The 56,811-nt window shown below is 66.9% G+C and carries 54 protein-coding genes (2 of these 54 only partly in view); 28 read left to right on the plus strand and 26 right to left on the minus strand.

What is annotated here, in order from left to right:
• The 9 genes in view from eccCa to eccE are tightly spaced (at most 14 nt apart) and all read left to right on the plus strand, a layout consistent with a single transcriptional unit that may run on beyond the window.
• Positions 1-1,983 carry the 3' end of a type VII secretion protein EccCa gene (gene eccCa, locus P9A17_RS01075; RefSeq protein WP_278036742.1) on the plus strand. Its footprint begins 1,992 nt before the window's first position, so the window shows 1,983 of its 3,975 coding nt (coding positions 1,993-3,975); its start codon lies off the left edge, out of view; it ends in the stop codon at positions 1,981-1,983.
• Complete coding sequence (locus P9A17_RS01080) at positions 1,983-2,294, plus strand: PE family protein (protein ID WP_278036743.1); 312 nt, start codon at positions 1,983-1,985, stop codon at positions 2,292-2,294. Before eccCa ends, P9A17_RS01080 begins: the two co-directional genes overlap by 1 nt.
• Position 2,295: 1 nt before the next feature.
• The gene (locus tag P9A17_RS01085; RefSeq protein WP_278036744.1) at positions 2,296-3,864 is read left to right on the plus strand and encodes a PPE family protein; all 1,569 of its coding nucleotides are present in this window, start codon (positions 2,296-2,298) and stop codon (positions 3,862-3,864) included.
• On the plus strand, positions 3,861-4,154 hold the full coding sequence (locus P9A17_RS01090) for a type VII secretion protein EsxS (RefSeq protein ID WP_278036745.1): 294 nt from the start codon (positions 3,861-3,863) through the stop codon (positions 4,152-4,154). Before P9A17_RS01085 ends, P9A17_RS01090 begins: the two co-directional genes overlap by 4 nt.
• A gap of 14 nt (positions 4,155-4,168) precedes the next feature.
• Positions 4,169-4,456 (plus strand): WXG100 family type VII secretion target, encoded by a 288-nt coding sequence (locus P9A17_RS01095; protein WP_278036746.1) that lies wholly within the window; start codon positions 4,169-4,171, stop codon positions 4,454-4,456.
• A gap of 9 nt (positions 4,457-4,465) precedes the next feature.
• Entirely contained in the window at positions 4,466-5,338 is an 873-nt protein-coding gene (locus P9A17_RS01100) for an ESX secretion-associated protein EspG (protein WP_278036747.1), read from the plus strand.
• Positions 5,320-6,780 (plus strand): type VII secretion integral membrane protein EccD, encoded by a 1,461-nt coding sequence (gene eccD / locus P9A17_RS01105; protein WP_278036748.1) that lies wholly within the window; start codon positions 5,320-5,322, stop codon positions 6,778-6,780. The genes P9A17_RS01100 and eccD overlap by 19 nt, the downstream gene beginning before the upstream one ends.
• Positions 6,781-6,783: 3 nt before the next feature.
• Entirely contained in the window at positions 6,784-8,172 is a 1,389-nt protein-coding gene (gene mycP, locus P9A17_RS01110) for a type VII secretion-associated serine protease mycosin (RefSeq protein ID WP_278036749.1), read from the plus strand.
• Positions 8,169-9,083 carry a type VII secretion protein EccE gene (eccE, locus tag P9A17_RS01115; RefSeq protein WP_278036750.1) on the plus strand — a complete coding sequence of 305 codons (915 nt, stop codon included), beginning with the start codon at positions 8,169-8,171 and terminating at the stop codon, positions 9,081-9,083. Before mycP ends, eccE begins: the two co-directional genes overlap by 4 nt.
• Here eccE and P9A17_RS01120 read toward each other — a convergent pair.
• Entirely contained in the window at positions 9,070-10,275 is a 1,206-nt protein-coding gene (locus P9A17_RS01120) for an alpha/beta fold hydrolase (protein WP_278036751.1), read from the minus strand. The genes eccE and P9A17_RS01120 overlap by 14 nt on opposite strands.
• A gap of 1 nt (position 10,276) precedes the next feature.
• Positions 10,277-12,223, minus strand: coding sequence for a heavy metal translocating P-type ATPase (locus P9A17_RS01125; protein ID WP_278036752.1), 1,947 nt, complete (start codon positions 12,221-12,223; stop codon positions 10,277-10,279).
• A gap of 89 nt (positions 12,224-12,312) precedes the next feature.
• On the opposite strand from P9A17_RS01125, the gene P9A17_RS01130 reads away from it, so the two are divergent.
• Positions 12,313-12,651, plus strand: coding sequence for a metalloregulator ArsR/SmtB family transcription factor (locus tag P9A17_RS01130; protein ID WP_278036753.1), 339 nt, complete (start codon positions 12,313-12,315; stop codon positions 12,649-12,651).
• Positions 12,652-12,663: 12 nt separating this feature from the next.
• Complete coding sequence (locus P9A17_RS01135; RefSeq protein WP_278036754.1) at positions 12,664-13,428, plus strand: trans-aconitate 2-methyltransferase; 765 nt, start codon at positions 12,664-12,666, stop codon at positions 13,426-13,428.
• A 3-nt stretch (positions 13,429-13,431) separates the two neighbouring features.
• On the opposite strand, the gene cysC is transcribed toward P9A17_RS01135, so the two are convergent.
• From cysC to P9A17_RS01165, 6 genes are all read right to left on the minus strand, one after another.
• Positions 13,432-15,294, minus strand: a complete 1,863-nt coding sequence (gene cysC / locus P9A17_RS01140; RefSeq protein WP_278036755.1) for an adenylyl-sulfate kinase — start codon at positions 15,292-15,294, stop codon at positions 13,432-13,434.
• A 31-nt stretch (positions 15,295-15,325) separates the two neighbouring features.
• Complete coding sequence (cysD, locus tag P9A17_RS01145) at positions 15,326-16,252, minus strand: sulfate adenylyltransferase subunit CysD (RefSeq protein ID WP_278036756.1); 927 nt, start codon at positions 16,250-16,252, stop codon at positions 15,326-15,328.
• Complete coding sequence (locus tag P9A17_RS01150; RefSeq protein WP_278036757.1) at positions 16,249-17,049, minus strand: Stf0 family sulfotransferase; 801 nt, start codon at positions 17,047-17,049, stop codon at positions 16,249-16,251. Before P9A17_RS01150 ends, cysD begins: the two co-directional genes overlap by 4 nt.
• A gap of 66 nt (positions 17,050-17,115) precedes the next feature.
• Positions 17,116-18,489, minus strand: coding sequence for a sulfatase (locus P9A17_RS01155; RefSeq protein ID WP_278036758.1), 1,374 nt, complete (start codon positions 18,487-18,489; stop codon positions 17,116-17,118).
• A 93-nt stretch (positions 18,490-18,582) separates the two neighbouring features.
• Positions 18,583-19,065, minus strand: coding sequence for a hypothetical protein (locus P9A17_RS01160; RefSeq protein WP_278036759.1), 483 nt, complete (start codon positions 19,063-19,065; stop codon positions 18,583-18,585).
• A 14-nt stretch (positions 19,066-19,079) separates the two neighbouring features.
• Positions 19,080-19,562, minus strand: a complete 483-nt coding sequence (locus tag P9A17_RS01165; protein WP_278036760.1) for a hypothetical protein — start codon at positions 19,560-19,562, stop codon at positions 19,080-19,082.
• Between the two features lie 60 nt (positions 19,563-19,622).
• Between P9A17_RS01165 and P9A17_RS01170 the strand changes: the two genes are divergently transcribed.
• Entirely contained in the window at positions 19,623-20,279 is a 657-nt protein-coding gene (locus tag P9A17_RS01170) for a phosphatase PAP2 family protein (protein WP_278036761.1), read from the plus strand.
• Here the strand turns inward: P9A17_RS01170 and P9A17_RS01175 are convergent.
• Positions 20,233-21,729 (minus strand): bifunctional phosphatase PAP2/diacylglycerol kinase family protein, encoded by a 1,497-nt coding sequence (locus P9A17_RS01175; protein WP_278036762.1) that lies wholly within the window; start codon positions 21,727-21,729, stop codon positions 20,233-20,235. The genes P9A17_RS01170 and P9A17_RS01175 overlap by 47 nt on opposite strands.
• A gap of 61 nt (positions 21,730-21,790) precedes the next feature.
• Between P9A17_RS01175 and P9A17_RS01180 the strand changes: the two genes are divergently transcribed.
• From P9A17_RS01180 to P9A17_RS01190, 3 genes are all read left to right on the plus strand, one after another.
• Entirely contained in the window at positions 21,791-22,369 is a 579-nt protein-coding gene (locus P9A17_RS01180; protein WP_278036763.1) for a helix-turn-helix domain-containing protein, read from the plus strand.
• A gap of 25 nt (positions 22,370-22,394) precedes the next feature.
• Entirely contained in the window at positions 22,395-22,538 is a 144-nt protein-coding gene (locus P9A17_RS01185) for a hypothetical protein (RefSeq protein WP_278036764.1), read from the plus strand.
• Positions 22,539-22,712: 174 nt separating this feature from the next.
• Positions 22,713-23,405 (plus strand): L,D-transpeptidase family protein, encoded by a 693-nt coding sequence (locus P9A17_RS01190; protein ID WP_278036765.1) that lies wholly within the window; start codon positions 22,713-22,715, stop codon positions 23,403-23,405.
• 59 nt (positions 23,406-23,464) lie between these two features.
• On the opposite strand, the gene P9A17_RS01195 is transcribed toward P9A17_RS01190, so the two are convergent.
• Positions 23,465-23,923 carry a nuclear transport factor 2 family protein gene (locus P9A17_RS01195; protein WP_278036766.1) on the minus strand — a complete coding sequence of 153 codons (459 nt, stop codon included), beginning with the start codon at positions 23,921-23,923 and terminating at the stop codon, positions 23,465-23,467.
• Positions 23,924-23,995: 72 nt separating this feature from the next.
• Here P9A17_RS01195 and P9A17_RS01200 point away from each other — a divergent pair, with 72 nt between their 5' ends.
• The gene (locus P9A17_RS01200) at positions 23,996-25,783 is read left to right on the plus strand and encodes an Hsp70 family protein (protein WP_278036767.1); all 1,788 of its coding nucleotides are present in this window, start codon (positions 23,996-23,998) and stop codon (positions 25,781-25,783) included.
• Between the two features lie 89 nt (positions 25,784-25,872).
• On the opposite strand, the gene P9A17_RS01205 is transcribed toward P9A17_RS01200, so the two are convergent.
• The 7 genes from P9A17_RS01205 to P9A17_RS01235 all read right to left on the minus strand — a co-directional run bounded on the left by P9A17_RS01205 (position 25,873) and on the right by P9A17_RS01235 (position 33,359).
• Entirely contained in the window at positions 25,873-26,907 is a 1,035-nt protein-coding gene (locus tag P9A17_RS01205; protein WP_278036768.1) for a dipeptide ABC transporter ATP-binding protein, read from the minus strand.
• On the minus strand, positions 26,904-27,896 hold the full coding sequence (locus P9A17_RS01210) for an ABC transporter ATP-binding protein (protein WP_278036769.1): 993 nt from the start codon (positions 27,894-27,896) through the stop codon (positions 26,904-26,906). The genes P9A17_RS01205 and P9A17_RS01210 overlap by 4 nt, the downstream gene beginning before the upstream one ends.
• Positions 27,893-28,855: an ABC transporter permease gene (locus tag P9A17_RS01215; RefSeq protein ID WP_278036770.1), complete on the minus strand. Its 963-nt coding sequence runs from the start codon at positions 28,853-28,855 to the stop codon at positions 27,893-27,895. Before P9A17_RS01215 ends, P9A17_RS01210 begins: the two co-directional genes overlap by 4 nt.
• Positions 28,855-29,865, minus strand: a complete 1,011-nt coding sequence (locus P9A17_RS01220; RefSeq protein ID WP_278036771.1) for an ABC transporter permease — start codon at positions 29,863-29,865, stop codon at positions 28,855-28,857. Before P9A17_RS01220 ends, P9A17_RS01215 begins: the two co-directional genes overlap by 1 nt.
• A 6-nt stretch (positions 29,866-29,871) precedes the next feature.
• Positions 29,872-31,524 carry an ABC transporter substrate-binding protein gene (locus tag P9A17_RS01225; protein WP_278036772.1) on the minus strand — a complete coding sequence of 551 codons (1,653 nt, stop codon included), beginning with the start codon at positions 31,522-31,524 and terminating at the stop codon, positions 29,872-29,874.
• A gap of 295 nt (positions 31,525-31,819) precedes the next feature.
• Positions 31,820-32,542, minus strand: a complete 723-nt coding sequence (locus tag P9A17_RS01230) for a hypothetical protein (protein WP_278036773.1) — start codon at positions 32,540-32,542, stop codon at positions 31,820-31,822.
• 37 nt (positions 32,543-32,579) lie between these two features.
• Entirely contained in the window at positions 32,580-33,359 is a 780-nt protein-coding gene (locus P9A17_RS01235) for an SDR family oxidoreductase (protein ID WP_278036774.1), read from the minus strand.
• Between the two features lie 190 nt (positions 33,360-33,549).
• Between P9A17_RS01235 and P9A17_RS01240 the strand changes: the two genes are divergently transcribed.
• Complete coding sequence (locus P9A17_RS01240; RefSeq protein WP_278036775.1) at positions 33,550-33,927, plus strand: hypothetical protein; 378 nt, start codon at positions 33,550-33,552, stop codon at positions 33,925-33,927.
• A gap of 7 nt (positions 33,928-33,934) precedes the next feature.
• Here P9A17_RS01240 and P9A17_RS01245 read toward each other — a convergent pair whose 3' ends face one another.
• A complete protein-coding gene (locus P9A17_RS01245) occupies positions 33,935-35,164 on the minus strand; it encodes an FAD-dependent oxidoreductase (RefSeq protein ID WP_278036776.1) in 1,230 nt (409 codons plus the stop codon).
• 113 nt (positions 35,165-35,277) lie between these two features.
• On the opposite strand from P9A17_RS01245, the gene P9A17_RS01250 reads away from it, so the two are divergent.
• The 5 genes from P9A17_RS01250 (at position 35,278) to P9A17_RS01270 (ending at position 40,763) form a co-directional block, all read left to right on the plus strand.
• Positions 35,278-35,517, plus strand: a complete 240-nt coding sequence (locus P9A17_RS01250) for a hypothetical protein (RefSeq protein ID WP_278036777.1) — start codon at positions 35,278-35,280, stop codon at positions 35,515-35,517.
• Positions 35,518-35,519: 2 nt separating this feature from the next.
• On the plus strand, positions 35,520-36,077 hold the full coding sequence (locus P9A17_RS01255) for a hypothetical protein (RefSeq protein WP_278036778.1): 558 nt from the start codon (positions 35,520-35,522) through the stop codon (positions 36,075-36,077).
• A 282-nt stretch (positions 36,078-36,359) separates the two neighbouring features.
• On the plus strand, positions 36,360-37,148 hold the full coding sequence (locus tag P9A17_RS01260; RefSeq protein ID WP_278036779.1) for an oxidoreductase: 789 nt from the start codon (positions 36,360-36,362) through the stop codon (positions 37,146-37,148).
• Between the two features lie 106 nt (positions 37,149-37,254).
• Complete coding sequence (locus P9A17_RS01265; RefSeq protein WP_278036780.1) at positions 37,255-38,076, plus strand: FAD binding domain-containing protein; 822 nt, start codon at positions 37,255-37,257, stop codon at positions 38,074-38,076.
• Positions 38,073-40,763, plus strand: coding sequence for a molybdopterin-dependent oxidoreductase (locus tag P9A17_RS01270; protein ID WP_278036781.1), 2,691 nt, complete (start codon positions 38,073-38,075; stop codon positions 40,761-40,763). The genes P9A17_RS01265 and P9A17_RS01270 overlap by 4 nt, the downstream gene beginning before the upstream one ends.
• Before the next feature lie 4 nt (positions 40,764-40,767).
• Here the strand turns inward: P9A17_RS01270 and P9A17_RS01275 are convergent, their stop codons facing one another.
• From P9A17_RS01275 to P9A17_RS01290, 4 genes are all read right to left on the minus strand, one after another.
• Positions 40,768-42,462, minus strand: a complete 1,695-nt coding sequence (locus P9A17_RS01275) for an HNH endonuclease signature motif containing protein (RefSeq protein WP_278036782.1) — start codon at positions 42,460-42,462, stop codon at positions 40,768-40,770.
• A 170-nt stretch (positions 42,463-42,632) separates the two neighbouring features.
• On the minus strand, positions 42,633-45,830 hold the full coding sequence (locus P9A17_RS01280; protein ID WP_278036783.1) for a multicopper oxidase domain-containing protein: 3,198 nt from the start codon (positions 45,828-45,830) through the stop codon (positions 42,633-42,635).
• Entirely contained in the window at positions 45,823-46,323 is a 501-nt protein-coding gene (locus P9A17_RS01285; RefSeq protein WP_278036784.1) for a nuclear transport factor 2 family protein, read from the minus strand. The genes P9A17_RS01280 and P9A17_RS01285 overlap by 8 nt, the downstream gene beginning before the upstream one ends.
• A gap of 62 nt (positions 46,324-46,385) precedes the next feature.
• Complete coding sequence (locus P9A17_RS01290) at positions 46,386-47,318, minus strand: LysR family transcriptional regulator (protein WP_278036785.1); 933 nt, start codon at positions 47,316-47,318, stop codon at positions 46,386-46,388.
• 134 nt (positions 47,319-47,452) lie between these two features.
• On the opposite strand from P9A17_RS01290, the gene P9A17_RS01295 reads away from it, so the two are divergent.
• From P9A17_RS01295 to P9A17_RS01305, 3 genes are read left to right on the plus strand one after another with little or no spacing between them, the layout of a single operon-like run.
• The gene (locus tag P9A17_RS01295) at positions 47,453-48,463 is read left to right on the plus strand and encodes a tripartite tricarboxylate transporter substrate binding protein (RefSeq protein WP_278036786.1); all 1,011 of its coding nucleotides are present in this window, start codon (positions 47,453-47,455) and stop codon (positions 48,461-48,463) included.
• Positions 48,464-48,466: 3 nt separating this feature from the next.
• Positions 48,467-49,024 (plus strand): tripartite tricarboxylate transporter TctB family protein, encoded by a 558-nt coding sequence (locus P9A17_RS01300; RefSeq protein WP_278036787.1) that lies wholly within the window; start codon positions 48,467-48,469, stop codon positions 49,022-49,024.
• 15 nt (positions 49,025-49,039) lie between these two features.
• A complete protein-coding gene (locus P9A17_RS01305) occupies positions 49,040-50,566 on the plus strand; it encodes a tripartite tricarboxylate transporter permease (protein WP_278036788.1) in 1,527 nt (508 codons plus the stop codon).
• 3 nt (positions 50,567-50,569) lie between these two features.
• Here P9A17_RS01305 and P9A17_RS01310 read toward each other — a convergent pair whose 3' ends face one another.
• From P9A17_RS01310 to P9A17_RS01325, 4 genes are all read right to left on the minus strand, one after another.
• Positions 50,570-51,253 carry a FadR/GntR family transcriptional regulator gene (locus tag P9A17_RS01310; protein WP_278036789.1) on the minus strand — a complete coding sequence of 228 codons (684 nt, stop codon included), beginning with the start codon at positions 51,251-51,253 and terminating at the stop codon, positions 50,570-50,572.
• 21 nt (positions 51,254-51,274) lie between these two features.
• On the minus strand, positions 51,275-52,417 hold the full coding sequence (locus P9A17_RS01315; RefSeq protein WP_278036790.1) for a mandelate racemase/muconate lactonizing enzyme family protein: 1,143 nt from the start codon (positions 52,415-52,417) through the stop codon (positions 51,275-51,277).
• A gap of 67 nt (positions 52,418-52,484) precedes the next feature.
• On the minus strand, positions 52,485-53,957 hold the full coding sequence (locus P9A17_RS01320) for an MFS transporter (protein WP_278036791.1): 1,473 nt from the start codon (positions 53,955-53,957) through the stop codon (positions 52,485-52,487).
• A 9-nt stretch (positions 53,958-53,966) separates the two neighbouring features.
• On the minus strand, positions 53,967-54,368 hold the full coding sequence (locus tag P9A17_RS01325; RefSeq protein WP_278036792.1) for a pentapeptide repeat-containing protein: 402 nt from the start codon (positions 54,366-54,368) through the stop codon (positions 53,967-53,969).
• A gap of 96 nt (positions 54,369-54,464) precedes the next feature.
• Here P9A17_RS01325 and P9A17_RS01330 point away from each other — a divergent pair, with 96 nt between their 5' ends.
• The 3 genes in view from P9A17_RS01330 to P9A17_RS01340 are tightly spaced (each overlapping or abutting the next) and all read left to right on the plus strand, a layout consistent with a single transcriptional unit that may run on beyond the window.
• Complete coding sequence (locus P9A17_RS01330; RefSeq protein WP_278036793.1) at positions 54,465-55,541, plus strand: ABC transporter ATP-binding protein; 1,077 nt, start codon at positions 54,465-54,467, stop codon at positions 55,539-55,541.
• Positions 55,538-56,728 carry an ABC transporter substrate-binding protein gene (locus P9A17_RS01335; protein WP_278036794.1) on the plus strand — a complete coding sequence of 397 codons (1,191 nt, stop codon included), beginning with the start codon at positions 55,538-55,540 and terminating at the stop codon, positions 56,726-56,728. Before P9A17_RS01330 ends, P9A17_RS01335 begins: the two co-directional genes overlap by 4 nt.
• Positions 56,707-56,811 carry the 5' end (the start) of an ABC transporter permease gene (locus P9A17_RS01340; protein WP_278036795.1) on the plus strand. Its footprint extends 756 nt past the window's final position, so only the first 105 of its 861 coding nucleotides appear in the window; it begins with the start codon at positions 56,707-56,709; its stop codon lies beyond the right edge, outside the window. Before P9A17_RS01335 ends, P9A17_RS01340 begins: the two co-directional genes overlap by 22 nt.

Here is a 56,811-nt window from a genome sequence, read left to right on the forward strand (position 1 = left end):
GAGGATGCGTACCACATCGAGTCCGGCCGCGAACACAAGGGCGTCGGATTCCTGGTGCCCGCGCCGGGTGCACTGCCGATTAAGTTCCGCAGCACCTACGTCGACGGAATCTACGAGCCGCCCCGCGTCGACAGATCCATTGTCGTGCACGCGATTCCCAAGCCACAGCTGTTCAGCGCGGGCTGGGTCGATCCCGAACCCGACACCGTGATCGTCGACGACGGAGCCGACGTCGAGGTGCACGCGCCGCGCAAGCTGATCGCGACGATCGGCGACCAGCTGGCCCATTACGGACCGAGTGCGCCGACGCTGTGGTTGCCCCCGCTCGACGAGCCGATTCCGCTGCGCAACCTGCTCGAGCGCGCCGGTGTCGGCCCACGGCAGTGGCGCTGGCCGCTGGGTGAGATCGACAAGCCCTTCGACATGCGCCGCGACCCGCTGGTGTTCGACGCGACGTCAGCGGCCGCCAACATGGTCATCCATGGAGGACCGAAGTCCGGAAAGTCCACGGCACTACAAACTTTCGTGCTGTCCGCGGCGTCTCTGCACGCACCGGGCGACGTCACGTTCTACTGCCTGGACTACGGCGGCGGTCAACTGCGCGCCCTCGACGATCTCGCACATGTCGGTAGCGTGGCATCGCCGCTGGAACCGGAACGGATCCGGCGCACCTTCGGCGAGCTCGAGCAGCTGCTCCGGGCCCGCCAACAGCAAGGTGCCGCGGGCAACGGCGGGTACCGGGACGGCTACGGCGAGGTGTTCCTGATCCTCGACAACCTGTATGCCTTCAGCCGCGACAGCACGGACACGTTCAACACCCGGAATCCGCTGCTGGCCAAGGTGACGGAGCTCGTCAACACCGGCATGTCCTACGGAATCCACGTTGTCATCACGACGCCGAACTGGCTCGAAGTGCCGTTGGCGATGCGCGACGGCCTCGGCCTTCGGCTTGAACTGCGGCTGCACGACGCCCACGACAGCAATGTGCGCGTCACGGGAGCGCTCCGCAGGCCCGCCGAGTCGGTGCCCGCGGATCAGCCCGGGCGCGGCCTCACGATGGCCGCCGAGCACTTCCTGTTCGCCCGTCCCGCACTGGAATCCATCCAGGCGATCAACGCCCGCTACCCGGGGCAGTCCGCACCGCCGGTGCGACTGCTGCCGACCAGCCTGTCGCCGAGTTCGTTCGGCTCGCTGTACCCGGCTCCGGAGCGGGTCGTCATCGGTCAGCGCGAAGAGGACCTGGCTGCCGTCAGCGTCGATTTCGCCGACAACCCGCTGATGATGGTGTTCGGCGACACGAGGACCGGCAAGACGACGTTGCTGCGCCACGTGATCCGCACGATCCGCGAGAACTCCCGGCCCGACCAGGTCGCGTTCACCGTGATCGACAGGCGCCTGCAACTCGTCGACGAGCCGATCTTCCCGGACAACGAGTACACGCCGAACGTCGACCGGATCCTGCCGGCGATGCTCGGTCTGTCTGCGCTGCTGGAGAAGCGCCGCCCGCCGGCCGGTTTGAGCCCGCAAGAGCTCAGCGGGTGGGACTTCCGGGTCGGCGCCAACGGGTCGGGCAGCCACCTGCACTACCTGATCGTCGACGACGTCGACCAGATTCCCGACGGCCCCGCGATGAGCGGACCGTTCGCCGGTCAACGGCCGTGGACGTCGCTGATCGGGTTGCTGGCGCAGGCGTCCGAACTGGGCCTGCGGGTGATCGTCACGGCGCGTGCGGCCGGATCCGCGCACGCGGTGATGACGGCGCCGCTGTTGCGTCGTCTCAACGACCTGCAGGCGACCACGCTTCTGCTCTCGGGAAATCCTCAGGACAGCGGCAAGATTCGCGGTCACCGGTTCAGCAGGCTGCCCGCGGGCCGCGCGATGTTGCTCGACGACAGGGACATCCCGACCTTCGTTCAGCTCGTCAATCCCCTCGCCGACGGCGCGGTGGCATCGTCCGGACACAGCGGAAAGGAATACAGCTGATGACCCTGCGAGTAGTTCCGGAAGGGCTGACGGCGGCCAGCGCCGCGGTCGAGGCGCTGACCGCGAAGATGGCGTCCGCGCATGCCGCCGCCGCCCCGCTGGTGACGGCGGTGCTGCCGCCCGCGGTCGACGCGGTATCTCTGCAGACCGCAACAGGATTCAGCGCACACGGCGCGGAGCACCAGGCGCTCGCAGCCCAGGGTATCGAGGAACTGGGTCGCTCCGGTGTCGGCGTCGGCGAATCGGCGGCGAGCTACGCCAGCGGTGACGCGATGGCCGCCTCGACCTACATGATCGCCCGGGGCGTCTGAGATGACAGCCCCGGTCTGGATGGCGCTGCCGCCCGAGGTGCACTCGGCGTCGATCAGCGGCGGCCCAGGTCCGGGGTCACTGCTTGCCGCGGCAGGCGCGTGGCAGGGTCTGAGCACCGAATATGCCTCTGCTGCAGCTGAACTGACCACTATCCTCGCGGGGGTGCAGGCCGGTTCCTGGGAGGGGCCGAGTGCCGAACAGTACGTCGCCGCGCATGCGCCGTACCTGGCGTGGCTGGCACAGCAGAGCGCCAACAGCGCCGCGGCGGCGGTACAGCACGAGACCGCGGCGGCCGCGTATTCGACGGCGCTGGCGACCATCCCGACACTTCCGGAACTCGCCCTCAACCACACCACGCACGCCGTTCTGGTCGGGACGAACTTCCTGGGCATCAACACGATTCCGATCGCGTTGAACGAAGCCGACTACGCGCGGATGTGGATCCAGGCGGCCACGGCCATGGCGACCTATCAGGCCGTGTCCGGTGCCGCGCTCGCCGCGACACCGGCGTCGTCCCCCGCGCCGTTCCTGCTCACCCCGGGAGTCGGCGAAGCAGGCCGGGTGGCCGCGGATGTCTCGGCCCTCGCGGCACAGCCCCTCGCGGCCGATGCCGGTGCGGCGTTCAGTGTCACAGGGATCATCGAGGACCTGCTGCGGTTCTACTGGGAGATCCTCCGGTTCCTCTTCGAACCGATCATCAGGTTCTTGATGGACCCCATCGGCAACACGATCCAGCTGATCACCGACTTCCTCACGAATCCCCTGCAGGCACTCATCACGTGGGGCCCGTTCCTGTTCGCAGTCGTCTACCAGGTGGTCTCCTGGGTCGGCGCGTCGATCCTGTACCCGTCGCTGCTTCTCCTGCCGTTGCTGATCACGACACTCGCGATCGTGTCGGGATTCCTGGAACGACTTCTCGAACTGTTCAACCTGCCGCCCGCACAGGCTCCCGCGGAGGCACCGGCCCCCGAGCAGGCCGCACCCGCGCGCTCGGACCAGGCGAACCCGCCGCCGGTGATGTCGACACCTCCGGCACCGAGCAGCGCCCCGGTGTCCCCGAGCACCGTGAGCGCGGGCTCGGCGCCCGCACCGGGCGCCCCGGCCAGCGCGGCCGCACCCTTCGTGCCCTACGTCATCGCGGGCCGAGACCCCGGTGAGGGTTTCTCCCCGACGGTGCGCGATACGACGGGCGCCAAGGCGCCGGCCGCCACCATTCCGGCGGCCGCTGCCGGCGTGGCGGCTTCGGCGGCGGAACGGCGCAAGCGCCGCCGCAAGCAGAAGGAAGACATCAAGGGCCGCGGCTACGCGGACGCCTACATGGACTACGAAGACGAACCGGAGGCGGAGCCGCCGTCCCGGCCGGAGCCACGGGTCACGGCGTCCGCGCGTGGCGCCGGGCCGATGGGATTCTCGGGCACCGTCTCGAAGGACACCGAAGCCGCCGGCGGCCTCACGACGCTGGCCGGCGGTGCATTCGGAGGTGGACCCAAGGAGCCGATGCTGCCGGGCTCGTGGGGCGCAGAAGAGCAAGAAGAAGAAAACCACCACAACAGAGAGGAAAACCCATGAGCCTCTTGGATGCTCATATCCCGCAGATGCTTGCCTCGGAGGCTGCGTTCGGCGCCAAGGCGGCGCTGATGCGCAGCACCATCGCCCAGGCCGAGCAGGCCGCGCAGTCCGCCCAGGCCTTCCACATGGGTGAATCGGCCGGTGCGTTCCAGGCCGCGCATGCCCGCTTCGTGGAGCTCTCGGCGAAGATCAACGCGCTACTGGACGTCGCGCAGGCCAACGTCGGTGACGCGGCGGGGTCCTACATCGCCGAGGACTCCGCAGCCGCCAGCACCTACCCCGTCGTCTGATCGGAGCAACTCCTATGTCGCAGATCATGTTCAACTACCCGGCCATGCTCAACCACGCGGGTGAAATGGCTTCTTACGCAGGCGCATTGCAGGCCATCGGTGCCGACATCGCCGCAGAGCAGGCCGCACTGCAGGGTGCCTGGCAGGGTGACACCGGCATGACCTACCAGGCGTGGCAGGCGCAGTGGAACACCAGCCTCGAAGAGCTGGTGCGGGCCTACCGGGCGATGGCCAGCACGCACGAGATGAACACCACGTCGATGGCTGCGCGTGATCAGGCCGAAGGCGCCAAGTGGGGCTGATCGGTACCGGTGCGCGCTAACGCCGTCGAGCTGCACGCCGACGCCGCCTGGTTTCTCGCCGACATCCTCGGAGCGGGGTCCTACCCGTGGGTGCTGGCGATCACGCCTGCCTACAGCGACCTCTCGCAGCGGGAGTCATTCGAGCGGGAACAGACTGGGCGGTTGACGCGGGCAGGTGTCATCTCCGCCGATCGGGTTGTCGAACCCGGGGTGGCCCAATGGATCCGGCGGGTGTGCCGGCCCACGCAGTGGTTGGAGCTCAGATTCGTGGGCACCGGGGGCGCGATGATGCGCGGCATCATCGCGCGCGATGGCGCGGGCACCGTCGTGGCACTGCGCAGCGGGGGACTCGTCACGTTCACCGAGATGGACATCGACCACCCGCAGGCGTTGGTCCCCGCAGTGACGATCGGGCTGTCCGGGCGGGCGCCGGCGCGATTCGAGGAGTTCTCGTTACCCGCCCGCGTCGGCGCGAAGGCCGACGAACAGATCCGCAACGGCGCGGCGATCAGTGACCTGCTCGACTACCTCGGTGTCCCTGCGAGCGCGCGCCCTGTGGTGGTGGCCGCGTTCGAGCAGAACCGGACGTACGTCGAGATCGTGGCCGTTCAGCATCGCGACGGACACCGGGTCAGCACCGATGTCGGTGTCAGCGTCGTCGACACCGAACGCGGCCGCGTCCTGGTCAGCCCTTCGAAAGCGTTTGACGGAGAGTGGATTTCGACCTTCACGCCGGGGCATCCCCTGGCCATCGCCGCGGCGGTCGAACGTCTGACCGCGGCCCTTCCCGACGGACCCTGGTTCCCTGACCACGCCGTCACCAGAGACTTCGACGAACGCACGGCCGAGAGAGAAGAAGAACGATGCAAGAGTCTGCTTTGAGCACCAACAACGCTTCGGGGGCGGTGATGCCGATCGTCCGGGTCGCTGTCCTCACCGCAACGGAGACCGACGGCGAACCGGATGGCAGCGGCCGGCTCACCGAGATCGCGCTGCCGGCGCAGCTTCCGCTGCGCGAGATCATCCCTGCGGTCCAGCGCATCGTCGCCCCGTCGGACGACGGCGTGGGCGCCGCGCAACTGTTGAGCCTTGCACCGATCGGCGGTGCGGCCTTCAGCCTCGACGCCACCCTCACGACAGTGGGTGTGGTCGACGGTGATCTGCTTGCACTGCAACCGGTGCCGGCGGGACCGCCCGCGCCGCGCATCGTCGAAGACATCGCCGACGCTGCGATGATCTTCTCGGCGGCACGTGAACGGCCATGGGGGACAGCGCAGATTCAGCGCGGCGCCACTCTTGCCGTCATCGGCCTGATCCTCGTCGCGGCAGTGCTTGCTGTCGCCCATCGACTCGTCACCGGTTCGGTGATCGGTCTGTTCGCCGTCAGTGGTGTTGCCATCGCCTCGGTGCTCGGCGCGCTGTTGGCCAGAGCGGGCTCACCGCGGCTGGCTACCGCGTTGGCCGCTGCCGCGTTGCCCTCCGTCGCAGCCGCTTTCGCGCTCTCGGTGCCCGGCGACTTCGGCCCGTCGAGCGTCCTGCTCGGGGCCGCGGGCGTCGCGGCGTGGTCGGTCATCAGCATCACCGTCGGTGAACGTGCCGTCGCGCTGTTCACCGCGGCAGCGACCATCGCAATCGGCGTCCTCCTGGCCGCTGCTGCGGCGACCGTGTGGACGCTGACGCCCGTGAGCATCGGGTGCGCGTTGATCCTCGTGGCACTGCTCATCACCGTGCAGGCGGCGCAACTGTCGGCGATGTGTGCGCGCCTTCCTGTTCCGGTGATTCCCGCCCCCGGCGATCCGGCGCCGTCGGCACCGTCGCTGCGGGTTCTCGAGGACCTGCCCCGGCGGATCCGCGCCGGCGACTCGCATCAGACCGGCTTCATCGCCGCGGGCGTGGTGCTGGCCGTCGCTGGTTCGGTGGTCCTCCTGTGGCCTGTCGTCACCGGAGAGGGTGGGGTATCCCCGTGGGCGTGGTATCTGGTTGCCGCTACGGCGATCGCGGCGGCGCTACGTGCCCGCGTGTGGGATTCCGCCGTATGCAAGGCCTGGCTGCTCGGCCACTCCTATCTGGTCACCGCGGTGGTGCTCGGGCTGTTCGCCGTCGCCGGGCAATACCACGCCGCGTGGTGGACGTTGGGTGTGCTGGCGGTGATGGTGCTGGCATGGGCGGTCGTGGCGCTGAATCCGCAGATCGCACAGCCGGATACGTATTCGCTGCCGATGCGGCGCATGTTCGGGTTCGTCGGCACGGCGCTCGACGCTTCGGTGATCCCGGTGATGGCCTACCTGGTCGGCTTGTTCGCCTGGGTTCTGAACGGGTTCTGACGGATGAACATTCGCTCCGCAGCCGCCATCGTGGCGGTGGCCGGCACAGTCTTCGCGGTCAGCGGGCCGTCGGCCGGAGCGGTGACCCCACCGGAGGTGGACTCGGCGGTCACACCGCCGAGTGGTAGTGCCGGGCCTGTCGAGCCGATGGCACAGCGCAATCCGTGCGTCACCAGCGGTGTCGTCCCCGGTTCCGATCCCGCCGCGGTCAACCCGAACCAGCTGTCGCTCAACCTGTCCGAAGCGTGGACGCACAGCAGGGGAGAGGGTCAGATCGTCGCGGTGATCGACACCGGGGTGACGCGAGGTCCGCGGCTGCCCAATGTCGATCCCGGTGGTGACTTCGTCGCCTCCGGCGACGGCCTGACCGACTGCGACGGACACGGCACTCTGGTCGCCGGCCTGATCGCGGGCCAGACCGGCCCCGACGGCTTCTCGGGAGTCGCGCCCGCAGCGAGGATCCTGGCGATCCGGCAGACCTCGCCGCGGTACTCGCCGAGTGACTCTGGTGAGGATCCGGCGCTGACCCGCGCGACGATCGACACCCAGACCCTGGCGCGCGCCGTCGTGCGTGCCGCGGACATGGGTGCCCGGGTCATCACCATCTCGTCGGTGACCTGTATCCCCGTCGGCATGGCCGTCGACCAGAGCGAGCTCGGGGCGGCGTTGCGCTACGCCGCGGTCGAGAAGGACGTCGTGATCGTCGCCGCCGCAGGCGATATGGGAGCGGGCTGCGCCGCCAACCCGCTCACCGACCCCGCGCTGCCGTCCGATCCGCGCAACTGGTCCGGTGTCGGCTCGCTGTCGATCCCGGCGTGGTGGCAGCAGTACGTGCTGTCCGTCGGGTCGGTGGGCGCCGACGGAGCGCCCTCTCCGTACACGATGCCGGGACCGTGGGTCGGCATCGCCGCACCCGGCGAGCGCATCACGTCGCTGAGCAATGACGAGGCCGGCGGCCTGGCCAACGGCATGCTCACCACCGACCAGCAGATGGACCCCGTCAGCGGAACGGGATATGCGACCGCCTATGTGTCAGGTGTTGCGGCGTTGGTACGCAGCAGGTTTCCCGAGATGACTGCGCAAGACGTGGTCAGCAGGCTGACCGCGACAGCTCACGCGGCCGCACGCTCCCCGTCGAATCTGGTCGGTGCCGGCGGTATCGACCCGGTGGCCGCACTGACCTGGGACGTGTCTCTCGACTCCGATGTCGACCCCGCCGCCGTGCGGGAGGTCGCCGCGCCGCCCGCACCTGAACCGAAGGACCCGCTGCCCCGCGTGGTGGCGTTCGCCGGGGTAGGCGTGCTGGCGCTCTTGGTGCTCGCTGCGTTCGTGGTGAGCGCGAAACGGCCGCGCACGCAAGGAGCAATTCAACGAAAGGACTCCCCGTCATGATCGTCCGGCTCACTCTGGCCGCACTGTTCGTCGTGCCCGCGGCGATGGCGTACCCGTGGCAGTCCACCTCCGATCGCTGGCTGCTCGGTGTCGCGATCGCGGCCGTGGTGATTCTCTTCGCTTGGTGGCGTGGACTTTTCGTGACGACGATGATCGCGCGACGAATCGCGATCCTCACCGGCCGCAGCGGTGCCGACGCCCGGCCGGGCGAATACGCGACGGTGGCGTTGCGCATCGAAGCACAGGACGCCGCGGAACTGCCGCTGTCGCTGGCCGCGAGCTACCTGGACCGCTACGGGATCAGCTTCGACAAGGTCCGGCTGATCAGCCGCGACAACGGAACCGGTCGGTCGACGTGGATCGCGTTGACCCTGGGTGCGGCCGACAACGTCGGGGCACTGACCGCGCGATCGTCTCAGATCCCGTTGCAGGACACCGCGGATCTGACCGCGCGGCGTCTCGCCGACCACCTCCGCGAACTCGGCTGGGAGGTCTCGGTCGATGAGGCTCCCCGGGGTGTGGTCACAGATCAGGCGAAGGAGACGTGGCGTGGCCTCAAAGTCGGTGAAGGCCACCTCGCCGCCTACCGGGTGCGGTGCGACGAGCGACTGGCCGAAACCCTCGACGCGGTGCGCGCATCCGGTGCCGCGGTGATCTGGACCGCGGTCGAATTCACCGGGAGCAAAACGCAACCCGCCCTCGCGGCGGCCTGTGCGCTGCACGCCGGCGAGAAGCCGGGGGCGCGGGCGCCGCTGCCCGGTCTGACACCGGAGCGGGGACGGCACCGGGCGGCGCTCGCCGCGCTCGAGCCGGCGTCGGATCTCCGATTGCCCGCCGCGCCGGTCCCGGTCCGCGCGGAGCTGCTCGCGCAGCTGCGCTGGCCTGCCGGAGCCGTGCTCAGTCGAACATGAACGGCGCGAGGAACCGCGTCATGCGCCGCAGATAGTCCGGCTGGCTGACATGCAGGATGTGATTGCCGGGGAACCAGTGGAAGGCGCAGTGATCCCAGTGTTTCCAGAGGATCTCGGCCTGTTCAGGGGGCGCGAGTCGATCGCCGAGGCCCGCGATGATCAGGCGCCGTTCCTTGGCCGGTAGCGGGCGGTAGTTCAGCGGTGACGAGTACATCGTCGCGGTATCGGAGAGCGTGCTGTCGGTCCCGGCGATCCACTCACGCAGCGCGACAACCTTATTCGCCGGGAACCATTCGTCGACGGTCCGGTCGGGGGTCACGACGGGCACGTTGGGGATGACGGCCTGGATCCTGTCGTCGACGCTCGCGATGAGCGCCGAGGTGTACCCACCCAGCGACATGCCGGTCAGCGCGATCCGGTCCACCCCGGTGAACTCCAGATAGTCCAGCAGAGAACGGAAGTCGTGCACGGCCTGAGCCATCGCCTCGGCGAACCCGGCCATCCCGTGCGCGAAGTATCCGTGCCCGCTGAACGGTGAGCCTTTCTCGGCGCGGCGGCCGTGGAACGGCAGCGTGTACAGCATGACGTCGTAGCCGCAGCGGTAGAACCACGGCAGCGAGAAGAACAGGCCGTTGAACAGATATGCCGAACCCATGAATCCGTGGATCAGGCACAGCGTGGGCCGGGGTCCATCACCATGGCGCCAGTGCTGAGCATGCACCACGTTGTTGCGCTCGAAGCTCGAGCACTGGTCGCGCAGCGCAGGGTTGACGGCTTGAAAGCTGCTCTGGAAGCGGATGTTGCTTACGTTGCCGTGCGCCACCCACTCGGCGATCGGATTGGCCGGACGCGACGACACCCGTGGTGGCGACGTCGGTGCGGGGAAGGACAGCTCGGGATTCTTCGCCGCGGCCAAGTCGGCGTAGAACCGCAGATGCTTCTGCTCGGCGACCGCCTCGGACCGTCGCAGGGCGCCGGCGACCGACGGCACCATCGTGGCGCTCAGGAGCGACGCGATGGACGTGCGGAGAGCCAGGTCGGCGATGGCCGAGGAATCGACGATCAACCGTTGCCGCAAGGTCAGATCGACCCGGCGGGGCAATCCGCGGGCGGTCGCGTCGGCGCCCGGGACGTCCGGGACCGGGATGGGCAATTCTTCGACGGGCACACCTTCGGGCTCCACGTCTCGCATGCTAACGCGGGGGTGTTCGCCAGGCCCGCTCCCGGAGCAGTCGCAACCCGTTGAGCCCCACCAGGATGGTCGAACCCTCGTGCCCCGCGACGCCGAGCGGGAGCGGCAGGTGGCCGACGAGATCCCACGTGACGAGCACGACGATGAATGTTGCGGCGATGACGAGATTGGCGACGACCACCCGGCGGGCGCGCCGGGCGAGCGCGACGACGGCGGGCAACGCAGCCAGGTCGTCCCGGGTGATGACCGCGTCCGCCGTGTCGAGCGCCAGGTCGGCGCCGGTACGGCCCATGGCGACCGAGACGTGCGCGGCTGCCATCGCGGGGGCGTCGTTGACGCCGTCGCCGACGAACATCACCCGGGCGCCGTCGGCCTCCAGAGCCCGCACCGCGGCGACCTTGTCCTCGGGGAGCAGGCCGGCGCGGACGTCACCGATCTGCAACTCGCGGGCGAGCTGCTCCGCCGCCCGCGGGTTGTCCCCGGTGAGCAGCACGGGGGCGGCTCCGGTGAGATCGGTCAGGCCCGCGACCGCGTGCGCCACCCCGGTCCGGGGGCGGTCCGTCAGACCCAGCATGCCGACCGTCTGCCCGTTGACCCGAACGACGACGGCGGTGCCGCCACGACGCTCGATCGCGACGACGCCGTCGCGGTCGTCGTGCCGGTCGAGCAGCGCGGGGCTGCCGATGTCGATGCGATCGCCGCCGACGTGAGCGGTGACGCCCAGTCCCGGGGTCGACGAGAAACCGGTGACGGCGGGCATTGTCACCCCGCGGTCGCGGGCGGCCGCCACGATCGCGCGGGCCAGCGGATGTTCGGACGGACTCTCCGCGGCGGCGGCCATCGACAGCAGCGTCGCCTCGGATCCGCCCGACATGGGCCGGATTTCGGTGACGCGGGGCGCCCCTTCGGTCAGCGTGCCCGTTTTGTCGATCGCGACCCGGCTTGCGGTGGAGAGCTTTTCGAGGACGACTGCAGATTTGACCAGTACGCCGTGGCGGCCGGCGTTGGCGATGGCGGCCAGCAGCGGCGGCATCGTCGACAGCACCAGCGCACACGGCGACGCCACGATCATGAACGTCATCGCCCGCAGCAGCGACGACTGCAGGGTCTCCCCGAGGAGTAGCGGCACGACGAACAGTGCGACGGTGGCGATGACCATGCCCACCGAGTACCGCTGCTCGACCTTCTCGATGAACAGGTGGGTCTGAGCCTTGCTGGCACCGGCTTCGGTGACCATCGCCGAGATCCGGGCGATGACGGTGTCCGCCGCAGGGCTGGTCACCTGAATACGAAGGGTGCCCGTGCCATTGACGGTTCCTGCGAACACCTCGTCCCCGACGCTCTTGGCGGCGGGCAGCGGCTCGCCGGTGATGGACGCCTGATCCACGTCGCTCGCCCCGTCGACGACGATGCCGTCGCCGCCGATCCGCTCACCGGGCCGGATCACGAGCACGTCGCCGACGTCGAGGGAGGCGCTGTCGACAACCTCCTCGGCGCCGGCTGCCGTCAGCCGCGTGGCGGTGGGCGGTGCCAGGTCGAACAGCCCGCGCACGGAGTCCTCGGTGCGCTTGGTTGCAACAGCCTCCAGAGCCCCCGACGTGGCGAAGATGACGATGAGCAGTGCGCCGTCGAAGATTTGACCGATTGCGGCGGCCCCGATGGCCGCGGCCACCATCAGCAGGTCGACGTCGAGAGTTCTGTGGCGTAGCGCCTGCAGCCCGGAGAGTCCGGGCTCCCATCCACCGCTGACGTAGCAGGCCAGGTAGAGCGTCCAGAACAGCCAGTGGGGGAGCCCGGCAAGTTGCGCGGCCCCGCCGAGCGCGAAGAAGACAAGTGCGCCCAGCGCCCACTGGACTTCGCGCAGCGACCACGCACTCGTCCTGGCAGGAGTGGGCGTGGACGCTGGCGGCGACGGATGGACGGTCGGCGCGTGGGCGGAGCACGTCATGCCGCCACCTTATCTGCTTGATCGCGCATATTCGCAAGTGCATGCTCAGCTACACACCTGACCAGCAAAGTCGGGCGTATGCTGACCGCGTGCACGAGTCCATCCCCGGCTTCGCGATGCCCAACGAGGAACAGGTGAGCCGAGCCGCCGAGGCGTTCCGGATGCTCAGCGACCCGACGCGGATCAAAGTGCTGTGGGCGCTGTTGCAGGGCGAGACGTCGGTCGCGTGCCTGGCCGAACTCGCCGAGGTGGCCCCGGCAGTCGTGAGCCAGCATCTGGCGAAGCTGCGCCTCGCCGGGCTGGTGAAGGGCCGCCGCGAAGGCACCTTCGTCTACTACTCGGCCGCCGACGACGACGTGCTCCGCATCCTCAGCCAGGCCCTGTTCGGCACCGCCGACACTCCCAACGAGGCTGCCAAGGCGCGGTGACACACTGGCGTCATGTGGAATCCGGACGTCTACCTCACCTACGCAGACCACCGCGGCCGGCCCTACTACGACCTGCTGTCGCGAGTCGGCGCCCGTGAGCCACGGCGCATCGTCGACCTCGGCTGCGGTCCCGGCAACCTCACCGCGACACTGAACGTCCGCTGGCCCGGTGCCGTGATCGAGGCGTGGGACTCGTCGTCGGAGATGGTGGCGGCCGCTCAGGAGCGTGGATTGGATGCGCGGGTGGGTGATGTCAGGGACTGGACCCCCGCACCCCACACTGACGTGCTGGTGAGCAACGCGACGTTGCACTGGGTGCCCGAGCATGCCGAGCTGTTGGTCCGCTGGGTGGATCAGCTCGCCGCCGGGTCGTGGATCGCCTTTCAGGTTCCTGGCAACTTCGACGCTCCGTCGCACCAGGCCGTGCGCGACCTGGTGCTGAGTCCGAAATGGTCAGAACTGTTGCGCGACTACCCTTTTGAGAAGGCCGAGGTGACGCGTCCCGCGGTCGGTTACGCCGAGCTCATGACCGACGCGGGGTGCACCGTGGACGCGTGGGAGACCACCTATGTGCACGAGCTCACCGGTGTCAACCCGGTGCTGGAATGGATCCACGGCACGGCGCTGCGGCCGGTGCGGGCAGGCCTGTCCGAAGCGCAGTGGGACGAGTTCAAAGCTGAGCTGATCCCCGTGCTCGACGCGGCCTACCCCGTGCGTGCCGACGGCATCACGTTCTTCCCGTTCCGCCGGATCTTCGTGGTGGCACAGGTGAAGTGAGGGCTACCGCCGGTCGTTGAGCAGGTCGAGAACCTGTTTGACGAGTTGGTCGATGTCGGCGCCGGTGGTGTCGAGGATCAGATCGGGATTCTCCGGCGGCTCGTACGGTGCGTCCACTCCCGTCAGGCCCTTGAGCTCCCCGGCCCGCGCGCGGGCGTACAGACCTTTGGGGTCCCGTTTCTCGCACTCCTCCACCGATGTCGCGATGTAGACCTCGATGAACGGTAGCTTCGCGGCGTCGTTGAGCGCGCGGGCAATCTCCCGATCGGACTTCAGCGGCGACACCAGCGAGGCCAGCGCGACTACCCCGGCGTCGGCGAACAACCGCGTGAGATGCCCGACCCTGCGGATGTTCTCGGCACGGTCACCCGCCGAGAAACCCAGATCATCGGACAAGCCATGGCGGATGTTGTCGCCGTCGATGAGGTAGGCGACCTGGCCGGAGTCGACCAGCGCCCGTTCGACAGCTACGGCGACGGTCGACTTGCCCGACGCCGGAAGTCCCGTGAACCAGATCGTCGCGCCGCGCTGTCCTGTGGCTGCCCTCCGGTAGTCGCGCTCCAGAGATGAAGGGTGCCAGCGGATGTCGTTGCGGGTCTGCTCGCCCGCCTTCACCTCGCGCGGTTCGATGATGGTGCCCGCGCCGACGGTGTCGTTCGACGATTCGTCGATGAGGATGAACGCACCGCTGTCGCGGTTCTCGGAATACGGATCAGCGACGACGATCGAGCTGGTGCGCAGCGTGACGGCACCGATGTCGTTGAGCACCAACTCGACCGGGTTCTCGAGTTCCTCAAGCGTCTCGGGGTCCAGTCGGGAATGCAACGCCTGCACGGTCGCGCGCATCGTGCGGGTGCCCTGCTTGAGGGCGAGCCGATCACCGGCGCGCAGCGGGGTGTCGCGGAACCAGCACACCGTCGCGTCCAGCTCACGGGCCAGGACCGGCAGCACCGCATCCTCGGAATCGCTGACGAGAACATCGCCGCGACCGACGTCGATGTCGTCGGCGAGCTCGATCGAAACTGACAGCGGCGCAACCGCTGTGGTTCGGTCGTCGTCGAGGGTGTCGACGGCGGTGACCGTAGACCGGGTACCGGCGGGCAGGCTGACCACCCCGTCCCCGACACTGAGCGTGCCGCCGGCAAGGCGGCCCGTGTAGCGGCGGCGCTGCTGCGGGCTGGGCCGGGACACCCATTGCACCGGCAACCGCAACTTGCGTGATTCCGCCTGCGGCGCGGACAGTTCCACCGCTTCGAGGTACTCCAGCAGCGTCGGGCCGTCGTACCACGGGGTGTTGTCCGAGCGGTGCACGACGTTGTCGCCGAGCTTGGCGGCCACCGGGATGACGGAGATGTCGGCGTCGCCGAGCCGGGCCGCAACCTGCCGCAGCTCCGTCTCCACTTCACCGAACCGGCCCTGATCGAAGTCCACCAGGTCGATCTTGTTGACCGCGGCGACAAAGTGCTTGATACCCAACAACTTCGCGATGCGGGCATGACGGTTGGTCTGACGCAGCACACCCGCCCTGGCGTCGACCAGCAGCACCGCGACGTGGGCATTGGAGGCGCCGGTGAACATGTTGCGGGTGTAGCGCTCATGGCCTGGCGTGTCGGTCAGGATGTAGCTGCGGGTGTCTGTGGAGAAGAACCGGTACGCGACGTCGATCGTGATGCCCTGCTCCCGCTCGGCACGCAACCCGTCGGACAGCGCGGCGAGATCGGCGACGCCCTCCTCGTCGGTCACCGCTTGGAGGTGATCCAGCGGCAGGCTGTCGGTGTCGTGTAGCAGCCGGCCGATCAGCGTGCTCTTGCCGTCGTCGACGGACCCCGCCGTGGTGATCCGCAGCAGCTGCCTCGTTGCGCTCATCAGAGTCCTCGCTTCTTCGCGCAAGCGCTCATCAGAAATACCCCTCGCGCTTCCGGTCCTCCATCGCCGCCGTCGACGTCCGATCGTCGGCGCGGGTCTCACCCCGTTCGGAGACCGTCGCCGCCGAGATCTCGCCGATCACCCCGTCGATCGTCGTCGCCTGTGAGCGCACCGCACCGGTGATCGTCAGATCGCCGACGGTCCGGTAGCGCACCCATTCGACGGCTGAGGTCTCCCCGTCGCCGGGCTGGGCGTACTCGGACACGGCGAGCAGGATGCCGTCCCGTTCGAAAACCTCACGCTCGTGGGCGAAATAGATCGACGGGAGCTCAAGATTCTCCAGCGCGATGTAGCGCCAGATGTCGAGCTCGGTCCAGTTGCTCAGCGGGAAGACGCGAACCTGCTCGCCCTTGCGGATCCGCCCGTTGTACAGCGACCACGGTTCCGGTCGTTGCGCCCGAGGATCCCACTGGCCGAACTCGTCGCGGAAACTGAGGATGCGTTCCTTGGCGCGCGCCCGTTCCTCATCGCGGCGCGCACCACCGAATGCGGCGTCGAAGCGGCCCGCCTCGAGCGCGTCGAGCAGGGTCCTTGTCTGTTGCCGGTTGCGCGAGGCCCCCGGTCCCGGATCGGGGACCCGCCCCTGGTCGATGGTTTCCTGGACCGACGCGACGATCAGCTTGTGGCCCTCCCACGTGACGCGACGGTCGCGGAATGCGATGACCTCGTCGAAATTGTGGCCGGTGTCGACATGCATCACGGGAAACGGCAGCGGAAGAGGACGAAAAGCCTTCTCCGCCAGCCGAAGCAGCACGATCGAATCCTTGCCCGCCGAGAACAGCAACACCGGGCGCTCGAGTTCGGCGACCACCTCGCGGATGATGTGGACCGCTTCGGCTTCGAGCAACCTGAGCTCGTCGACGTGCAGGGTGTCGTATGTGCCCGAAACGCTGGTCATGTGGGCAACCCCTCCTTCAGCGCATCGGCGCGGTAGCGGTCCACCCAATCGTCGGAGCGTTGGTCGGCCTGGCGTTCCAGCACCGGTGCCGGTGCCAACCGCGGATCCAAACCGAGTTCCTCGAGGACAGAGCCGACGACCTGGGTCAGGTTCCGCCACAGCACCGGGTACGGGACCTCCATCGGCGTGACGTTCTCCTCGACGAACCACGCGCGCCAGCCCTCTTCCTGCGCGCGCAACATCCTGACGACGTGGGCGATGGCGCCCGCGTGATACTCGGCTCGTGCATCCCGGACCGGGTCGGGGCGTCCCCGCCAGACCCGGGTCTGCACTGCCCGCCAGAAGGAAACAGCCTGCGAGACAACATCTGGGCGGTACACATGGATCAGGACGGGATCGCTGCCGATGACGTCCCGGATCGCCGACAGCAGGCCGGTGCCGGAACGGTCCGGCAGCCCTTCGGCCCGCTGCAGCAGCAGGGGCGTCTGATTCCACATGAGCTTTCCGCCCCAGACCCCGTTCGGGGTACTTCCGACCGTGCGGATGTAGTCGCGCCAGATCTCCGGCGGTGCCAGATCCGGCTTGCCCTCGTCGAGCGGATCGAGCAACCGCAGAATCGACTCGTCCTCGACACCTGCGAACCACTGCCGGGGCTGGGGCGACTGACTCGTGGTGGGCAGATACTGGAAGAACTCGCCGGGCTCACCGGCAACACCTGTGGCTCTCAGCGATTCGACCAGCAGGGTGCTGCCGCTGCGCTGAGAGGCGAGCACCAGATAGGCAGTCGGGCTGGACATGCGCGAGAGCTTAACCCCAATAATTCGGGGTGGCAGCACCGGGTTTTTCGCTCACGGTGAGCGAAATTATTGCCTTCGGCCCTGGTCGTCGGCGATCCCGCGATCGGCCGCTTTGGCTGCGCGACTTGGCAACTCGAGGCCGAGCACGCGCCGGTAGGTCTCGGTGTAGCGCTCGGCAATCCGGGTGCCCGCGAATTCGGACGGGATCACGTCATTGGTCTTCTGCCGCCACTCGTTGAGTAGCAGGGCGAGATCCCTACCGATCGCCTCGTGCTTGTCCGTGGCATCCTCGGTGAGCAGGTTGTGCGACTCGGTGGGATCGGTTGTCAGATCGTAGAGTTCACGTTGCGGCCGCGGATCCTGGGACAGCGGTTCGACCACGCGGCCCGGTGCGCTGTCGGCGATGTCCCACGGCAGGTCCAACAGTGGGCGGGCCGCGTAGTTCTCGATGTAGCTGTGATTCTTGGTCCGGATCGCACGGATCGGGTCGAAGGAGTCGTGATAGGTCTTCATCGTGTAGACCTCACCGCGCACCGGTTCGGTCGCCGGCGACGTCAATGACGTTGCGTGCGAGAGGCCTTCGACATCCAGGGGGATGTCGACCCCCAGAAGCTCCAGCAGGGTTGGGACGAGATCGACGCCGCTGAACAGTTCTTCGTACACCTTGGGCTCAGCACGATGACCGCGCGGTGGGCGCACGATCAGCGCGATACCTGTGCCCGCGTCGTACAGCGTCGATTTGGCGCGGGGCAGCGCCGGGCCGTGGTCGGTGACGAACACGACCCATGTGCTCTCGTCGAGGCCCGTCTGCTCCAGTGTGTCGAGCAGTTGCCCGACGGCGGCGTCGGCGACGGTGATCGACCCGTAGAAATCGGCGAGGTCCTGACGGACGTCGCCGGTGTCGGGCAGGTAGTCGGGCAGTGTCACGTCATCGGCGTCGGCGGGCTGGTACCGGTCGTGCGGGTAGGGCCGGTGCGTCTCGAAGAATCCGGCGGTGAGGAAGAACGGTTTCTCCGGAGGGCCGGCTAGCCAGGCGGTGGCCTGCTCGACGACATATTCGCAGTACGAGTTGGATACGTCGAATTCGTCGAAGCCCAGCTTCGCCGGATAGCTCGTTTCGTGTTGCATTCCGAAAAGCGCTGTGTACCAGCCACTTTCCGACAGAATCTGAGGAAGGGTGCGGACGCCGGCGCGATACTCCCAGCCATGGTGCGCGAGACCGACCAGCCCGTTGCTCTGCGGGTAGCGGCCCGTGAACAGCGATCCGCGCGACGGTGAGCACAGCGGTGCGGTGGCGTGCGCGGCGGTGAACAGGATTCCCTCCGCGGCGAGCCGGTCCATGCGCGGGCTCGCGACGTCGGCGTGGCCGTAGGCACCGAGGTAGCGGCCGAGGTCGTGCCAGTGCACGAGTAGGACGTTGTCTCGGGCAGGTGTGGTCACTGCTGTCCTTTCTGTGTCTCGTTCACCGAAATTGCATTCCCGCAGGTATCCACTCGCACATCTTCTGCCGGAATGCAGTTTCGACGGGCTGTGCTACGGGTGATACGGCACGCCGACGGCGCGGAACACGAACTCCGGCGGTACGTCGAAGGCCAGTGAGGTGCGGGGCAGCCGCGCCAGCACGTCCTGGGGAATGTGCTCCTTGTAATGCAGGGAAAGCTCGCCGGAGCAGCGGGCGTCGACGGCGGCCACGTCGACGTCGAGGATCAGTCCGGTCGCCGACAGCTCGGCCTTCACCGCGCCGCCCTGCGGGGTGTCCCATCGCAGGTCGATGGTGCGCCCGGCGAGCTTGGGCACCGATGACAGCGTGCCCAGCACCCGCTCGTTGGTGATGACCAGCGAGCCGACGTAACTCGCGATGCTGCCCCCCGACCGCAGGCCGGGCACGGCACCGCGGAACCGCCGCGTCACCGCGACGTATTCGGAGAGGAAGAGCACGCCCTCGGCTTCGACCTCAGCGCGCAACGCGCTGGGCAGCTTGCCGATTCGGAACAGCTTCCGAAGAAAAACGGCCATGGTCGAACGTTAGCTCAGCCGCGCGGCACCCCGAGGATTCGGTAGACGAACATGGGCGGAATATCGAACGCAATCGCCCGCGCCGGCAGCCGCATCAGCTCGTCGGCAGTCAGCTGCGTCTTGAACGTCAGCGACAGCGTCCCGGAGAACTGCGGGTCGACCGTCGACAGGTCCGCGATGTCGAGGACGAGGCCCTCCTCGGACAGGGTGCCTTTCACGACGCCCGTCTGGGGCGCGGTCCAGAGGTGATCTGCTGCGCGCCCCGACTTTCCCGGTAGCGCACTGACCGTCGCGAGCACCCGCTGGTTCGTCAGCACCAGCGCGCCGCCGTACCCGCGGACGAGGCCCACCGACCTGCGGCCGGGGATCTCGCCGGTGAACCGCGCCCACACCCCGATGCAATCGGTCAGGTGGATGACTCCCTCGGCTTCGGCTTGGGTGCGCATGTCTGCCGGAAGTTTGCCAATTCGGAATAGCTTCTTGATGAAACCAGCCATGTCCGCAGCATAGTCGCGGCCGTAATATTTGCTCGACGAATCGTGGTCCAGACTGGTTCCGTGACGGTGCACAAAGGCTGGTTGGCCGGCAGCGCGGTGATCGCCGTGGGTGTCTACGTATTGCTGTGGGTCGGCTACCGGCAGGACTGGCCGTGGATCGCGCAGATGGATTCCGCCGCTCTGGAACCCGCCCACGCCTTCGGCGTGACACACCCCGGCTGGGTGACGGGATGGGACGTCTTCTGCACGGTGCTGGGCCCCGGGGCGTTTCGCCTTGCCGTGCTCGTGATCGTCATCGTCGCGTTTGCGCGCCGTCGCGTCCGTCTCGCGATGTTCCTCGTGATCAGCGTCGAGCTCAGCGGCCTTGTCACCGAGACGGCGAAGCACTTCGCCGACCGGCCGCGCCCGGACACCGCCCTGGTTTCGGCGTGGGGGACGTCGTTCCCGTCGGGTCACGCTCTCGGGGTCATGGTCGCGGTCGCGGCGCTGCTCGCCGTCGCCCGCCCGCGTCCCGCCTGGGCTGTCGTTCTCGGTGCCGCAGTGGTCGTCACGATCGGCGTCGGACGGGTAGTGCTCAACGTGCACCACCCGTCGGATGTGCTCGCCGGGTGGGCGCTGGGCTACGCCTATTTCGTGGTCTGCCTGCTCCTGTTGCCGCCGCGGGTGCCCGTTACACCGACGGACGAAAAACCGGCAGCGCTCGATATCGCACGCTGAAGCTGGCCTCGTCGAGCTCGGTGCCGACCTCGCCGTCGAGGGCGAGCACGGTCGGGCCGTCGGGGGACCGGAAGGCGAACTCCGGCACCCGCAGCTCGTGGTAGAGCGGGCTGCGCGTCAGCCTCCCGAACGCCACCGCGGTGACGATGCGCAGCGTGCTGAAGCGTTTCCCGGTTTCCAGGATTCGGACGTCGAGCAACCCGTCGTCCATCCGCGTTCGGCGGGACGGCGCGAAACCCGTCGGCAGGTAGGTGGAGTTGCCGAGAAAGAACAGCGACGTCTGCAGTGACCTGTTGTCGTACTCGATGCGGACCGGGGTGTCGCGGCGCAGCGTGTGGAACATCGCGTAGACGCCCGCCAGCGGCTTGCCGATCTTGTGCTCAAGTTTTTCCCGGGTCTGCACGAACGTCGGGTAGGCACCGATGCTGGCGGTGTTGATGACCATCTGCTTCTCGTTGAGGCACACCATGTCGACGCAGGACACGTCGCCGCGCTGGATCGCCGCGACGGTCCTGGCGGTGGTGTCGCAGCCGATGTCCTTGGCGAAATGGTTGAACGTGCCGGCCGGGAACACCGCCAGCGGAACGCCCACCTCGATGGCTACGGCCGCCGCGGCCGCGACGGTGCCGTCACCTCCGCCGACTCCCAGCACCTCGGCGCGCTGCGCCGCCGACTTCAGCACCTCCACGACGTCGTCGTCCCCGTCGAGTTCGACGATCTCGGCCTGCGGCAGCGCTTCCCGGACCTCGTCGAGCACCCGGGCCCCGGTGCCGCTGCCCGATGCGGGGTTGATGACGACCGTGACGCCGCGCCCGTCGGGCCGCTCGGGGGTATCCACCCGCAGCGGTTGTCCGGCGCTGGGCAGGCGGGTGTCGACGATCGGCGGCACGATTCTCGCGCCGAGCACTGCGAGGCCCGCGCCGATTCCGAAGCCGGCGAGTACGTCGCCGGGGTAGTGGGCACCGGTCGCGACCCGCGACATGCCGACGAGGCCGGCGAGCAGGGCGAGCCCGAGGCCGACAGGCGGGTTCTCCAGCCCGACGCCGACGGCGAACGCGGCCGCGCTGGCCGAGTGCCCCGACGGGAGGGAGTTCGATGTCGGGTGGCGGCGGGTCTGGCGTGCAAGCGGAACGAAGGCCCAGTTCGGGCGCTCGCGTTTCCAGATCCGTTTGGCCACCTGGTTGGTGAGAAGGCTCGTCACTCCGAGGGTGACCACACCGCGGGCGGCGCCGCGCTTCACCGACGGGTTCCCGAACGCGGTCAGCCCGGCGGCGATCGCGAACCACAGCTTCGAGTGGTCGGCGGCCTTCGTCAGCCGCGGCATCACGACGTCGATCAGCGGGCTCGGCGATTCCGCGACGGCCTCGAAAACCTCGCGGTCCAGCGTGCCCAGCCCCTCACCGATCTGGCGAATTCCGCGGCCACGACGCTTGAAGGGCACAAGGTTCATGCCGCCCAACGTATCCGGTGGCCCTTGACAAGAAACTTTGTCAAGGGCCACGATCGCTTACATGCTGGATGTGGAGGTCATTGACGACCCCGCCGCGGCGGTCAGCGTTCTCGATCCCATCCGCGGCAGGCTGCTGGCCGAACTGACCGAACCTGCGTCGGCGGCGACCCTTGCGGCGCGCGTCGGCATTTCGCGGCAGAAGGTGAACTACCACCTGCGGGCGCTGGAGCAGTACCACCTCGTGGCTGTGGCCGGAGAGCGGCGGTGGGGCGGTCTCACCGAACGCATGCTCGTCGCGACGGCGTCATCCTACGTCGTATCACCCGGTGCGCTGGGACCCGTCGCCGCCGATCCCGAGCGCACCGGCGACACGATGTCGGCCAGCTATCTGATCGCGGTGGCGGCCCGAGCGGTCCATGAGGTCGGCGAGATGTGGCGGGCTGCCCGCGACAAACAGAAACGGCTCGCGACGCTGACCATCGACACTGCGGTGACGTTTCGGTCGGCCGCCGACCGCTCCGCGTTCACCGATGACCTGGCCGCCGCCGTCACCGCGCTCGTGGCCCGCTACCACGACGCATCCGATCCCGGCGGCAGAACCCACCGCGTGGTGCTCGCCGCTTACCCGATGCCGAAGTGAGGAGGCCATCGCGACCGGCCCGGGGATGAGCGCCTGGTTCACCCCGACCACCGTCGACGAAAGTATCAGCGGCGCAATCGAATTCAACTTCGGTGACGGGTCTGTCGGCTCAGCGGTGATCACCGAGTGGGAACGTCGGCGCGTTCGCGGTGACGACGTACCCCGGTGACATGGTGGCGTCGTGCACCGAATCCACCAGACCGCCGGTTTCCGTGACGTCATCTTTCGGCTCGACGCGCCCAGTCCCGGGTGATGGTCAGCCTGTATCTGTACGGCGACGCGGCGGCCGACACCGCCGCGGCAGAAGCGCCGAAATGGAAGACCTGGATGGCACAGTTGGTACATGCCGACAGCGCCGCGACCTGACCGTCACCGGAAACTGCTGCGCCTGGCCGTCCTGGTCGCGGCTGTGCTGATCGGGTTCGCCACGGCACCCCAGGCTGCGGCCTTCTCGCCGTGGTTCGCGAACTCGGTCGGGCCGGCCACCCAGGTGCTTGCCGTCACGGGCACCGGCGGGTCCGACGCAAAGCTCGACGTATGGCAGCGCACCGCCGCGGGCTGGCAGCCCGTCACCGATGGTGTCGGAATCCCGGCCAAGATCGGCGAGAAAGGCATGTCTCCCAACCACTTCGACGGCTCCATGATGACGCCGAAGGGGATCTACAGCCTCGACTTCGCGTTCGGGACCCAACCCGACCCGGGCAGCGGCCTGAAGTACGTCCAGGTCGGATCCGACCACTGGTGGGACGGTGACATGAAAAGCCCGACCTACAACACCATGCAGGTGTGCGACGAGGCGAACTGCCCCTTCAACACGTCTCTGAGTGCGGGCACCGAGAACCTCGACATCCCGCAGTACGCGCACGCTGTCGTCATGGGTGTCAACAAGGAACGCATCCCGGGCAAGGGCGGGGCGTTCTTCGTGCACAGCACCGACGGCGGGGCCACCGCCGGGTGCGTGGCGATCGACGACGCCAAACTCGTGACGATCATGCGCTGGCTGCGGCCCGGCGCGGTGATCGCCATCACCGAATAGTCACGTCGGACGACGATCAAGCGGCGACGGAGGAGCCGCGTTGAGGAGTTCGACAGATGTCAGATGTTGAGGGCGCGCCCGGGCTTGACCTTGAACTCCAGCGCGTCCAGCTTCATCGAGGCGTCGTAGGTGCGGTCGTAGCCGGTCTCGCTGATCTTCCAGCCGTCCGGGGTCTTTCGGTAGCGGTCGTGGTAGAAGCCCGCGCCGATCAGCATGAAGTTGAAGTCGGGGGCGATGACCCGGTCCTGCAGATACCAGGTGGCGGTGGCCTCGTCGCCGTCGACGGTGATCTCGGGGTGGTTGACGCGGTGCTCGGTGAGGACTTCGGGACCCAGCGAGTTGCGCATGAACCCGACGAGGTCGTCGCGGTTGGTGAAGTGGTGTTCTTCGCCGATCGACTCGCCGTAGCGGCCGACGACGTCTTCGGTGAGAGTGTCGGCGAACTCGTCCCAGTGCTTGGTGTCCAAGGCACGGAGATAGCGATACTTGACCTGCTTGATGTCGTCGATGTCACTCATGGCCGCCATTGCAGCACACCCAGGAGTGTCAGGTGCACGAGACCATGCAACCCGTCTAAGGTGTCCTGAATCATGAGCGATGCGTTGGGGTTGTCTGTCGGGACCACCCACCTCGCCGCGGCCACAGTCGGCAACCAACCGGTGATCCGCCGCTCGGTGCTGACGATGTACGAGCACGGCGCCCCCGAAGTCGGCGACGCAGGCGGCCGCCCGGACGGGGTCGTGCTGTCCGACTTCGTCGAGCGTGTCGGCGACCCGGTTCCGCTGGTGGCTTCCGACGGCGAAACCTATCCGGCCGAACAGCTCGTCGTCGAGGCGCTGGAATCGATGGCGGCCCTTGCATCCCAACGCGGCGTCGCCGACGTGGCGATCGCCGTTCCGTCCTACTGGAACGCCGAGACGACGGCAGCGCTGGCGGACACCTTGTCCGCGAGCGCAGTGCTGTCCCCGGGCGGAGCGGGCCCCCGTCTCGTCCCGGATGCCCAGGCCGCGCTGATCGCGCTCAACGCCAATCCGGGCCTGGACCGTCGCGGTGTGGCCGTGCTGCTCGACTTCGGGGGCGGCGGCACCACCATCACCGCCGTCGACGCCGGGTCGGCGTTCACCGTCATCGGTGGCACCGAGAGGTTCGCCGAATTCGCCGGTGACCAGATCGACCAGGCGCTTCTCGGGCATGTGCTCGCCGGTGTCGGCGGCGACGTCGACCCCGGGCAGACCGCCGCGGTCGGATCGCTGGCCCGGCTGCGTGACGAGTGCCGCGCGGCCAAGGAACGGCTGTCCTCGGAGACCGCCACCGACCTGACGGCCGAGCTGCCCGGCGTCCGCAATGACATCCGGGTCACCCGAGCCGAATTGGAAGAGCTGATCGCGCGGCCGCTCGACGGCGTCTTCACGGCTCTCGAAAACCTGTTGGCGCGCAACAGCATCGGCTGGAACAGCGTGTCCTCGGTGGCGGTCGTCGGCGGTGGAGCCTCGATACCTCTGATCACCCAACAGGTTTCGCAGCGCCTGCGTGTTCCGGTGGTGACGACACCGCAGCCGGCGCTTGACGCAGCGGTCGGCGCCGCGCTGTTCGCCGCGTACGGCCGAAGCGCCGACACCGCGACGTTGGCGGCCACCGCCATGGCGCCGGTCGTGGCACCGCCGCCGCCGGAGAGTTCCGACAGCACGTACGCGCTGGCTTGGTCCCAGGACGATTCGCCGACCGATGACGTCGTTCCCTACACCGGCGGCGAGATCCCGCAGGAGCGACCGAACCCCTACGCGCTCCCGGAGTCCTACGCGGCGACGGAAGCGATCTCGCGAGACGACACAGACTCCAAGCCCCGGATCCCGCTGACGCTGACAGGCATCGTCGCGGCCGTCGCGCTGCTCGCCGTCGGTGGCGCCGCGATCGCGCTGACCAGTGTCGAGTCATCCGACCGCGAACAACCGACTCCGGGCAACGCACCGCTGAGCAGTGCGCTGGTCCCGACCAGCGCGCCACCGCCGGCAGAGACGGTCACGGTCTCCCAAGAGCCGCAGCAGCCCCCGCCGCCTCCAACCACCGAGGCCCCGCCGCCGGTCGTGACCACGGCGCCGACGGCTGCCCCGACGACGACCACGACGACGTCGCCGACCACCACGACGACGACAACCACGACGACGACCACCACGACAACGACAACCACGACGACAACGACGCCGACGACCACGACGACGACCACCACCGTGCCGACCACGACGCCGCCGACGACCACCGCACCGCCGACGACGACCGAGGAGCCGGTGACCACGACAGCGCCCGCGACCACGACGACGTATCTGACCGTGCCTTTCGTCCCGGTACCGATCCCGATCCTGGTACCCGGCGGACCCTGACCCTCTGCGCGTAATTAACCCAGTTGTCATTCCCCGGGCAAGAAATAGGGTTTTCCCCGATTCCTCCCCGGGGTCCCCCGCGCCTACGTTTATAGAGTCGGTCCGATCGGCTGCGGAGGGGACAGCCGATCGGCCGGCTTTTTCACGTTGCGGGGATGGTGGCAGGCCGCCGCATGCCCCGGGTCGTAGACCTCCAACGCAGGTTCATCCGACGCGCAGACCTCGGTGTTCCACGGACACCTCGTATGGAAGCGGCATCCGCCGGGCGGATCCGTCGGGCTGGGCACGTCGCCTTCGAGGACGACGCGCTCACGCGCCTCGTTGCGCCGCGGATCCGGAATCGGCACCGCCGAGAGCAGAGCATTGGAATAGGGGTGGATCGGCCGGTCGTAGAGACCGTCGGTGCCCGAGTTCTCGACAACCTTGCCCAGGTACATGACCGCGACCCGATCGGAGACGTGGCGGACCACGCCGAGATCGTGCGCGACGAACAAGAAGGACAGGCCGAGTTCGTCCTGCAGATCCTTGAGCAGGTTGACGATCTGCGCCTGCACCGACACATCGAGGGCAGATACCGGTTCGTCGGCGACGATCAGCTTCGGCTCGAGGGCCAGCGCGCGGGCGATGCCGATACGTTGCCGCTGACCACCGGAGAACTCGTGCGGGTAGCGGTTGTAGTGCTCCGGCCGCAGACCCACCCGGTCCAGCAGTCCCTGCACCCGGCGTTTGAGGTCAGCGCCACCGGCAAGACCGTGCAGCGCCATCGGGTCGCCGATGATCTGTCCGACGCGCTTGCGGGGGTTCAGCGACGAGAACGGGTCCTGGAAGATCATCTGCATCTGCCTGCGCAGTGGGCGTAACTCCCGCCGGGACATGCCCACCAGTTCCTGCCCCATGAACTTCACCGACCCGGAGGTGGGTGCGGTCAGTTGCAGGATGGCCCGGCACAGCGTCGACTTGCCGCACCCGGATTCGCCTACCAGCCCCAGGGTTTCGCCTTCGTTCAGAGTCAGGCTCACGCCGTCGACGGCGTGCACCCGTCCCACCTCGCGCTCGACGACGACGCCCGATTTGATCGGGAAATACTTGACGAGGTCGGTGACCTCGAGCAGCGGCGCCGTCATGACCGCACCCTCGCCTTCTCGTCCAGCGCGAGCCAGCAGCGGTCGAGATGAGTACCGCCGTCGCTGGGGTCCAGCGGAGGCGGTTCGGCACAGTGATCGAACTCGAAGGCGCACCGCGGCGCGAAACGGCATCCCGTGGGCGGGTCGAGCAGCGACGGCGGTGCCCCCGAGATCTGCGCGAGGCGTCCGCCGCGGGGTTGGTCCAGGCGAGCCAGGGAACCGAGCAGGCCCCACGTGTACGGGTGCTGCGGGGCGTAGAAGATGTCGTCGAGACTGCCGTCTTCGACGATCTGGCCCGCATACATCACCACCACCCGGTCGGCGATCTCGGCGACGACGCCGAGATCGTGGGTGATCAGCACGACGGCCAGATCGCGGTCCCGGTTCAGATCGGCGATCAGCCGCAAGATCTGCGCCTGCACCGTCACATCGAGCGCGGTCGTCGGCTCGTCGGCGATCAACACCGTCGGCTCCAGGGCGAGCGCCATCGCGATCATCACGCGTTGGCGCATACCGCCGGAGAACTCGTGCGGGTAACTGCTTACGCGCCCTTGGGCATTCGGGATTCCCACCGACGTGAGCAGTTCGACTGCCCGGGCGAGTGCCGCTTTCTTGGAGACGTCGCGGTGGGCGCGGATCATCTCGGCAATCTGGTCGCCGACGCGGTACACCGGGTTCAGCGACGACATCGGATCCTGGAACACCATGGCGATCTCCTCGCCGCGGATGTCGCGCAGGCCGTCGTCGTCGAGACCGGTCAGCTCGCGGCCGCGGTAGGTCACCGATCCGGTGATCCTGGTGTTGGGGGCGCGGGTCAGCCCGGTCAGTGTCTGGGCGGTAACACTCTTCCCGCAGCCGGATTCGCCCACGATGGCGAGGATCTCGCCGGGAGCCAGATCGAACGACACTCCGTCGACGGCTTTGACGATGCCGTCCTCGGTGGCGAAGCTGACCCGCAGGTCGTCGACCTTGAGCAGTGCGTCGCTCATGCCGGCGCCGCCTCTCCCAGCCGGATCCTCGGATCCAGCACCGCATACGCGATGTCGACCACGGTGTTGAACAGCACGATGAAGAACGCCCCGAACATCGTGACCGCCATCAGCGGCGGCAGATCGAGGCTGCGGATCGCCTCACCGGCGTAGAGGCCCACGCCGTCGAGGTTGTACACCGTCTCGGTGAGGATCGCGCCGCCGCCGACGACCATGCCAAAGTCCAGCCCGAACAACGTCACAATGGGAATCATCGAGTTGCGCAACACATGCCGGACGCGAACCTGCCGGTCGCTCAGCCCCTTCGCCTTCGCGGTGCGCACATAGTCCTCGTTCATCGCATCGAGCATGTTCGAGCGCAGCACGCGGCTGTAGAAGCCGATGAAGAGCACCGCGAGCGTGAACCACGGCAGCACAAGGTGATACGCCCAGTCCAGCGGATCCTCGGTCAGCTCGACATAGCTTCCGGTGGGGAACAGCTGCACCTTGAAACTCAGGAAGTACAACAGGATCGCGGCGAGCCAGAACACCGGCATCGAGATGCCCACCAGTGAGAGCACCGTCAGCGCGCGGTCGGCGAACCGGCCCGCGTGCACGGCGCTCAGGTACCCGAACAGCACCGCCAGTGACATCCAGATCACCGCCGCTCCGATGCACAGCGAAAATGTCGCAGGCAGGCCTTCCCAGATCTGTTCCACCACATTGCGATTGCTCGCATACGAGGTGAGCTGGCCGGTGAAGATCTCCTTCATCATCGTCACGTACTGCACCGGCAGCGGCTGATCGAGGCCGAGGTCGGCGTTCACCCTGGCGATGAGATCCGGGTCAGCGTTCTTGCCTGCGATGCGCGCGGCGGGATCAGAGTTCGGAATCACGTTGAAGATCAGGAACACGATGACCGAGATCGCGAACAGCACCGCGATCATCCCGAGAAGCCGTCTGGCGGCGAAACGGGCCATCAGTGTTCCAGTCTTATGCGGGCCTTGGGATCCAGCGCATCCCGCAGCCCGTCACCGAACACGTTGAGCGCCAGCACCGTCACGACGATCATCAAGCCGGGGACGATGGTCAGGTGTGGCGCGGTGTAGATCAGCTGATAGCCATCGGCGATCATCGTGCCCCATGAGGCATTCGGCGGACGGACACCCGCGCCGAGGAACGACAGCGCCGACTCCAGCAGCATGTTGTTGGCGATGTTGAGCGTGAAGAACACGATGATCGTCGAGATGATGTTCGGCAGGAGTTCGGCCACCATGATGCGCAACGGTCCCATGCCCTGCGCGACAGCGGCCTCGACGAACTCCTTCTCCCGCAGCGCAAGGATCTCCCCGCGCAGCGGCCTGGCCATGTAGGGGACGTACACCAGGCCGATGATGAGGATCGGGATCCAGATCGAATCCCCGGCAATCGCAATGACTCCGAGCTTGAGACCGCCGATCGCCAGCGCGGTGCCCAGCGCGATCCCGAGTAGCAGGACGGGGAACGCCCAGATGACATCGAGGATGCGCGACAGCACCGCGTCGATCCACCCGCGGTAGTAGCCGGCCAGCAGTGCGACGATGACGGCCAGCACCGTGGTGAACGCCGCCGCGGCGATGCCGATGTAGATCGACGTGCGTCCACCGTAGAGCAGCCGCACCATGACGTCGCGTCCGTTCTGGTCGGCTCCCAGCAGATAACGCCCGTGCAGCCCGGGCCCGAGCGGAGTTCCGTCGGGGGCGACGATGTCGGTCTCGACGCCGTCGATGACGACGGTGTCGGTGATGTGGTTGTCGTTCGGTCCGGTGTGGGCCACGTGATCGGCCCACAGCGGGGCCGCCAGGCAGGCCACCACGATCAGGACGAACATAACGCCGCAGCCGAGCGCAACCTTGTTGCGGCGCAGCCGAAGCCACGCGAGGTACCACGGGTTGCGGCCCTGGATCTGCGATTTCGGGACCCCGGCGGGTGCCTCAGGGACGGCGACCACGGCCGACTACTTGATGGCGAAGGAGGAGTAGTCCTGGTTGAACAGCAGATGGTGATAGGACTTGTCGAAGTCCATCCGCTCGGACAGGAACGTCGTGAACTGCTCGTTGCCGTACGGGGCCCAGACCGCCTGCTCCATGTAGGCGCGGTCGAGGTCGGCGTAGGCCTGTTCGACACCTTCGTCGGTCAGCTGCTTGGTGAGCAGTTCGTCCATCGTGGCGTTGTTGGCTGCGATGTTGGCCCGCGACAGGTTGTTGCCGTTGGTCGGCAGAATGCTGTCGCCGTGCAACAGCGGGCGGAAGAAGTCGTCGGGGTGCGGGAAATCTTGGAACCAGTCGGCGAATCCGGTGTCGACGTCGGGGGTGGACTGGTTGCCGATGGTGGTCCAGTAGACGTCACCGGCGATGACCTTCAGCGTGGCGTTGAAGCCCAGCTGGGTGAGCAGGTCGTGGTAGTACTCACCGATGCGCTTACGGTCGGGCTCGTCGTCCGTCCAGACCGTGATATCTCGGTCGGCCGGATTTGCTTCGGCAAGAAGCTGTTTCGCTTTGTCCATGTCGGGGCCGGGGTAGAGCTCGTACTCCTGATAGCCCGGCATGCCCGGTGGCAGCACCTGCTGTGTCGGATGCAGCCTGCCACCGAAGATCCGGTTCAGCGCTTCGGGGTCGATCGCGTAGTTGATGGCCTGACGCACCTTGAGGTCGTTGAACGGTGCGCGCTCGGTGTTCATGAACATGTAGTACGTGTTGATCGAGTCCTCCATCCGGAACCGCTCGGAGTAACGCGATTTCAGCTCCTGCAACCGGTCCGACGGAGGTGGGTCGATCATGAAATCGACCTTGTTCTGGATGATGTCGGTGACCTGGGCGCTCTGGTTCTTGTTCTCGATGAGCGTGATCTTGTCGACTCCCGCGTCGGCGACCTCGGAGGCCCCGGCGTCCTTGACGGTCTGGAAGTTCGGGTTGCGTTCCATCGTCAACGTCCGCGGTGCGTCGACGGAGCTGAACATGAACGGTCCGCTCGACGGCGGCGGGTTGTTCGTCGCGTCCTCCGTCAACGGTGTCGACGGCGGGACCGGTGCGGCGAACATCAATCCGAGCAGATTGTCGAATGTGCCATTGGGAGCGGTCAACTGGATGGTGATGTCGCCTGTCGCGTCATCGGTGGTGATGCCCGAGATGGTGTCGGCGGTGCCGTCGGCGTACTCTTTGGCACCCGCGATGACGTCGTAGAACACCGAGCCACCCGAATCCGCTTTGAACAGGCGCTGAATCGCATAGGTGAAGTCCGACGCCTTGATCGGAGTGCCGTCCGAATACTTCATATCGGGACGCAGTTTGAGCTTGTAGGTCAGGCCGTCCGGGGAGATCTCGGGGAGGGCTTCGGCCAGGCCGGGCACCACTTCGGTGCCCTCCTTACCCGCGGCGTGCTTGTAGGTGAGCAAAGGCGTGTAGACGTTCCACAGCACCTCCCAACCCTCCAGCGTGTACGACAGCTGCGGGTCGATGTAGTCGGGGAATGACGTTGCGTTGATGGTGATGTCACCGCCCTCGCCGCCTCCGGAGCTGTCATCGCTGCCGCAGGCGGCCACCCCGAAGGCGGACAAGGCTGCGATGCAGGCGACGATCAGTGCTTTCCGCGCCACGCGCAGTGTGTGCATTGCAATTCCCCTGCTTTGTCGGCGGTGTCCAGTACAGCTCTACGCCTCTGCGCGGGCCGCTATGGAGTTTTGTGGAAATTTCCCGGACGGCAACTCGAGCTTCACAGCTTTCTTCCAGGTTGTTCATTGCGGGGGTTTTCGAGTGCACGACGAAAACGGAGGTGGCAGTGGCTTTTTCGTGCGCGTCAATGACGATCGAACAAATTGCTGTAATTGCGAAGCAGTGGACTTCGAGTGTGCGCCCAGATCGGTGTTCCAACCGATCCTGCGATCTGAGCGCACACTGTGTCGACTTCTAAGGCGTTGTTGCAGTGGTCTTTTCGAGCCAGCGTCGACCGGCCTTGACGGCGCGGGAAAGGGCACCCCACTCGCCGATGTACGCGGCCACCGCCCCGACGCCGGGGAGCAGCCCGAGGTAGCGGATGGGTCCGCGAGGATGCGGACGCTTGGCCAGTTCATCACCGATGGCGTCGAAGAGGCCCACGAGATTCCAGACGGCTTTGACGATCCCCGACGGGCTGTGCGGCAGCGACGCCAGTGGCCTGCTGGTGTCACCGTCGTAGACGACGACGGACAGATCCCTGCCGCAGAGCACCGATGCCAGCATGCGTACCTGGGTCCGTTGATCGGTGACGCCGAGCTCGCGGGCGACCGCGCACAGCGCGACCGCCTGGCTGACGAACCCCAGCAGGTCCTGGATCGGCAGCTGGCGGGCGACGACGCCGAGCGCGCCGGGGAACGCGACGGGCAGGGTGTTCAGCGCGCCGACCCGCCACACCCACCAGTGGATCCGCGCGTCGACGTCCATGTCGTCCCACGCCGGGGTGCCGGGCACGTCGATAGCGTTGAGCACCCGTCCGATGGCATCGTCGCGACGCTTGAGGTCGAACGGATCGGTTTCCCAGAGCACGTCGAGCAACGGGTTGATGATCCGCACCGCGCCGGTCAGGACCGCCTCGACCCCGGCGTCCGTGATCTGCACGTCGGGTGCCGGCAGGGAGGACAACAGCAGGTTCACCGTCTCATCATGACCTGCGGGCCCTCACCTCAAACGTCTAGAACTTCAGATAGCCGCCGTCGAGGCGCAGCACGTCGCCGGTGTGGTAGCTGCTGGCCGGGCTCGCAAGATAAACCGCGACACCGGCGACGTCGTCGGCGCCACCCCATCGCCGGGCCGGAACGCGCGGCAGCACCCGCGAGCTGAAGCGCTCGTCAGCCAGCCCCTCGGCCGTCATCTCGGTGTCGAACCAGCCCGGCGCCACCGTGTTGGCGCGGATGCCGTGCTTGGCGAGTTCGACGGCGAAACTGTCCACCATGGAGGTCACACCGGCCTTCGATGCGGCGTAGGCGGGTTGTCGGGGCATGCCCTGGAACGCGCCGAGGCTCGAAACTCCGACCAGGCTGCCTCCGTGTCCGGCTGCGACCATCTGCCGGGCCGCTTCCCGCAGGGTCAGGAACACGCCGTCGAGGTCGACCCGGGTCACCGAGCGAAACTCCTCCAGCGAAGTGTCAAGGACGGGAGTGAACTTTCCGCGGATGCCTGCGTTGGCAAAACAGGAGTCCAGCCGGCCCAATTCGTCCCGGATGTGGGCCATCGCATCGGTGACGGCCCGCTCGTCGGTGACATCGCACGCCACCGGCAGCACCGGGTTGCCGTGGGCGCGCAGCGACGCGGCGGCGTCGTCGAGGCGAGCGGCGCTGCGGCCGATGATCGCGACGGCGGCGCCCGCGCGGGCGAGCCCGTCGGCCATCCCGAGCCCGATCCCCGAACCTCCGCCCGTGACGACGGCGACGTGGCCGGTGAGATCGAACGGGTTGGCCTCGGTTCTGGTCACGCCCGTGACCTTACTGAGTGGCACATCCGCTGAGCACCGGGGTCACAGCTCTACTCAGGTTGCTCGCCGCGAGACGCCAAAAGAGACGTAGTGGACTACGCAAGAACTCCTCTCCTGCGGCGGCTTAGCTCGGAATCAGCTGACGCGAGGTCAGCCAAACACATTCACGAGGGGATCCGAGGACACTTCCATGACCATCAAACTGACTGCTCGAACACTGGCCCAAACGGCTGCCATCGCCGCCGCTCTGACGGCAGTTGCCGCGCCGGCCCCGGCGCTGGCCGCACCTGACCTGCCCTATGGGCCCGACACCTGTATCCAAGGCCTGGTGTGGCGGGAGGCCCGCCCCGGCGACACCGTCTGCGTCACACCGGGATTCCGCTCCAGCACGGCGGCGCAGAACAGCGCCCCGTACGCCAACAAGGTGCCCGCCAGCATCAACTGCGTGTCCGGATTCGTGTGGCGGGAGGCCTTCGACGGGGACATCATCTGCGTCACGCCGGATATTCGTTCACAGAACTGGGCCGCCAACGCAGCCGCACAGCAGAACTACCAGCGCAACAACTGAACGGGGCTCACGCCGGCCTTCGTCGCGCGAAGGCCGGCGCTCGCTCGGGCAGCACGCCCACCCCGACCAGGTAGGCGGGTATCGCCGTCACCCACGGGGCGCGTTCGACCACACCGGCAAACCGGGGAAGCGGCGCGGTGCCGCCGCGCACGATCGGGCCGAGCATTCGCTTGTCCATCTGCAGCTGGAATTCCTGCGTCACCGCGGTCGGGACGATGCGACGACGTTGCACCGCCGCGAGGTCCTTGTCGGACACCGTGCCACTGCGCAACGGTTCGGCCAGAAGCCGTGCCGCTGCCACCCCATCCTGGACGGCGACGTTGATTCCGACGCCACCGGCCGGTGACATCGCATGCGCGGCGTCTCCGATGCAGAGGAGACCGGGAGTGTGCCAGCGGCGCAACCGATTCAGCTTGACGTCCAGCATCTTGACGTCGTCGAGGGTGGTGATCGAGTCGACGGTGTCGCCTGCTTCGGGCAGGAGCTCGAGGACGTCCGCGCGGAACGCCGCGAGACCGCGGGCACGTTCGGCGGCATCGCTGCCCTTGGGGATGAGCAAGGCGATCTGCAGGTAGCCCTCGCGCGGAATGACGATCATCGCCTTGCCCGGCTTCATGCGCGGCACCAACGTGTAGATCGTGTTGTCCCGGTGCCGGGGCAACCGGAACCACCACACGTCGAAGCTCACCGGGAACTCGCGGACCTCGAGGCCGGCGTCGCGCCGGACGAGCGACGCGCGCCCGTCGCATCCGATGGTGAGGTCGGCACGAAGTTCACCCTCACCGTCGAGGTCGCGATACCGGACGCCGGCGACGCGGCCGCCGTCGTGCACAAGCCCGATCACCTCGGTGTTCATCCGCAGCGTGTACGTGGGTTCGGCGGTGCCCGCCTCGGCGAGCAGGTTGAGCAGATCCCACTGCGGAACCATCGCGATGTAGGGATGAGGAAGTCCGCGCAGCCGGCTGAAGTCGACCATCGTCACCGAGCGGCCCGGTGCGACGTCGAACTGGGCCTTGCTGATCCGGCTGTGCGGCAGTGCCTCGAACTTGGGCCACAGCCCGAGCTCGTCGAGAAGCCTCAATGTGGTGGGATGCACTGTGTCGCCGCGGAAGTCGCGCAGGAAGTCCGCATGCTTCTCCAGCACGGTGACGTCGACGCCGCCGCGCGCGAGGATCAGCCCCAGCACCATGCCGGCGGGGCCTCCCCCGACGACGACGCAGGTGGTCCTTGTGGTCATGACGTCATCGTTGCCGACCGGGCGGAGACGGGCGAACGTTTCGGCAACTTGGCCCCTCGTGTCGACTGGAAGGCGTAGCGTCCGACCTACCAGACAGTCAATTAGGGGGAACGATGCGAAAACTGGTCATGTCGGGAGCTGCGGCGGCGATGCTGCTGGGTTCCCTGGGCACCGCGGGCATCGCGAATGCGGGCCAAGCGACACTTCCCACCCCTGACCCCGTCGTGCAGATGCTGCCGAAGACGCCCTCCACGGACCTGCTGGATTGCTATGGCACCACCGGCAACATGGGCTGCGGGCCTGGCTGGTTCTGGCGTGACGGCTGGCGCGGCTGGGCCTGCTACCCCTGCTGACGATGAGGACTGACACGATGATCAAGAAGACGCTGTCTGTCGCGGCAGGCGCCGCAGCAATGACATGTGGGGTAGTCGTCGGCGGATTCACAACCGCCGCAGCACAACCCATCGACTATGCGACTCTGCCCGTCAATCCGAACGCGGTCACCGATTCCTCGGCGTGGGTTGCGGAAGCGCCCGTAACGAACCCGGAGGGGCAGCCCGGTGTGATGGCGTTGTTCACCCATCGCGACGGCAGTCGCACGGTGACCGACACGATCCTGGTACTCGACGACGCCGCCGGCGCGGCATCGGTGTTGAGCCAGGGACGTGCGGGGCTGGGAAGCGAGATTGCGAACGCGACGACGCAGCCCGCGCCGGTTGGGACCGACGGGATGATCACCAGCGGAACGTCTTTGGACAACTCCCGGTCCATCTCGGCGCTGACCTTTACCGAGGGCAACACCGTCACCACGATCGAGTTCGAAGGTGCTCCCACCGACCCGGTGCCGCCGGACCTCGTCATCGACTACGGCCGCATGCAGGCAAGCGCGATTCAGGCGGCCTTGTCTGCCTGACGGATCCACCTCGTGTTCCTCAGCCCGGGCCGCGGTCACGAGGGCGACCCGTAGAGGATGCGGGTTTTCGACGCTTCCGTCGCACTTCCGCGCGTCCGGCGAGGTCGACGGCCAGGTTCAGATCCATCAGGTAGAGGGCGGCATCGGCTGCTGCGAGGAGGAGTTGGGAACAGCCAAGGAGGCCCGCGAGCACCTACCGGGCGGTCCGACGATGGGAAGTCGCTGAGAGCGCGGCGATTCACCATTGCGCATTTTGGCTGGTGGGTTACGGTCTGGGGCATTATGGATCTGCACCTGACGGGTAAGACCGCAGTCGTGACCGGGGCGAGCAAAGGCATCGGGTTGGCGATCGCCGGGGCGCTGGTTGATGCCGGGGCGTTCGTCATCGCGGGCGCCCGTACGTGCAGTGACGAGCTTCGCGAGCTTGAGGCTGCGGGTAACGCGACGTTTGTGCCCGTTGATCTGGCAGCCGCAGACCAACCGGCGCAGCTGATTTCGGCCGCCGTCGAGCGTGGCGGGCTGGACATCCTGGTCAACAATGTCGGCGCCGCGACGCCCCGTCCAGGCGGATTCGCCACAGTGACCGACGACGAGTGGAACGCCACCTGGAACCTCGGTGTGATGGCCGCTGTGCGGACCACCCGCGCGGCCATCCCCGAACTTCTCAAGAGCGAGAGCGGGTCGATCGTCATGATCGGTTCGGTGAACGCATTTCTGCCCGACCCTGCCCTACCGGACTATTGCGCCATCAAAGCCGCGCTGACCAACCTGACGAAAGGGTTGTCGAAAGAGTTGGGGCCCAAAGGTATCCGCGTCAACTCCGTCAGCCCCGGCCCTGTCGTCACCCCGTTGTGGTTCGGCGACGGCGGCGTCGCGAGCACGTTCGCCGACGCCAGCGGGCAATCGCCGGAGGACGTCGCGCAGTCCGTCGTGGAGAACACGCCGCTGGGACGATTCAGCACCCCGGCCGAGGTGGCCGATCTTGTGGTGTTCCTGGCCAGCGACCGCGCCGCGAACATCACCGGAGCCGACATGACCATCGACGCCGGGATGATTACGACCGTCCGATAGCGCGCACCGCTTCGCCGGGAATTCCGGCGCAATCACACACCGGGCCATACAGTCACTCCGGACAGCGCCGCGCCGTCAGCCACGGCCATCGCAGCGAGAGAGCTCTATGGACATCAACAGCATCACCGAAGTGGTCCGCCGCCCCACTGATCCGCTGGGATCACCGTGGCGACCGGGGGATGCCTGGTTGGCCGGCGGGACGTGGTTGTTCTCCGATCAGCAACCCGACCTGCGGCGGCTCATCGACCTGGCTCCACTGGGATGGGACGAACTGGTGGCCGACGAGACGGGACTGTACATCGGCGCCATGTGCACCATCGCCGATCTGTACGCTTTCGCGGCGCCGGCGGAATGGGTGGCGGCCGGAGTTCTACACGTCAGCTGCGAGGCGTTCCTCGCGTCGTTCAAGGTGTGGAACTCGGCGACGGTCGGCGGCAACATCTGCATGTCGCTGCCCGCCGGGCCGATGATCACGCTGACTGTCGCGCTGGAAGCCACCTACACGCTGCAGGCGACCGATGGCACCCAACGCCGGGTCGCTGCCATCGATTTCGTCTCGGGGAACCACGAGAACGTGCTGTCTACGGGCGAGGCCCTGCGCTGCGTGCACATCCCGGCGCGCACACTCCAGAAGCGGCATCTCCACAGGAGGTTCTGCCTCACCAAGATGGGCCGGTCGACCATCTTCATGGTCGCCACACAAACGTTCGGCACCGACGACATGTCGGTGACGATCACCGCGGGCACCACGCGGCCGATTCAGCTGCAGTTCGACGCATTGCCCAGTCACGCCGAATTGCGTTCTGCCATCGACGCTTTACCCGAGGACATCTGGTTCGCCGACCCGAATGGCACGCCCGCACACCGACGGCACCTCGCGCGGCATTACGCCGAGGAGATGCGTATCGAGCTTGAGGCTTCAGCATGACCTACACGGTGAACGGACACAGTTTCGATTCGGAGCCCGTCCCCGGCCAATGTCTGCGCACGTTCGTGCGGTCCCTCGGTGCCCTGGGTGTCAAGAAGGGTTGTGATGCGGGCGATTGTGGAGCCTGCACTGTCTGGCTGGACGGACGCCCCGTGCACAGCTGCATCACGCCCGCCTTCCGTGCCGAAGGTCGCGAGGTCACCACGGTCGAGGGGCTGGGCTCCGCCGATGACCTGCATCCGGTGCAGCGGCAGTTCCGCGACGCCCCGGGATTCCAGTGCGGATTCTGCACAGCCGGGATGATCATGACCGCCGCGGCTCTCACCGACGAGCAGAAGCGCGATCTGCCGAGGGCGCTCAAAGGAAACCTGTGCCGTTGCACCGGCTATCGGGCCATCGAGGACGCCGTGAACGGCGTGACGGCGATCGAGGACGCGGCGCCGGGTTGTGCCGTCGGGACCAGCGTCGGCGCACCGGCGGGGAACGAGGTCGTCACCGGGCGTGCCGAGTTCACCATGGACACTCACATCGACGGTCTGCTGCACCTGAAGGTGCTGCACTCCCCGCACGCGCACGCCCGCATCGTTTCCATCGACACCACAGCCGCCCTCGCTGTGGCCGGGGTGCATCGTGTCTTCACGTGGGAAGATGTTCCGCGAAAACGCTTTTCGACCGCGATCCACACCGATCATCTGGTCGATCCCGATGACACCTACATCCTCGACAACGTCGTCCGCTTCGCCGGCCAGCGTGTGGCCGCCGTACTGGCGGACTCCGTCCGTGCCGCGGAGGAGGGTTGCCGCCGAGTCGTCGTCGACTACGACGTGCTACCCGCTGTCTTCGATCCTGAGGAAGCGATGGCACCGGGTGCCCCTCAACTGCACGAGGCGCATGATCCGTTCGTCCTCGACCCGGCACGAAACATCCTGCTGGAGTTGCACGGCCAGATCGGCGATGTGCAACAGGGTTTCGCACAGGCCGACGTGATTCACGAAGCCACGTACTGCACCCCGCGAGTCCAACATGCGCACCTGGAGACGCACGGCTGCATCGCGTGGATGGACGACGGGAAGCTGACCGTGCGCACCGCCTCCCAGTCGCCGTCGATCGCCAAGATCAAACTGTCGTACCTGTTCGGCCTGCGACCCGACCAGGTGCGAGTGTTCTGCAAGCGAGTCGGCGGCGGCTTCGGCGGAAAACAGGAAGTGATCTCGGAGGACCTGGCCGCACTGGCCACCTTGGCGACGGGACGTCCGGTCTCCTTCGAATACACCCGGGAAGAGGAATTCACGACGGCGTCGCCGCGCCACCCGATGAAGATCACCGTGAAGCTCGGTGCCCGCGCCGACGGCACTCTGACCGCGCTGCAGTTCCACAACATCTCCAACACGGGCGCGTACGGCAATCACGGCGGTGAGACACTGTTCGCCGCCGGTGCCGCGATCGCGCTCTACCGTTGTCCCAACAAGAAGTTCGACGCCTACTCGGTGTACACGAACACCGTCCCCAGCGGCGCGCTGCGCGGATACGGCATGACGCAACCGGCGTTCGCGGTCGAGTCCGCGATCGACGAGTTGGCCCGCAAGCTCGGCATGGGCCCCGCAGAGTTGCGGCGCCGTAACATCGTCCGGCCCGGCGACGCGCTGCTGGCCATCGCCGATCATCCCGACGACGTCGAGTTCACCGAGGACGGGATCCTCGAATGCCTCGACCTGGTCGACGCCGCGTTGCGCCGGACATCGGGGGAGGCGACTCCCGACGGGGATTGGCTCGTCGGCACCGGCATGGCCAGCTCGCTGCACGAGACGGCACCGCCAACAGATCACCTCTCCGATGTCTCAGCCACGCTGCGAGACGACCTCCTCTACGAGATCGCTGTCGGTACTGTGGAATTCGGCGAAGGTACCTCCACGGCGCACGTCCAGATCGCGGCCACGCAGCTGGGCACCACACCCGCCAGAATCGCGCTCGTACAGTCCGACACGGACCGGACCGGCTTCGACACCGGCGCATTCGCCAGTGCCGGCCTGTTCGTCGCCGGGAATGCGGTGTCGAAAGCCTCGGCCGCTCTGCGCGATTCGATCCTGAGGTTCGCGGCCGAACACACCGGGACACTGTTGTCGGAGTGCGCGATGGACGACGACGGCGTGCGCTGCGGGAGCGTCCGGATCTCCTTGGCGGACGTCGTGGAAGCGGCCCGGGGCCGCGGCATCCGGTTTACCGAGGCGCGCAAAGCCTTCGGTTCACCGCGCAGCGTCACGTCGAACGCGCACGGATTCCGGGTGGCGGTGCACCGCTTCACCGGCGAGATCCGGATCCTTTACAGCGTGCATGCCACCGATGCCGGTGTCGTGATCAACCCCGCGCAGGTTCGGGGTCAGGTCGAAGGCGGTGTCGCACAGGGGATCGGATTCGTGCTGACCGAGAACCATCAGATGGACGGCGGCGTGGTCGTCAACCCGAATCTGCGCAACTACCGGATTCCCACCTACGCCGACGTTCCCCGCACCGAGGTGCTCCTCGTCGACTCGACCGACTCCGTCGGACCGATGCGGTCCAAGGGTATGGCTGAGTGCTGCATCAACCCGGTGGCCCCAGCACTGGCCAACGCCGTGGAGGACGCGACGGGCGTGCGGTTCCGCGAGTTGCCATTGACACCAGATCGCATCTACGACCGGTTGAGTTGAGGCATCAGAATGGGGGTGGTTTGTTGCGTTCGGCGACGTAGGCGTCGTTGAGTGCGCGTTCGGCTTTGATGCGGTAGCTGATTGTTCTGGCGCGGTTGCGTTTTCGCCGGCTGGGCATCGTGTTGATCTTGTCGGCGCTGGTGGGTTCCTGCGCGGGGGTGTCGATGGGTGCGCTGGTGGTGCTGATGGTCGGGAACAGTAGCGCGCTGCCGGGCCTGGTGGTGTAGGTGCGTCCGGTGGGTGTGGTCCAGACGACGGTGCCGTCGGGGTGCTGGGTGTCTGACCAGCCCGCCCAGAAGGTTTTGGCGAGGTGGTGTTGGCGGCATAGGAGTTTCCCGCTGGAGGGGTGGGTCGGCCCGGCGGGCCAGGGCACGGTGTGGTCGAAATCGGCGTAGGCCGCGGGGCGATCACAGTGGGGGAATCGGCATGTCAGATCCCGCGCTCGGACCCATTCGTCGAGGGCGGTGCTGGGCCGGTATCGCGGCTGCGGGTCAATGCCTGGCTGGATCAAGTATTTGGGTTTGGCGCCGGCGCGGATGCGGGCGGCGATCTCCTCGGCGGGAACGTGACCGAACCCGACGATCACCCCAGGAGGAGGCCGCAGGAAAGCAGCGGCCGGATCAGATTCGGCAATACCGTCTTTGTCCCCGGCGCCGTCCGTGCTTGCGGCGGCGCCGCTCTCCGCGGAGCCGCTCTCGGCGTCGTCACCGTCGTCGGTAACGCTGCTCCCGGGATTGTTGGTCTCGGGGTGATTGCGCTCCGGCTCGGTGTCCTCCGGCACACAGTCTCCGACGGCAGCTCCCTCGGTGACGCCGGCCTTTGCGACGTCTTTGTTCTTGGCGCGACATTCAGGGTCTTCGCCGTCGGTGAGGGGGTCTGGCCGCGCGGTCAGGGCTGCGTTCTCGGCGTAGATGTGGACTACCACGTGGGAGCCGCGACCGTCATCGACAGCCGCGGGGCAGTCCGGGGCGCCGCATTCGCAAGCCAGATGGAAGAACCCGGCCCCGATCGCACCGTGAGCATCGGCTCGGCGCTGATCGAGAGTACGCGGATCGTTGGGGCACACACCCTGGGCCATCACGGTCAACCGACGCCAGTACAGGGCAGCGTCAGCGCCTTTGAGACGGGCGTTGATCTCGGTGACCCCCTCTTTGGATTCACCGATGGTGACACCGCGGTCGCGGACCCGGGCCCGGGTATGGCGCAGGGCTGCAGGGTCGTGGCGATCGACCCAGACGTCGATGGCGTCGTCGAGTTTCTTCTGTGACAACCCATCCCAGCGCACAGCCCGCTCAGCGATCTCGGCCTCCACCTTGGCCAACAGATCAGCATCCTGAATGTTGGCGGTGCGGTTGACGATCCGGCGCACCAAGAACTCCGTGATCTGCCCGGCCAGGAAGGCGGCGGCAATCCGGGGTAGCCGGGTCAAGGCCAGCCCCACCTCCATATCACCGGAGGCGCGTCCGTGGGAGATTCTGCAGGCCAACGAGATCTCGGCCGCCGCGGAATTCCAGGCGGCATCGGTGTCTTCGACACTGTCGCAGTCGTCGTCATAGTTACGGCGGGCCTTCTCAGCGATCAACAACATCCGGTGCGCCGAGGCCGAAGAGATGGCGTCGGTCCACCCTGCGATGGCCGCATCGAGCTCCGCGTCGGCCATCTCGACACGAGACGCAGAATCCGCCAGCCCTTCGAACATACAAGCGATACTACCGGCGCCCACCGACAAGAAACGACACGAAAACAGAAGTGACAGAGATAATTAACTGCCGACCAAGGTAGTCCGGTTGGGGACCGTGTGCCCACGGTTGCGGGTGCTGCCCCGGCGGCTAGGTATCGCGCGGACCTCCCGGGGATCCGGTACTCCGCTCAGCGGCCGCCCAGCGGCGCAACACCTTTCAGGCCGTCGATAGGCGGCAGCGTCGTCAGCAGTTTCGGGGCCACGGTGGTGGCGTCCGAGTCCGGCCGGTCGAGGAAGTACTTGCGCACCTGCGACTTCCCGTCGGCGGTGGTGCCACTGACGAGCAGATCGGCACCGACGGTGGTGCTGGTGGTCGCGACACTGATGTCTTTGCCGCCGGGAAACGGTGCGAAGGAAGCGATTTGCGCGAAGTCGACAGGGCTGTCGTGGTCGTGCGGGCTCATCACGTACATCTCGGGCGCCCCGTCGAGACGCGATCCCGTCGACCACACCCGCACAGTGCCCTCGCCGCCAAGCTGGCTGGTGATGACGCTCTTGGCGCCGCCCTCGGCACCGGCCACCCAGCCCGTCGACAGCGAGACACCGTCGGTGTACGACTCGTCGTAGGCGAGGAACTCCGACGTCATCGCCGGACCCCCACCTGTGTCGTGGTCGGTGTGGTCGTTGGAGGCGTCGATGCGGGCCTTCACCGTCGGGGTGTACAGGTCGTAGCGGAACGTCTTGATCTCCGGGGGTTCGCCTGGACCGGGTGCGGTCACGATGCTCTCCCGCCCGGACGCCATGTCGACCACCCCGGTCGCCAACGTGACACCGCTGCGCGATCCTGGATATGGCGCGAAAGCCGAAAACACCTCCGGCGCTGAGCCCACGTCGGGAAGCGATGTCGAGAAGATCTTGACCTCGGAGTCCGTACCCGCGCCGGCCCCGACGATGATGTTGTCCGCCAGCGCATTCCCGTCGATGTCGGCTCCGGCGACGGAAATGCCACCGTCGAAGTCAGCGTCGAACGGGGCGAATCGCGCCAGCTCGGTCTTGAAGGCGCCGCTGGGTTCGTCGCCGCTGTACACCACCACTTCGGGTGCGGATCCGGGGCCGGTGCCGACCACGAGGTCGAGGACCATGTCCCCGTCGACGTCGGCCATCGCGACGCTCGGCGTGCCCTCGAAGGACGGGAACGGATACACCGTCGCCATGACCTCGTCACCCTCGCCGTTGCGCACCTGCACTGTCGCGGGCTCACCCTCGGCCCCTGGCACTGCCACCGCGTACGTCGAGACCTCGGGGATCACGCTGACCAACGCCATCAGCCCGTTGTCCTCGTGGTTGAGCCGGTGGCAGTGGATCACGAAGGTTCCGACGAACTCGCTGAACTCCATCCGCAACGCCAATGACGACGGATTAGGACTGTCCCCTTCGTCACTGGAGACCGAGGTTGCGGGCACGTTGACGTTGTCCACGCCCCAGGGCTGCACCCCCGATTTCGTTCCGGTCAGCGGATTGTCGATCTCCTGAACCTGAAAGTCATTGACATGGATGTGCATCGGGTGGCCGTCGTTGTTGTAGTTCGTGATGCGCCATTCTTCGACCGAGTTCAACCGTGGCTGGATCAGGGGGATGTTGGGGAAGGCGTTGTCGGCGAACTCGTAGACGAACGCCTTCGGATCGTCCTTGCTGGCCCACTGGTTGCCGAAACCACCGGAGATGACCAGATCGCGGGTCACGTCCGCCGTCATCACCGAGGTATCCACGAAGGACGTATACGCATCGAGATTCTGCCCCGGCTCGAAAGTCGTTGTCTCACCGCGCTCGTCGTCAGGGGTAGCGTGGATCAGCTTCTGGATCGGAAAGGTGAAGAAGCCGTCGGCGTAACTGATGTATTTCGGGTCGACGGTCACGGTTCCCAGCACCGCCGGCGGATGTTCCGTTCCGTTGTCGGTATACAGCACACCGGGGTTCGTGATCGGCTCAAGGTTCTTCATGGGTGGCATCTCGAGGATCAGGTCGCCCTCGGTCGGCATGGTCACCGCGATGGCGTACCGGGTGGCCGGCGGTATGTCGAGTGTGGTGCCGTCGCCACCGACCGGCCGCTGCACCTGCGTATAGGGATTGCCGTCCTGCCCGACGATGGCGAACTTCGGGTGCGTGCCGGTAGCCGTCTCGGTGAGCTGGACTCGCATGTAGGCGAAGTCGCTGATATTGGCCAGCACCCAGATCTCCGTCTGGCCCGGTTTGACTTTCAGTTCGGGCTGAAACTGGCCGTTTATGGTGAATTGCACGTCGCGCTGGTTCTCCGGCAACGACGGGTCGGCGGGGACGTTCACCGTCGGGCTGGTGAAACTCTGCAAGTTCGGTGGAATTGTCTGGTTCTGACCGCGGCGGTTGTCCGCCGACAGCGGACCGGCCCACCAGTTCGTCATGAACTGGGCGCCGTCGGAGACGTCGGTGAAATTGACCGGCGCCAGCCTCGGCTCGTAGGTCCCGTCTGCCAGCTCGGTACCTTTGGGTGGCGTCAGCGTGCTCACCCACTGTGGCCACGTCGCGTTGTTCAACTGGTGACCGGAGCCCTTGCGGTCGAAGACGAAGTTGTATTGAAAAGCCATGTTGCGGATCGGGATATCGTTCTCGGTCACGATCGGCAGGTTCCCGTCGGGCCTGCCGATCTCCAGGAGGCCGGCCAGACCCATGTACGTCTGCGGAGCGGTCACCGTGTGTCGGTGGCTGTGATACCAGTAGAGCCCCTGAGGCATCGTGTCGGGGATTCGGTAGTCGTATGTGTTGGCCATTCCCGACGGGATCGACAGAAGGACGTTGTCCGCGTTGCCTTGTGGGCTGACATGTAGGCCGTGGGTGTGCAGGTTGAGCGGGGCGGCCTTCAGTTGCGGAGGGTAGATCGGTACGTCACTCCCGACCCGCGTGTAGGCCGGATCGTAGAAGTCCTCGACCGTGAGGTCGTCGAGATCGTTCTCGTAGTGGACGATCAAGCGCTCGCCGGGGTCGACCCGCAGTGTCGGGGCCGGATACAGGTTGTCGCCCTGGGTAGAACCGTCGGAGCTCGTGCCCTTGATGAGCTCGTAACCGAAGACCAGAAAATTGGTGACGGGTTCGGAGACGGTGTCGAGGTTGACCGTGCCCTGGTGCGCCGACAAGCGCACCTCCAGCACTCCGTCGTGACTAGAGAGCCGGACGGGCTCGCTGAACGGCGCGGGTTTACCGTCGGGACCGGCGTTGACACCGGGCGGGTTCGGTTCCGCACCATGCTCATTTCGGCTGCAGCTGAACAGCATTGCCGCGGTGGTGACGACCACGAGCACGGCCAGCCAGCGCATCAGGTAGCCGCGGCGGGCGATCAGTTCGTCGTTACCCATCGGTGGGGTCCAGAGAGGTCTCCTGTGCCGACAACGCCAGCCACCGCCCGTCCTGGCGGACGAACACGTCGGTGAACCGTTCCCGGGCCAGCACGGCGCCGTCGTCGCCCATCACGACGTTGATGCCGTGGATCAGGGCAGTGTCGCCGGCGACGACCACCCGTTGGTCTGAGGGATTCATCGTGAACGGCACGTCGACGACGCCGGCGAGTTCCTGTGCGCGATCGAACACTTGGCCCTCGGAGTTGATGTGGGTGAAGTTCGGCCCCAGGATCGCGTCGACCGCCGCGCGATCTCCGGTCGAGATGGCGTTGAGCCACTGCGACTCCTGGAGCAACACATCGGCGCACACTCCGGCATCCAGCGGAAGTGGCCTCGCGGTGGGATCTGTACAGCTATCGGCCTGCGCGATGGCGGCCCCACTCAGGGACACCGGGATGGTGAGGGCGCCGACGGCCACCACCCACGTTGGTCTGGCCCGGCGGCGTCGCATCGGAGAAGCATAATGACGAACGCGTCAACGGGTGTGACTTCAGCAAACTTCGACGCCTGCTCTCAGTCGCCGATCTCGTCGAGATGGACGGCGGATCGTTCGACCAGCTCCAGCACTTGCCTCAGCATCGGCGAGAGGCTCCCGCGGGCCCAGATCGCGTGCAGTTCGACGGGGCGTGCCGGATCGCTGTCGCGATGCCCGCTACCGAAATCGGTCAACGCCTTGAACGCGACACCGTCGACCCGTAGCGCCCTCGCGCTCGCCGGAACCAGCGCAACGCCCTGGCCCGCGGCCACCAGGAGCACGGCCGTCAGGATCTGCTGCACCCGCTGGGTGATGCGCGGATGTCCGTTGAAGAGGAAGCGGACGGTCAGTTCGTGGAAGTACTGCGCGCGCTGCGGGTGGTAACTGATGACGGACAACCCGTCGAACGCGTCCGGACCGAGCGGACCCGCCTCGGCGGCCAAGGGGTGGCTGGCGGGCACCACGGCAAGGAGTGCCTCGCGTGCGACGACCTTGGACTCCAGTGCCGCCGTGTCGAAAGGCGGTCGGGCCAGTCCGAGATCGAGCTCGCCGCGCCGGATGCCGTCGACTTGAATGCCTGTGACAGCCTCCTGGAGCACGACCTCGATATCGGGCATTTCGTTGCCGAGGAGGCCGAGGAGCGGACCGACGAGACCTATCGCCGACACTGCGGTGAAGCCGAGCCGCAGCGTCCCGGCCGAGCCGCGTTCCACCCGCTGCGCGTGCGCCGTCGCGCCATCGAGACTGCTGAGCACTCGATAACAGTCCTCGAGAAACGCCAGACCTGCGGGCGTGAGTACGACGCGCCGGTTGTCGCGATCGAGAAGCCCGGCACCGACCGCCCGCTCGAGACGCTGGATCTGGCGGCTCAGCGGCGGCTGCGTCATCGCCAGCCGTTCGGCGGCTTTTCCGAAATGCAACTCCTCGGCCACGGCGACGAAGCAGCGGACCTGGTCCAACGTGATCGCCATGCCCTGAAGGTATCAAGCTATGCAGGATTGGGCTTGGACAGGTATCGATGTAGCTCCGTAGCGTCCTCTGTGGAGTGATGCGCGTCATATCTGATGACCGCTCCAGATGTACGTCACAGACAGGAGTGATTCTCATGGCGACAGCACTACGCACCCGCCTCGGTACCGGACTGGCTGCCGTCGCGGTCGTCGGGACCGTCCTCACCGCATGCGGCGGTGTGCAGAGCACCACGGGCGGGGGCTCGGGTGATTCCTACCCGACGGGCCCGGTGGAAATGTACGTCGGCGCTTCCGCCGGCGGATCGAGCGACCTCATCAGCCGTGCCGTGTCGAAGGGCCTGTCGGACAACCTCGGCGCGACCTTCCCCGTCATCAACCGTGAAGGCGCCAACGGGGCGCTGGCCGCCGCCGAGATCGGCAACGCCAAACCCGACGGCTCCAAGATCGGGATCCAGAACGCATCGCTGTTCACGATCACCCCGCTGGCCGTCGCACCCGACGAAGCGACGAGCATCGACCAGTTCGAAGTCGTCCAGGGTGTATCCCGCGACGACTATGTTCTGGTCACCAATCCGGCGAGCGGTTTCCGGAGTCTCGCCGACATGCAGGGTTCGCCGCGGGTCGTCCGCTACGGCACGACGGGCGTCGGCACCGGCGCGCAGCTGTCGGCGGCGCTGCTGTTCAACACCAGCAAGGTGAACTCCCAGGCCGTCCCGTTCGACGGTGGCGCACCCGCGCTGGCCGCGGTGCTGGGCAACCAGGTCGACGTCGCGAGCCTGCAGGTCGGCGAGGCCATCGAGAACATTCAGTCCGGCAAGCTGATTCCGCTCGCGGTGTTCGGCCCCGAGCGCATCGAATATCTGCCCGATGTGCCCACTGCGAAGGAGCAGGGTCTCGACGTCGAGGTGACGCAATACCGGTTCATGACGGTGCCGAAGGGGACTCCGCAGGACGTGAAAGACCGCCTCGCCGAAGGCATGGAGGCGACCTTCGCGACCGAGGAGTACAAGGAGTTCAACAAGCAGAACAGCCTGACGCCGATGGAGGTTTCGGGCGACGAGGTCGTCGCACAGCTGCAGGAGGACCAGAAGCGCTACGCCGATCTCGTGCAGCAGTACGGACTCAACCTGCGCAACGAGGGCTGAGCCGTGAGCGAATCCACGAGGCCGACGACTGACCCCGACGTGCACCCGCACACCAGGGACATCCTCACCGAGATCGAGGCCGAGGTCGCCCACGAGATGGAGGAGGACCGCCCGCCCCAGGGCGGCCCGCTCTATCAGACGGTGGGCGCGGCGGTCGGCATCGTCATCGGCGTCGGCGGCGGATTGCTTTCCTGGGGTTACGGTCTCGGTACCCTGCAGGAGCCGGGCCCGGGCCTGTGGCCGTTCATCGTCAGCGTCGTGATCGCCGCGCTGTCGGCGGTCCTGCTCGTAGTGGGCCGCAGCCTGACCGACAGCGAGGCCTTCACCAAGAGCAGCATCCTGCCGATCGTCGGGATCATCACCTTCGTCGGCTTCGGATTCCTGTTGCCGCTAACCGGGTTCGAGATCCCGGCGCTGATTCTCAGCATCATCTGGCTGAAGTTCCTCGGCGGCGAGAGCTGGCGCAACACAGTGGTGATCAGCGTGGCCACCGTCGCAGCGTTCTACTTCCTGTTCCTCTACGGGCTGCGAATCCCGCTGCCCCACTTGATCTCTCTGTAAAGCCAGGTCACTGTCATGGACTTCTCCTCATTCGTCGACGGATTTGCGCTCGTCGTCGAGCCTCACAACCTGCTGTACTGCCTCGTCGGCGTGCTGATCGGCATGGTCATCGGGGTGCTGCCCGGGCTCGGCCCGGCGGCGACGATCGCGATCCTGCTGCCGATCACCTACACGATCGAGCCGGTCTCGGCGATCATCATGCTCGCCGGTATCTACTACGGCTCCCAGTACGGCGGGACCATCACCTCGGTGCTGTTGCGGCTACCGGGGGAGGCGTCGTCGGTGGTCACCGTGTTCGACGGCTTCGCCCTGGCCAAGCAGGGCAAAGCCGGCACCGCCCTCGGCATCGCCGCGATCGGATCCTTTGTCGGAGCGACGATCTCGATCATCGGTCTGACGCTGCTGGCACCGGTGGTGGCCAGCGTGGCCCTCGACTTCGGTCCACCCGAATACGCCGCGCTGGCGCTGTTGGGCGTGTTGCTGGTCGCCACGATCGGCAGCGGCAACAAACTCAAGGCATTGATCGCCGGCGCGGTCGGTCTGCTGCTGGCCACCGTCGGGCGTGACAGTTTCACCGGCGCATCCCGGTTCACGTTCGACAGCCTGCAACTCGCGGACGGCATCGATTTCGTCGTGGTGGCGATGGGCCTGTTCGGTGTCGGCGAGATCCTGTACAGCCTCGAACAACGCCACCGAAAGGTCCAGCCACCGACCAAGGTCGGCAACGTGTGGCCGTCGCGCGCCGATCTCAAGCAGTCCTCCGGTGCGATCGGCCGGGGGTCGGTCATCGGGTTCATCCTCGGTGTCCTACCCGGCGGTGGCGCAGTGCTGTCGTCGATCGTGGCCTACGCCACCGAGAAACGGCGTTCGAAGACCCCGGAGCGGTTCGGCCGAGGAGCGGTCGAGGGAGTGGCGGCGCCGGAGACCGCCAACAACGCGGCCGCCACATCGTCGTTCATCCCGCTGCTCACCATCGGTCTTCCGGCCAACGCGACGATGGCGATGCTGTTCGGCGCGTTGCTCATCCTCGGTGTCTCGCCGGGGCCGCAGCTCGTCGACGAGCATCCCGACGTCTTCTGGGGCGTCATCAACTCGATGTACATCGGCAACCTGATCCTGCTGATCCTGTCGATCCCGTTGGTGGGCATCTTCGTTCGAATCCTGAGGGTGCGTCCGGCGATCCTCGCGCCGATCACCGCGCTCATCACCATCCTCGGCGTCTACACGATCAACAACTCGACGTTCGACATCTTCCTGATGGTGGCCTTCGGGATCCTCGGCTACCTGATGAAGAAGGCCGGCTTCGATCCCGGACCGATGGTCCTGGCGTTCGTCCTCGGCTCGATCATCGAATCCAGCACACGGCGTTCGATGCTCATCTTCGGCGGCGACCCGACGGGCTTCATCACGCGGCCGATTTCGGGGTCGATCCTCGCGGTCTTCGTGCTGCTGGCCTGCGCTCCGCTGCTCCGCCGGCTGTGGGTCGCGCGGAACGCAAAGAAGGACGAGAAGGCCGACACGACAGAACATGTCGGCGTCTGACGCTCAGCGGCGCCCTTCGAGGCGCCTGCGAGTGTTACCCAGATGAAGGCGCATCGCCGCCCGGGCAGTGTCGGGATCCCCGGCCTGCACCGCGGCGGCGATGTCGTCGTGCTCGCGCTGGACACGTGCAACGTGGGCGGAGTCGGTCATCGAGTACTCGTCGCCCAGCCGGGTGCGCGGCAGCATGATCATCATCGGGCCCAGCGACTCGAGAAGCTCCAGGCAGAACCGGTTGCCGCTGACCGCGGCGATCGCCCGGTGGAAACGGTAGTCGGCCTCGACCGCGTCCTCCGGGGGTGCGGCAAGAAAGTCCTCCATGGCCGCCCGGACGGTCGCGCGACCGTCGTCGTCGATGCGCGCTGCGGCCAGCGCTGCGGTCTCGCTCTCCACACCGAGCCGGAAGTCGATCATGTCGAGCACGTCCCGCTGCGTGCGCAGAGCGGCGGATTCGACGGTGAAGGACGACGGCTCGGGCACCGCGAGCACGAAAGAACCCCGGCCCTGGAAGGTTTCGATGAAACCTTCCGCACGTAGCCGGGTGACGGCCTCCCGCACCACGGTGCGGGAGACACCGAACTCGTCGATGAGCTCGGACTCGGACGGCAGTTTGTGGCCAGGCGGGAGGTCGCCGGCGAAGATCTTGTCCTTCAACCCGGCGACCACCCGCTGTGCCAGTGACTTCTCCACGGTCAGATCATGACCTATTGGTCACGGCTTCCCGAACTCGGCGCTTGCGACCGTCAGTGCGCGCATCTTGTCGCTGAGGGTGAAGCCGAGGCCGGCGCGCTCGGGCAGCCACATGCGGCCATCACGAATTTCGATGCGCTCGTTGAACAATGGATTGAGCCACTCGAAGTGCTCGACCCACGGCTCGGTCGGGTAAGCCGCTGCCAGGTGCAGGTGGATCTCCATGGCGTAGTGCGGAGCCAGCGCCAGCCCCGCGTGCGACGCGAGGTTCGCGAACCGCAGGAACGGCGTGATGCCGCCGATCCGGGGTGCGTCGGGCTGGACGATGCCGCGGTAGCCCGCATCGATGAGGGCCATGTGCTCGGTGACCGACGTCAGCATCTCGCCGGTGGCGATCGGGGTGTCGAACGTGTGGCTGAGGTCGGCGTGGCCGACGGCATCCCAGGCGTCGAGCGGCTCCTCGATCCAGATCAGGTCGTACTGCTCGAGCTCGCGGCACATGCGCCGGGCGCGCGCCCGATCCCACTGCTGGTTCGCGTCCACCATGAACGGGGTGTCTCCGAGGTGCTCGCGCAGGGCGGCGACACGTTCCAGGTCGGTCTTCCAATCCGGTTGTCCGACCTTGATTTTGATGCCGCCGATACCGGATTCGACCGACGCGGTGGCCTTCTCCTTGATCTCCCCGACGGAGGCCTGCAGGAATCCCCCGGAGGTGTTGTAGACGCGGCACGAGTCGCGATGGGCGCCGAGCAGCTTGGCCAGCGGCAGGCCGGCGCGGCGGGCCTTGAGGTCCCACAATGCGACGTCGAGTGCGGCGATGGCCTGGGTCGCGGTGCCGGAGCGGCCGACGGAAGCGCCTGCCCACAGCAGGGATTGGTAAATCTTGTCGATGTCGGAGGGATCTTCGCCGATGACGTTGTCGGCGATCTCGCACAGGTGCGTGTACTGGGCTTTGCCGCCGGCACGCTTGGAATAGCTGAAACCCATTCCGGTGAAACCGTCTTCGGTGGTCACCTCGGCGAAGAGCATCACCGTCTCGGTCAAGGGTTTCTGTCGGCCGGTGAGCACCTTCGCGTCGCTGACGGGGTTCGCCAGCGGCAGGACCACGTGCGAGAGGGTCAGGTTCCTGATCTTGTCGGCCATGTCCATTCCTTCACTACTCATATGATGACCGTTGCAACTTATCATATAAGTTGTGATATGTGCCATCCCCGCACGGCGGACGAATCGATTAGTGGGTGTGGTCCGCGGGGTGGGCGGGTGGCCCGGAGATTGCGCAGTGCGTGCAGTTCTGGACCGCGATCCGCTCGTCGTCGTGCGACGCCGGTGTGCGTCGAATTCCGATGAGCGCCAACGCTGCCGCGAGTACCAGGAGCGCTGACGAGATCACGACCGCGGTGTGGAAGCCGGCATTGAAAGCCACAGGATCGGCATAGGCGTCACCGCTGATTCCGGCCAGTCCAGGCAGGACGGCCACCGCCAGAAGCCCACCGGCGCGGGCCACGGCGTTGTTGACGCCGGACGCCGATCCGGCCATGTTGTCCGGCGCGGCGTCGAGGACCGTCGCTGTCAGCGGAGCGACGACGAGGACCATGCCGGCTCCGAACACCACCGCCGCCGGTGCGACGTCGAACGTCCACGACGCGTCGGGGCCGATCCGCAGCATCAGCAGCAATCCCGCCGCGGCGATCAGCGGACCGATCGTCATCGGCAGGCGCGGTCCGATCCGGCCCGACAACACGCCCGCACGCGACGAGAAGAGCAGCATGACGGCGGTGAAGGGCAGCAGCGCCGTCCCCGCCGCGACCGGACTGAACCCGGCCACGGTCTGCAACTGCAGCACCAGCAGGAGAAAGGCCACACTGAGCCCGCCGTAGATGAGCAGCGTCACGATATTAGCGATGCGGAAGTTGCTGTCGGAGAACAATATCGGCGACACCAACGGGTGCGAGGAGCGCCGTTCCACCACCACGAAAGCGGCCAGTGCGACAACCCCCACACACACGGTCGCCACGGCGCCCGGACTGACACCGCCGTTGCCCACGGCGGTCAACCCGTACGTCAGCGCACCCAGTCCGACGACCGTCGACGCGGCACCCGGGACGTCGAACTGCCGCGGCGCTGTCGGATCCCTGCTCTCGGGGACTTTCGTGACGGTCACCGCGACGACGACAACGGCAAGGGGAATATTGATGAGAAAGGCGGCGCGCCAATTCCATTCGACGAGAAGGCCGCCGAGGAACGGACCGATCGCAGCGGCGATCCCGCCCAGCCCGGACCACGCGCCGACCGCGGCCGACCTGTCGGTGCTGCGGAAAGACGCCGAGATGAGCGCGAGGCTGCCCGGTGTCAGCAGTGCACCGCCGACTCCTTGAAGCGCCCGCGCGGCGATCAGTATCTCGACGTTCGGTGCCACCCCACACGCGACCGATGCCAGCGCGAACCAGACCACCCCGATGAGAAAGACCCGCCGCCGGCCGAAGCGGTCGCCGAGGGAACCGCCGAGCAGGATCAGCGACGCGAGAGTCAGTGCATAGGCGTTGACCACCCACTGCAGCGCGGCGAACCCCGCCCCGAGTTCGGCACCGATGTGGGGCAGCGCCACGTTGACGACCGTGCCGTCGACCATGACGATCCCGGAGCCGAGCACCGTGGCCAGCAGCACCCAGCGTCCAGCGGCCGTACCCATCTGTACGGGGTTCACGGCGCCACCCTATTCGCGGCTGGGAGGTGGCCGGAATCCGTGCGGCCACTTGGTCGACTCGTCGTAGTAGACGTCGGTGAGGACGGCACCGGTCAGGTTGGCGTAGGCGAAGTCGGCACCGGGCAGTCGCAACCCCACCAATGCCATGCCCTCCAGATCCATGTGACTGAACGGCCGCGCCTGGGTCGGCTCGGACGAGGACAGGTTGCGCACGAAGACGAGATTCTCCAGCTGTTCGGCATGGCGGGTCTGGGCCTGTTGTTGCGCCTCGTCGCGGATGGCGCGGCTGTCGTCGACGAGCTTCTGACCCCAGATCGAACCGGCTGCGAGGACCACGCCCAGGATCATCGCGATCACGATGTCGCGGACCCACCACCGCGGTTCACGCTCAGACGGCCCGGCGGTACTCACCGGTTCATTCTGGGGATCGGAGTGGTCTGCATGAGTTCTTACGACGAAATTCGTCTCCGGACTGCGGCATCGCAACGGAATTCTTAGGATGCCTCCATGTCGTCCGCCGCGCCGCAGATCGAGCTGATCGGCGTCCGCAAGGAATTCGGCGACCTGCGCAACAAGGTCGTGGCAGTCGAAGGCGCCGATCTGACCATCGGTGACGGCGAACTGTTCGCCATTCTGGGGCCGTCGGGCTCGGGCAAGACGACCCTGCTGAGGCTCATCGCGGGGTTCGAACAGCCCACCACCGGCACCATCAAACTCGGCGGCAAGGACGTCACCGCGCTCCCACCCGCGCGGCGTGACACCAATACGCTGTTCCAGCAGTACGCGCTCTTCCCGCACATGACCGTCGCCCAGAACGTCGAGTACGGTCTGCGGGTGCGCGGTGTCGGCAAGGCCGAACGCCGCCAACGGGCCGGCGAGGCGCTCGAGATGGTCCGACTCACAGGACAGGTCGCGCGCAAGCCGTCGGAGCTCTCCGGCGGTCAGCAGCAGCGCGTCGCGCTGGCCCGTGCCCTCGTCGGACGTCCCCGGGTGTTGCTGCTCGACGAGCCGCTGGGGGCTTTGGATTTGAAGCTGCGTGAGCAGATGCAGGTGGAGCTCAAGGCGATTCAGCGTGAGGTCGGCATCACGTTCGTCATCGTGACGCACGACCAGGATGAGGCGCTGACGTTGTGTGACCGGTTGGTGGTCCTCAACGATGGCCGCATCGAACAGATCGGCGCCGCCCGCGAGGTCTACGAGAACCCCGCCAACCGGTTCGTCGCCGACTTCGTCGGAACCTCGAATGTGTTGGACGCCGACGCGGCCGACGCGGTGCTGGGACGGCGCGGAACGTTCGCGATACGCCCGGAACGCATCGAGGTGCTCGACAGCGCGGCGCCGGTGCCCGACGGATTACGCAGCGTCGCGGCGGAGGTCGCCGAGGTGGTCTACGCCGGACCCATCACGCGGGTCGCGGCGACCGTCACTGGAATCGGTGGACTGGGGGCGCCGGTGCGGCTCACAGCCACTCTGCTGTCTGCAGACGCGTCGTCGTCGCTGTCGCACGCAACACCTGTTCTCCTCGCGTGGCCCGAGACCGCGGTCCGCGACCTGAGTTCCACCGGATCAAAGGAGAAGTCATGACAAGACCGATTCGCCGCCTCGGCATCGCGTTGGTTGCAGGCGCGTTGCTCGTCGCAGGTTGTTCGAGTTCCGACGACTCCGGCGGCACCGCGGAAGGCCCGCCCGAGATGGAACCGGCCACATCGGTCGGCGACGGCGAGGGCGAATTGAACCTGATCGCCTGGCCGGGTTATGCCGAGGACGGTTCCAACGATCCGGCCGTCGACTGGGTGACACCGTTCGAGACCGAGACCGGATGCCAGGTCAACATCAAGATCGGAAACACGTCCGACGAGATGGTCCAGCTGATGCGCAGCGGCCAGTACGACGGTGTGTCCGCATCCGGTGATGCGACGCTGCGGCTGATCTACGGCGGCGACGTGGCGCCCGTGAACACCGAGCTCACACCGAATTACGCGACGGTCGTGCCGTTCCTCAAGGACAGACCGTGGAACGCGGTGGACGGCCAGATGTATGGCGTGCCGCACGGGTGGGGCGCGAACCTGTTGATGTACAACACCGACGTCGTCACACCCGCGCCGGACTCGTGGGGCGCCGTCTTCCCGGGCGCTGCCGAGCTGAGAGGCAAAGTGACGGCCTACGATTCGCCGATCTACATCGCCGACGCCGCGCTGTATCTGTCGAAGACGCAGCCCGATCTCGGCATCAAGGACCCGTACTCGCTGACGAATGAACAACTCGACGCCGCCGTCGATCTGCTCAAGGAGCAGAAGGACAACATCGGCGAATACTGGTCGGACTACACCAAGGAAGTACAGGCCTTCGAGTCCGGGACGACGGTGATCGGCACCTCGTGGCAGGTCATCGCCAACACGATCCAGGCCGACAACAAGGCGCCGATCGCGACCGTGCTGCCCAAGGAAGGCTCCACGGGGTGGTCCGACACATGGATGCTCTCGGCCAAAGCTGCGCACCCGAACTGCATGTACAAGTGGATGGACTACATCATCTCGCCGGAAGCCAACGCGCAGGTCGCCGAATACTTCGGTGAGGCGCCGTCACAGACGAAATCGTGTGACCTCACGGCCGACAAAGCGCACTGCGAGACCTACCACGCCACCGACGAGGCGTACGCGGCGCAGATCCACTACTGGACCACACCGCAGACGAAATGCGTTGACGGCAGCGGAGACAACTGCACGTCGTATGACGAGTGGGTCAACAAGTGGCAGGAGATCAAGGGCTGATGCTCGCGGCGCCGCGCATGCGGCAACGGGCGGGGCTGGCCTTCCTGCTGGTGCCGCCGATGGCATGGCTGGTGATCGCCTAT

The organism is Mycobacterium sp. 236(2023), assembly GCF_029623955.1.
GTDB lineage: Bacteria > Actinomycetota > Actinomycetes > Mycobacteriales > Mycobacteriaceae > Mycobacterium.

Excerpts from the sequence above, each read along its gene's own strand:
- P9A17_RS01160 (WP_278036759.1), bottom strand. The coding sequence starts at position 19,065 with ATGGCCGTTTTTCTTCGGAAGCTGTTCCGAATCGGCAAGCTGCCCAGC.
- P9A17_RS01285 (WP_278036784.1), bottom strand. The coding sequence starts at position 46,323 with ATGCGACGCCGCCGGGCCAGACCAACGTGGGTGGTGGCCGTCGGCGCC.
- P9A17_RS01245 (WP_278036776.1), bottom strand. The coding sequence starts at position 35,164 with ATGACCACAAGGACCACCTGCGTCGTCGTCGGGGGAGGCCCCGCCGGC.
- P9A17_RS01095 (WP_278036746.1), top strand. The coding sequence starts at position 4,169 with ATGTCGCAGATCATGTTCAACTACCCGGCCATGCTCAACCACGCGGGT.
- P9A17_RS01265 (WP_278036780.1), top strand. The coding sequence starts at position 37,255 with ATGGACATCAACAGCATCACCGAAGTGGTCCGCCGCCCCACTGATCCG.
- cysD (WP_278036756.1), bottom strand. The coding sequence starts at position 16,252 with ATGACCAGCGTTTCGGGCACATACGACACCCTGCACGTCGACGAGCTC.
- P9A17_RS01085 (WP_278036744.1), top strand. The coding sequence starts at position 2,296 with ATGACAGCCCCGGTCTGGATGGCGCTGCCGCCCGAGGTGCACTCGGCG.
- P9A17_RS01200 (WP_278036767.1), top strand. The coding sequence starts at position 23,996 with ATGAGCGATGCGTTGGGGTTGTCTGTCGGGACCACCCACCTCGCCGCG.
- P9A17_RS01270 (WP_278036781.1), top strand. The coding sequence starts at position 38,073 with ATGACCTACACGGTGAACGGACACAGTTTCGATTCGGAGCCCGTCCCC.
- P9A17_RS01330 (WP_278036793.1), top strand. The coding sequence starts at position 54,465 with ATGTCGTCCGCCGCGCCGCAGATCGAGCTGATCGGCGTCCGCAAGGAA.
- P9A17_RS01250 (WP_278036777.1), top strand. The coding sequence starts at position 35,278 with ATGCGAAAACTGGTCATGTCGGGAGCTGCGGCGGCGATGCTGCTGGGT.
- P9A17_RS01150 (WP_278036757.1), bottom strand. The coding sequence starts at position 17,049 with ATGTCCAGCCCGACTGCCTATCTGGTGCTCGCCTCTCAGCGCAGCGGC.
- P9A17_RS01295 (WP_278036786.1), top strand. The coding sequence starts at position 47,453 with ATGGCGACAGCACTACGCACCCGCCTCGGTACCGGACTGGCTGCCGTC.
- cysC (WP_278036755.1), bottom strand. The coding sequence starts at position 15,294 with ATGAGCGCAACGAGGCAGCTGCTGCGGATCACCACGGCGGGGTCCGTC.
- P9A17_RS01190 (WP_278036765.1), top strand. The coding sequence starts at position 22,713 with ATGCCGACAGCGCCGCGACCTGACCGTCACCGGAAACTGCTGCGCCTG.
- P9A17_RS01290 (WP_278036785.1), bottom strand. The coding sequence starts at position 47,318 with ATGGCGATCACGTTGGACCAGGTCCGCTGCTTCGTCGCCGTGGCCGAG.
- P9A17_RS01240 (WP_278036775.1), top strand. The coding sequence starts at position 33,550 with ATGACCATCAAACTGACTGCTCGAACACTGGCCCAAACGGCTGCCATC.
- P9A17_RS01255 (WP_278036778.1), top strand. The coding sequence starts at position 35,520 with ATGAGGACTGACACGATGATCAAGAAGACGCTGTCTGTCGCGGCAGGC.
- P9A17_RS01135 (WP_278036754.1), top strand. The coding sequence starts at position 12,664 with ATGTGGAATCCGGACGTCTACCTCACCTACGCAGACCACCGCGGCCGG.
- P9A17_RS01205 (WP_278036768.1), bottom strand. The coding sequence starts at position 26,907 with ATGACGGCGCCGCTGCTCGAGGTCACCGACCTCGTCAAGTATTTCCCG.
- P9A17_RS01275 (WP_278036782.1), bottom strand. The coding sequence starts at position 42,462 with ATGTTCGAAGGGCTGGCGGATTCTGCGTCTCGTGTCGAGATGGCCGAC.
- P9A17_RS01210 (WP_278036769.1), bottom strand. The coding sequence starts at position 27,896 with ATGAGCGACGCACTGCTCAAGGTCGACGACCTGCGGGTCAGCTTCGCC.
- P9A17_RS01090 (WP_278036745.1), top strand. The coding sequence starts at position 3,861 with ATGAGCCTCTTGGATGCTCATATCCCGCAGATGCTTGCCTCGGAGGCT.
- P9A17_RS01305 (WP_278036788.1), top strand. The coding sequence starts at position 49,040 with ATGGACTTCTCCTCATTCGTCGACGGATTTGCGCTCGTCGTCGAGCCT.
- P9A17_RS01260 (WP_278036779.1), top strand. The coding sequence starts at position 36,360 with ATGGATCTGCACCTGACGGGTAAGACCGCAGTCGTGACCGGGGCGAGC.
- P9A17_RS01175 (WP_278036762.1), bottom strand. The coding sequence starts at position 21,729 with ATGAACCTTGTGCCCTTCAAGCGTCGTGGCCGCGGAATTCGCCAGATC.
- P9A17_RS01165 (WP_278036760.1), bottom strand. The coding sequence starts at position 19,562 with ATGGCTGGTTTCATCAAGAAGCTATTCCGAATTGGCAAACTTCCGGCA.
- P9A17_RS01080 (WP_278036743.1), top strand. The coding sequence starts at position 1,983 with ATGACCCTGCGAGTAGTTCCGGAAGGGCTGACGGCGGCCAGCGCCGCG.
- P9A17_RS01280 (WP_278036783.1), bottom strand. The coding sequence starts at position 45,830 with ATGGGTAACGACGAACTGATCGCCCGCCGCGGCTACCTGATGCGCTGG.
- P9A17_RS01120 (WP_278036751.1), bottom strand. The coding sequence starts at position 10,275 with ATGCGAGACGTGGAGCCCGAAGGTGTGCCCGTCGAAGAATTGCCCATC.
- P9A17_RS01335 (WP_278036794.1), top strand. The coding sequence starts at position 55,538 with ATGACAAGACCGATTCGCCGCCTCGGCATCGCGTTGGTTGCAGGCGCG.
- P9A17_RS01315 (WP_278036790.1), bottom strand. The coding sequence starts at position 52,417 with ATGAGTAGTGAAGGAATGGACATGGCCGACAAGATCAGGAACCTGACC.
- P9A17_RS01180 (WP_278036763.1), top strand. The coding sequence starts at position 21,791 with ATGCTGGATGTGGAGGTCATTGACGACCCCGCCGCGGCGGTCAGCGTT.
- P9A17_RS01185 (WP_278036764.1), top strand. The coding sequence starts at position 22,395 with ATGAGCGCCTGGTTCACCCCGACCACCGTCGACGAAAGTATCAGCGGC.
- P9A17_RS01195 (WP_278036766.1), bottom strand. The coding sequence starts at position 23,923 with ATGAGTGACATCGACGACATCAAGCAGGTCAAGTATCGCTATCTCCGT.
- eccD (WP_278036748.1), top strand. The coding sequence starts at position 5,320 with ATGCAAGAGTCTGCTTTGAGCACCAACAACGCTTCGGGGGCGGTGATG.
- mycP (WP_278036749.1), top strand. The coding sequence starts at position 6,784 with ATGAACATTCGCTCCGCAGCCGCCATCGTGGCGGTGGCCGGCACAGTC.
- eccE (WP_278036750.1), top strand. The coding sequence starts at position 8,169 with ATGATCGTCCGGCTCACTCTGGCCGCACTGTTCGTCGTGCCCGCGGCG.
- P9A17_RS01215 (WP_278036770.1), bottom strand. The coding sequence starts at position 28,855 with ATGGCCCGTTTCGCCGCCAGACGGCTTCTCGGGATGATCGCGGTGCTG.
- P9A17_RS01125 (WP_278036752.1), bottom strand. The coding sequence starts at position 12,223 with ATGACGTGCTCCGCCCACGCGCCGACCGTCCATCCGTCGCCGCCAGCG.
- P9A17_RS01225 (WP_278036772.1), bottom strand. The coding sequence starts at position 31,524 with ATGCACACACTGCGCGTGGCGCGGAAAGCACTGATCGTCGCCTGCATC.